Source organism: Rahnella sp. CJA17(1/100), from assembly GCF_963881615.1.
Lineage (GTDB): Bacteria > Pseudomonadota > Gammaproteobacteria > Enterobacterales > Enterobacteriaceae > Rahnella > Rahnella aceris.
The window spans coordinates 115,344-173,014 of record NZ_CAWOJA010000055.1 but is presented as its reverse complement, the minus strand read 5'-3'; the positions used below and the strand labels follow the sequence as shown (position 1 = coordinate 173,014).

The 57,671-nt window shown below is 51.0% G+C and carries 53 protein-coding genes; 33 read left to right on the top strand and 20 right to left on the bottom strand.

Annotated elements, in window-relative coordinates; genetic code table 11:
- Positions 1-34 precede the first annotated feature (34 nt).
- On the top strand, positions 35-952 hold the full coding sequence (lpxC, locus tag AACU55_RS19875; protein WP_015690467.1) for a UDP-3-O-acyl-N-acetylglucosamine deacetylase: 918 nt from the start codon (positions 35-37) through the stop codon (positions 950-952).
- Between the two features lie 15 nt (positions 953-967).
- Here the strand turns inward: lpxC and AACU55_RS19870 are convergent, their stop codons facing one another.
- Entirely contained in the window at positions 968-1,492 is a 525-nt protein-coding gene (locus tag AACU55_RS19870; RefSeq protein ID WP_037033424.1) for a DUF721 domain-containing protein, read from the bottom strand.
- A gap of 26 nt (positions 1,493-1,518) precedes the next feature.
- Here AACU55_RS19870 and secM point away from each other — a divergent pair, with 26 nt between their 5' ends.
- The 3 genes from secM (at position 1,519) to mutT (ending at position 5,359) form a co-directional block, all read left to right on the top strand.
- On the top strand, positions 1,519-2,046 hold the full coding sequence (secM, locus tag AACU55_RS19865; protein ID WP_037033422.1) for a secA translation cis-regulator SecM: 528 nt from the start codon (positions 1,519-1,521) through the stop codon (positions 2,044-2,046).
- Positions 2,047-2,126: 80 nt separating this feature from the next.
- A complete protein-coding gene (secA, locus tag AACU55_RS19860; protein WP_013577001.1) occupies positions 2,127-4,844 on the top strand; it encodes a preprotein translocase subunit SecA in 2,718 nt (905 codons plus the stop codon).
- A gap of 113 nt (positions 4,845-4,957) precedes the next feature.
- Positions 4,958-5,359: an 8-oxo-dGTP diphosphatase MutT gene (mutT, locus tag AACU55_RS19855; protein WP_037033571.1), complete on the top strand. Its 402-nt coding sequence runs from the start codon at positions 4,958-4,960 to the stop codon at positions 5,357-5,359.
- Between the two features lie 69 nt (positions 5,360-5,428).
- Here mutT and yacG read toward each other — a convergent pair whose 3' ends face one another.
- From yacG to coaE, 3 genes are read right to left on the bottom strand one after another with little or no spacing between them, the layout of a single operon-like run.
- Positions 5,429-5,626 (bottom strand): DNA gyrase inhibitor YacG, encoded by a 198-nt coding sequence (yacG, locus tag AACU55_RS19850; RefSeq protein ID WP_013576999.1) that lies wholly within the window; start codon positions 5,624-5,626, stop codon positions 5,429-5,431.
- A gap of 9 nt (positions 5,627-5,635) precedes the next feature.
- Positions 5,636-6,388: a cell division protein ZapD gene (gene zapD / locus AACU55_RS19845; protein ID WP_013576998.1), complete on the bottom strand. Its 753-nt coding sequence runs from the start codon at positions 6,386-6,388 to the stop codon at positions 5,636-5,638.
- A 25-nt stretch (positions 6,389-6,413) separates the two neighbouring features.
- Positions 6,414-7,010, bottom strand: coding sequence for a dephospho-CoA kinase (gene coaE / locus AACU55_RS19840; protein WP_037033418.1), 597 nt, complete (start codon positions 7,008-7,010; stop codon positions 6,414-6,416).
- A gap of 242 nt (positions 7,011-7,252) precedes the next feature.
- Here coaE and AACU55_RS19835 point away from each other — a divergent pair, with 242 nt between their 5' ends.
- Positions 7,253-8,296, top strand: coding sequence for a GMP reductase (locus tag AACU55_RS19835; protein ID WP_037033416.1), 1,044 nt, complete (start codon positions 7,253-7,255; stop codon positions 8,294-8,296).
- 53 nt (positions 8,297-8,349) lie between these two features.
- On the opposite strand, the gene hofC is transcribed toward AACU55_RS19835, so the two are convergent.
- The 4 genes from hofC to nadC form a co-directional block, all read right to left on the bottom strand.
- On the bottom strand, positions 8,350-9,570 hold the full coding sequence (hofC, locus tag AACU55_RS19830; protein ID WP_134705972.1) for a protein transport protein HofC: 1,221 nt from the start codon (positions 9,568-9,570) through the stop codon (positions 8,350-8,352).
- Entirely contained in the window at positions 9,567-11,063 is a 1,497-nt protein-coding gene (gene gspE / locus AACU55_RS19825) for a type II secretion system protein GspE (RefSeq protein ID WP_134705971.1), read from the bottom strand. The genes hofC and gspE overlap by 4 nt, the downstream gene beginning before the upstream one ends.
- Positions 11,063-11,509: a prepilin peptidase-dependent pilin gene (ppdD, locus tag AACU55_RS19820; protein ID WP_013576993.1), complete on the bottom strand. Its 447-nt coding sequence runs from the start codon at positions 11,507-11,509 to the stop codon at positions 11,063-11,065. The genes gspE and ppdD overlap by 1 nt, the downstream gene beginning before the upstream one ends.
- Positions 11,510-11,800: 291 nt before the next feature.
- The gene (gene nadC, locus AACU55_RS19815; RefSeq protein ID WP_134705970.1) at positions 11,801-12,694 is read right to left on the bottom strand and encodes a carboxylating nicotinate-nucleotide diphosphorylase; all 894 of its coding nucleotides are present in this window, start codon (positions 12,692-12,694) and stop codon (positions 11,801-11,803) included.
- Positions 12,695-12,788: 94 nt separating this feature from the next.
- On the opposite strand from nadC, the gene ampD reads away from it, so the two are divergent.
- Together ampD and ampE are read left to right on the top strand one after the other, a co-directional pair.
- Positions 12,789-13,361: a 1,6-anhydro-N-acetylmuramyl-L-alanine amidase AmpD gene (ampD, locus tag AACU55_RS19810; RefSeq protein WP_013576991.1), complete on the top strand. Its 573-nt coding sequence runs from the start codon at positions 12,789-12,791 to the stop codon at positions 13,359-13,361.
- A 59-nt stretch (positions 13,362-13,420) separates the two neighbouring features.
- On the top strand, positions 13,421-14,275 hold the full coding sequence (ampE, locus tag AACU55_RS19805) for a beta-lactamase regulator AmpE (protein WP_112150985.1): 855 nt from the start codon (positions 13,421-13,423) through the stop codon (positions 14,273-14,275).
- A gap of 71 nt (positions 14,276-14,346) precedes the next feature.
- Here the strand turns inward: ampE and AACU55_RS19800 are convergent, their stop codons facing one another.
- The 3 genes from AACU55_RS19800 to aroP form a co-directional block, all read right to left on the bottom strand.
- A complete protein-coding gene (locus AACU55_RS19800) occupies positions 14,347-15,321 on the bottom strand; it encodes a glycoside hydrolase family 43 protein (protein ID WP_134705969.1) in 975 nt (324 codons plus the stop codon).
- The gene (locus AACU55_RS19795; RefSeq protein ID WP_013576988.1) at positions 15,314-16,756 is read right to left on the bottom strand and encodes a glycoside-pentoside-hexuronide (GPH):cation symporter; all 1,443 of its coding nucleotides are present in this window, start codon (positions 16,754-16,756) and stop codon (positions 15,314-15,316) included. The genes AACU55_RS19800 and AACU55_RS19795 overlap by 8 nt, the downstream gene beginning before the upstream one ends.
- Positions 16,757-16,972: 216 nt before the next feature.
- The gene (aroP, locus tag AACU55_RS19790) at positions 16,973-18,343 is read right to left on the bottom strand and encodes an aromatic amino acid transporter AroP (protein WP_015690460.1); all 1,371 of its coding nucleotides are present in this window, start codon (positions 18,341-18,343) and stop codon (positions 16,973-16,975) included.
- 429 nt (positions 18,344-18,772) lie between these two features.
- Between aroP and pdhR the strand changes: the two genes are divergently transcribed.
- From pdhR to AACU55_RS19765, 5 genes are all read left to right on the top strand, one after another.
- On the top strand, positions 18,773-19,543 hold the full coding sequence (gene pdhR / locus AACU55_RS19785) for a pyruvate dehydrogenase complex transcriptional repressor PdhR (protein ID WP_013576986.1): 771 nt from the start codon (positions 18,773-18,775) through the stop codon (positions 19,541-19,543).
- A 163-nt stretch (positions 19,544-19,706) separates the two neighbouring features.
- Positions 19,707-22,370, top strand: a complete 2,664-nt coding sequence (gene aceE, locus AACU55_RS19780) for a pyruvate dehydrogenase (acetyl-transferring), homodimeric type (protein WP_013576985.1) — start codon at positions 19,707-19,709, stop codon at positions 22,368-22,370.
- A 13-nt stretch (positions 22,371-22,383) separates the two neighbouring features.
- Positions 22,384-24,282 carry a pyruvate dehydrogenase complex dihydrolipoyllysine-residue acetyltransferase gene (gene aceF / locus AACU55_RS19775; protein ID WP_134705968.1) on the top strand — a complete coding sequence of 633 codons (1,899 nt, stop codon included), beginning with the start codon at positions 22,384-22,386 and terminating at the stop codon, positions 24,280-24,282.
- 211 nt (positions 24,283-24,493) lie between these two features.
- Positions 24,494-25,918 (top strand): dihydrolipoyl dehydrogenase, encoded by a 1,425-nt coding sequence (lpdA, locus tag AACU55_RS19770; RefSeq protein WP_167686148.1) that lies wholly within the window; start codon positions 24,494-24,496, stop codon positions 25,916-25,918.
- 249 nt (positions 25,919-26,167) lie between these two features.
- Positions 26,168-28,579: a glycerophosphodiester phosphodiesterase family protein gene (locus AACU55_RS19765; RefSeq protein WP_339382290.1), complete on the top strand. Its 2,412-nt coding sequence runs from the start codon at positions 26,168-26,170 to the stop codon at positions 28,577-28,579.
- A gap of 24 nt (positions 28,580-28,603) precedes the next feature.
- Here AACU55_RS19765 and AACU55_RS19760 read toward each other — a convergent pair whose 3' ends face one another.
- The gene (locus tag AACU55_RS19760; protein ID WP_013576982.1) at positions 28,604-29,716 is read right to left on the bottom strand and encodes an ROK family transcriptional regulator; all 1,113 of its coding nucleotides are present in this window, start codon (positions 29,714-29,716) and stop codon (positions 28,604-28,606) included.
- 22 nt (positions 29,717-29,738) lie between these two features.
- Complete coding sequence (locus AACU55_RS19755; RefSeq protein ID WP_134705965.1) at positions 29,739-30,569, bottom strand: glycerophosphodiester phosphodiesterase; 831 nt, start codon at positions 30,567-30,569, stop codon at positions 29,739-29,741.
- Positions 30,570-30,797: 228 nt separating this feature from the next.
- Between AACU55_RS19755 and AACU55_RS19750 the strand changes: the two genes are divergently transcribed.
- From AACU55_RS19750 to AACU55_RS19715, 8 genes are all read left to right on the top strand, one after another.
- Entirely contained in the window at positions 30,798-31,889 is a 1,092-nt protein-coding gene (locus AACU55_RS19750) for an ABC transporter ATP-binding protein (protein WP_013576980.1), read from the top strand.
- On the top strand, positions 31,876-32,739 hold the full coding sequence (locus AACU55_RS19745; protein ID WP_013576979.1) for an ABC transporter permease: 864 nt from the start codon (positions 31,876-31,878) through the stop codon (positions 32,737-32,739). Before AACU55_RS19750 ends, AACU55_RS19745 begins: the two co-directional genes overlap by 14 nt.
- The gene (locus tag AACU55_RS19740) at positions 32,736-33,572 is read left to right on the top strand and encodes an ABC transporter permease (RefSeq protein WP_013576978.1); all 837 of its coding nucleotides are present in this window, start codon (positions 32,736-32,738) and stop codon (positions 33,570-33,572) included. The genes AACU55_RS19745 and AACU55_RS19740 overlap by 4 nt, the downstream gene beginning before the upstream one ends.
- Positions 33,573-33,629: 57 nt before the next feature.
- Positions 33,630-34,685, top strand: a complete 1,056-nt coding sequence (locus tag AACU55_RS19735) for an extracellular solute-binding protein (RefSeq protein WP_369794759.1) — start codon at positions 33,630-33,632, stop codon at positions 34,683-34,685.
- 262 nt (positions 34,686-34,947) lie between these two features.
- Positions 34,948-35,472: a fimbrial protein gene (locus AACU55_RS19730; protein ID WP_037033399.1), complete on the top strand. Its 525-nt coding sequence runs from the start codon at positions 34,948-34,950 to the stop codon at positions 35,470-35,472.
- A 169-nt stretch (positions 35,473-35,641) separates the two neighbouring features.
- Entirely contained in the window at positions 35,642-36,283 is a 642-nt protein-coding gene (locus AACU55_RS19725) for a fimbrial biogenesis chaperone (protein ID WP_369794755.1), read from the top strand.
- An 8-nt stretch (positions 36,284-36,291) separates the two neighbouring features.
- Positions 36,292-38,805, top strand: a complete 2,514-nt coding sequence (locus tag AACU55_RS19720; protein WP_134705964.1) for a fimbria/pilus outer membrane usher protein — start codon at positions 36,292-36,294, stop codon at positions 38,803-38,805.
- An 8-nt stretch (positions 38,806-38,813) separates the two neighbouring features.
- A complete protein-coding gene (locus tag AACU55_RS19715) occupies positions 38,814-39,797 on the top strand; it encodes a fimbrial protein (RefSeq protein WP_240785650.1) in 984 nt (327 codons plus the stop codon).
- A 105-nt stretch (positions 39,798-39,902) separates the two neighbouring features.
- Here AACU55_RS19715 and AACU55_RS19710 read toward each other — a convergent pair whose 3' ends face one another.
- Both AACU55_RS19710 and AACU55_RS19705 read right to left on the bottom strand, forming a co-directional pair.
- On the bottom strand, positions 39,903-40,418 hold the full coding sequence (locus AACU55_RS19710; RefSeq protein WP_013576974.1) for a hypothetical protein: 516 nt from the start codon (positions 40,416-40,418) through the stop codon (positions 39,903-39,905).
- A 15-nt stretch (positions 40,419-40,433) separates the two neighbouring features.
- Positions 40,434-40,760 (bottom strand): hypothetical protein, encoded by a 327-nt coding sequence (locus AACU55_RS19705; protein ID WP_112150979.1) that lies wholly within the window; start codon positions 40,758-40,760, stop codon positions 40,434-40,436.
- Positions 40,761-41,416: 656 nt separating this feature from the next.
- Between AACU55_RS19705 and acnB the strand changes: the two genes are divergently transcribed.
- Both acnB and yacL read left to right on the top strand, forming a co-directional pair.
- The gene (gene acnB / locus AACU55_RS19700; RefSeq protein WP_013576973.1) at positions 41,417-44,014 is read left to right on the top strand and encodes a bifunctional aconitate hydratase 2/2-methylisocitrate dehydratase; all 2,598 of its coding nucleotides are present in this window, start codon (positions 41,417-41,419) and stop codon (positions 44,012-44,014) included.
- 76 nt (positions 44,015-44,090) lie between these two features.
- Positions 44,091-44,456, top strand: coding sequence for a protein YacL (gene yacL / locus AACU55_RS19695; RefSeq protein WP_013576972.1), 366 nt, complete (start codon positions 44,091-44,093; stop codon positions 44,454-44,456).
- Here the strand turns inward: yacL and yddG are convergent.
- The 5 genes from yddG to AACU55_RS19670 form a co-directional block, all read right to left on the bottom strand.
- On the bottom strand, positions 44,446-45,336 hold the full coding sequence (yddG, locus tag AACU55_RS19690) for an aromatic amino acid DMT transporter YddG (protein WP_013576971.1): 891 nt from the start codon (positions 45,334-45,336) through the stop codon (positions 44,446-44,448). The two genes, yacL and yddG, sit on opposite strands and share 11 nt — an antisense overlap.
- Positions 45,337-45,439: 103 nt before the next feature.
- Positions 45,440-46,315 (bottom strand): hypothetical protein, encoded by an 876-nt coding sequence (locus tag AACU55_RS19685; RefSeq protein WP_015690452.1) that lies wholly within the window; start codon positions 46,313-46,315, stop codon positions 45,440-45,442.
- 430 nt (positions 46,316-46,745) lie between these two features.
- The gene (gene speD / locus AACU55_RS19680) at positions 46,746-47,540 is read right to left on the bottom strand and encodes an adenosylmethionine decarboxylase (RefSeq protein ID WP_013576969.1); all 795 of its coding nucleotides are present in this window, start codon (positions 47,538-47,540) and stop codon (positions 46,746-46,748) included.
- A 28-nt stretch (positions 47,541-47,568) separates the two neighbouring features.
- Positions 47,569-48,444, bottom strand: a complete 876-nt coding sequence (gene speE / locus AACU55_RS19675; RefSeq protein ID WP_013576968.1) for a polyamine aminopropyltransferase — start codon at positions 48,442-48,444, stop codon at positions 47,569-47,571.
- Between the two features lie 214 nt (positions 48,445-48,658).
- Positions 48,659-49,006 carry a YacC family pilotin-like protein gene (locus tag AACU55_RS19670; protein WP_013576967.1) on the bottom strand — a complete coding sequence of 116 codons (348 nt, stop codon included), beginning with the start codon at positions 49,004-49,006 and terminating at the stop codon, positions 48,659-48,661.
- Between the two features lie 210 nt (positions 49,007-49,216).
- On the opposite strand from AACU55_RS19670, the gene cueO reads away from it, so the two are divergent.
- The 11 genes from cueO (at position 49,217) to AACU55_RS19615 (ending at position 57,520) form a co-directional block, all read left to right on the top strand.
- On the top strand, positions 49,217-50,821 hold the full coding sequence (gene cueO / locus AACU55_RS19665; protein WP_013576966.1) for a multicopper oxidase CueO: 1,605 nt from the start codon (positions 49,217-49,219) through the stop codon (positions 50,819-50,821).
- A 258-nt stretch (positions 50,822-51,079) separates the two neighbouring features.
- Positions 51,080-51,628, top strand: a complete 549-nt coding sequence (gene srlA / locus AACU55_RS19660) for a PTS glucitol/sorbitol transporter subunit IIC (RefSeq protein WP_013576965.1) — start codon at positions 51,080-51,082, stop codon at positions 51,626-51,628.
- A gap of 47 nt (positions 51,629-51,675) precedes the next feature.
- The gene (srlE, locus tag AACU55_RS19655; protein ID WP_013576964.1) at positions 51,676-52,665 is read left to right on the top strand and encodes a PTS glucitol/sorbitol transporter subunit IIB; all 990 of its coding nucleotides are present in this window, start codon (positions 51,676-51,678) and stop codon (positions 52,663-52,665) included.
- A gap of 9 nt (positions 52,666-52,674) precedes the next feature.
- Entirely contained in the window at positions 52,675-53,037 is a 363-nt protein-coding gene (gene srlB, locus AACU55_RS19650) for a PTS glucitol/sorbitol transporter subunit IIA (RefSeq protein WP_013576963.1), read from the top strand.
- Positions 53,038-53,059: 22 nt separating this feature from the next.
- Positions 53,060-53,839, top strand: coding sequence for a sorbitol-6-phosphate dehydrogenase (srlD, locus tag AACU55_RS19645; protein ID WP_037033386.1), 780 nt, complete (start codon positions 53,060-53,062; stop codon positions 53,837-53,839).
- 103 nt (positions 53,840-53,942) lie between these two features.
- Positions 53,943-54,305, top strand: coding sequence for a transcriptional regulator GutM (gene gutM, locus AACU55_RS19640; RefSeq protein WP_013576961.1), 363 nt, complete (start codon positions 53,943-53,945; stop codon positions 54,303-54,305).
- A 79-nt stretch (positions 54,306-54,384) separates the two neighbouring features.
- Positions 54,385-55,158 (top strand): glucitol operon DNA-binding transcriptional repressor SrlR, encoded by a 774-nt coding sequence (gene srlR, locus AACU55_RS19635; RefSeq protein WP_013576960.1) that lies wholly within the window; start codon positions 54,385-54,387, stop codon positions 55,156-55,158.
- Between the two features lie 213 nt (positions 55,159-55,371).
- Positions 55,372-55,908, top strand: a complete 537-nt coding sequence (gene hpt / locus AACU55_RS19630; RefSeq protein WP_013576959.1) for a hypoxanthine phosphoribosyltransferase — start codon at positions 55,372-55,374, stop codon at positions 55,906-55,908.
- Between the two features lie 262 nt (positions 55,909-56,170).
- A complete protein-coding gene (locus tag AACU55_RS19625) occupies positions 56,171-56,530 on the top strand; it encodes a tlde1 domain-containing protein (protein ID WP_013576958.1) in 360 nt (119 codons plus the stop codon).
- Positions 56,527-57,027 (top strand): hypothetical protein, encoded by a 501-nt coding sequence (locus AACU55_RS19620; RefSeq protein WP_013576957.1) that lies wholly within the window; start codon positions 56,527-56,529, stop codon positions 57,025-57,027. The genes AACU55_RS19625 and AACU55_RS19620 overlap by 4 nt, the downstream gene beginning before the upstream one ends.
- Before the next feature lies 1 nt (position 57,028).
- On the top strand, positions 57,029-57,520 hold the full coding sequence (locus AACU55_RS19615) for an Hcp family type VI secretion system effector (protein ID WP_134705963.1): 492 nt from the start codon (positions 57,029-57,031) through the stop codon (positions 57,518-57,520).
- Positions 57,521-57,671: the final 151 nt, after the last annotated feature.

The following is a 57,671-nucleotide window of genomic DNA, read 5'->3' as shown; positions in this document are numbered from 1 at the left end:
CGGTTGGATGGATAAACATTGCGAGATAAAAACGATGATCAAACAACGTACATTAAAACGTATCGTTCAGGCGACGGGCGTCGGTTTGCATACCGGCAAGAAAGTCACCCTGACTCTGCGTCCTGCACCGGCAAATACCGGGGTCATCTATCGTCGCACTGACTTGAATCCACCGGTTGATTTCCCGGCAGATGCAAAATCCGTGCGTGATACCATGCTCTGTACTTGCCTGGTTAATGAGCATGACGTACGTATTTCTACGGTAGAGCACCTTAATGCGGCATTAGCTGGCCTTGGCATCGATAATATTGTTATCGAAGTCGATGCGCCTGAAGTGCCGATTATGGACGGCAGTGCTGCACCTTTCGTCTATCTGTTGATGGATGCAGGGATTGAAGAGCTGAACAGCGCGAAGAAATTCTTGCGCATCAAAGATACCGTGCGTGTTGAAGACGGTGATAAGTGGGCCGAGTTCAAACCATTTAATGGTTTCTCTCTGGACTTCACTATCGACTTCAATCACCCGGCGATTGATTCCAGCTCACAGCGCTACAAAATGAACTTCTCCGCAGAAGCATTTGTTCGCCAAATCAGCCGCGCACGTACTTTTGGTTTCATGCGTGATATCGAGTACCTGCAGTCACGCGGTTTGTGCCTGGGTGGCAGCTTTGATTGCGCAATTGTTGTGGATGATTACCGCGTGCTTAACGAAGATGGCCTGCGTTTTGAAGATGAATTCGTTCGTCACAAAATGCTGGATGCTATTGGTGACTTGTTCATGTGTGGCCATAACATCATTGGTGCGTTTACCGCATACAAATCGGGTCACGCGTTGAACAACAAGTTATTGCAAGCGGTATTGGCTAAGCAGGAAGCCTGGGAATTAGTCACATTCCAGGATGAAGCTGAAATGCCACTGGCTTTTAAAGCACCGTCTACAGTCTTGGCGTAATCGGTACTTTTGGTATTACTTATTACGACTGGTTGGTTTGGCACTCTCTCCGGCCAGGCCAGCCAGTCGTTCTAAAGCCTTTCTGAGTTTCTCCGGGCTACGGCTCGCAAGTCCCCTTAATTCTTCTGCACTCTGCGCGCTTAAATGCCTGACGGGCATAGATTCTGCAGCGATCGCTTTATTTTTAATCGCGATCTGCGAAGCATTTTCCATTTTCGCCATGAGCGAAGGATTAATCCTGATGTCGATTGATGACAATGATGGTAGAATTTGCGCTCGAAGTGCAGAGAGTAATGCGGGTTGTTCATAGCGTAATCGCATCATCCAGCTGGCATTAGCTATTTCAAGTACTAAAACTCCCTGTCGATAATTACCGACACGACACCATGGTTGCATGGGCGTCGGTAACAGACCTTTCACTGCGCGGTTGAGTTTCAATAACGCCGCAGCACGCTGTTGAACAATACGCAGCGGGCTTTGTTCAGTCGAAGAGGCATCATCGAACAGGATATCTAATAATTGTGGGCGACTATCGCGCATGATGGGCTCCGGCGGATTGTAAACTTGTGATTGGCATTCTAAATCGTTGGCGACAATTTGGCAGAAGGTATTTTTGGCCGCATCTCCTGTTGGGGATGGTCGCGGCAAGCCTTGGCGTGTCCACGAGCCTGTCGCAAACGGAACTGCCAGCCGTTCCTAATACGTCCTCAAGTCTAAATCGTCTTAACATCGCCAGTACAGGGCTGAGTAATCTTGCGTTACTCCAGGCGAATCGCCGCCCGGCTTTTGGTGTTGATTACTGGCAACAGCATGCATTACGCACGGTCATCCGTCATCTTTCTTTTGCTTTGGCCCCGCAGGTGGTTTACACCGTAGCGCAGCCGGAAGCAGAAATGCAGGCCGCTGAGCCGTTGCATGTTCAGCAACTCGCGTTGCTGGTTACCCTTAATGCTTTACTGACCCATGAGCCAAAACCTCCGGTTATCATCCGTCAGACGCAACAGCCATTCCTCCCTCTTGCTTCATCGCATCAAACCGGCCTGTGGTTAGCACAGGTGCAAGGCATTCGTGCCGGCCCGTTCTCTCTGATTTAACAGACTGTAATTCTAAACTCTATTTATAAATCAACAAATTATTGGCTGCATTTGGTGGCCTCCAAGAGATATTAAGCACTATGTTAATCAAATTATTGACCAAAGTTTTTGGTAGCCGTAACGACCGCACATTGCGCCGCATGCGTAAAGTGGTTGACCTGATCAACCGTATGGAACCTGAAATCCAAAAGCTGACTGATGAGCAACTGCAGGCGAAAACCAACGAGTTCCGTGAGCGTCTGGCGAAAGGTGAAGTGCTGGAAAACCTGATCCCGGAAGCTTTTGCTGTGGTGCGTGAATCCAGTAAACGTGTCTTCGGGATGCGTCACTTTGACGTGCAGTTACTCGGCGGTATGGTACTGAACGAGCGCTGCATCGCAGAAATGCGTACCGGTGAAGGTAAAACGTTAACCGCAACCCTGCCCGCTTACCTGAACGCATTGAGCGGAAAGGGCGTTCACGTCGTCACTGTCAACGATTACCTGGCACAGCGTGACGCCGAAAATAACCGTCCGCTGTTTGAATTCCTTGGCCTGAGCATCGGAATCAACTTGCCAGGCATGCCTTCTCCGGCTAAGCGTGCTGCTTACGCTGCTGATATCACTTACGGCACAAACAACGAATACGGTTTTGACTATCTGCGTGACAACATGGCATTCAGCCCTGAAGAACGCGTGCAACGTAAACTTCACTACGCGCTGGTGGATGAGGTTGACTCCATCCTGATCGATGAAGCACGTACTCCGCTGATTATCTCCGGCCCGGCCGAAGACAGCTCAGAAATGTATACCCGTGTGGATAAACTGATCCCTAAACTGATCCGCCAGGAAAAAGAAGATTCCGATTCCTTCCAGGGGGAAGGCCACTTCTCTGTTGATGAGAAATCACGTCAGGTTCACCTGACTGAACGTGGTCTGGTCCTGATCGAAGAATTGTTGGTTGAAGCCGGTATTATGGAAGAAGGTGAATCCCTGTATTCCCCGACTAACATCATGCTGATGCATCACGTGACCGCAGCGCTGCGCGCGCACGTCCTGTTCACCCGCGATGTCGATTACATCGTCAAAGACGGCGAAGTTATCATCGTTGACGAACACACCGGTCGTACCATGCAAGGTCGTCGCTGGTCAGACGGTCTGCATCAGGCGGTTGAAGCGAAAGAAGGCGTGGACATTCAGAACGAAAACCAGACACTGGCTTCCATTACTTTCCAGAACTACTTCCGTTTGTACGAAAAACTGGCTGGCATGACCGGTACTGCGGACACCGAAGCGTTCGAATTCAGCTCTATCTACAAGCTGGATACCATTGTTGTGCCAACTAACCGCCCTATGGTGCGTAAAGATATGGCCGACCTGGTGTACATGACTGAAATGGAAAAGATTGGCGCGATTATCGAAGATATCCGTCAGTGTACTGCCAAAGGCCAGCCGGTTCTGGTCGGTACTATTTCCATCGAAAAATCAGAAGTTGTTTCTAACGAACTGACCAAAGCAGGCATTGCGCACAGCGTTCTGAACGCCAAATTCCACGCTAAAGAAGCGGATATCGTCGCGCAGGCAGGCCAGCCAAGCGCAGTGACCATCGCTACTAACATGGCGGGTCGTGGTACCGATATCGTGCTGGGCGGCAGCTGGCAGGTTGAAGTTGAAAACCTGGGTGAAGAAGCCACCGATGAGAAAATTGCAGAAATCAAAGCTGCCTGGCAGATTCGCCACGACGCGGTTCTGGCTTCCGGCGGTTTGCATATTATTGGTACCGAGCGTCATGAATCCCGTCGTATTGATAACCAGCTGCGCGGCCGTGCGGGTCGTCAGGGTGATGCCGGTTCATCCCGCTTCTACCTGTCTATGGAAGATGCACTGATGCGTATTTTCGCCTCTGACCGTGTATCAAGCATGATGCGTAAACTGGGTATGAAACCGGGCGAAGCGATTGAGCATCCATGGGTGACCAAAGCGATTGCCAATGCGCAGCGTAAAGTCGAAAGCCGTAACTTCGATATCCGTAAGCAACTGCTGGAATACGATGATGTGGCAAGCGATCAGCGTCGTGCGATCTACAGCCAGCGTAACGAATTGCTGGACGTGTCTGATGTGAGCGAAACCATCGCCAGCATCCGTGAAGACGTGTTCAAGGCGACCATCGACAGCTACATTCCGCCACAGTCTCTGGAAGAAATGTGGGATGTACAGGGTTTGGAAGAACGTCTGAAAAAAGACTTCGAGCTGGAAATGCCGATTGCAGAATGGCTGGACAAAGAGCCGGAATTGCATGAAGAAACCCTGCGCGAACGTATCATGGAAATCGCGAAAGAATCTTATGCCCGTAAAGAAGAAGTGGTTGGCGCTGAAATGATGCGCAATTTTGAGAAAGGCGTGATGTTGCAAACGCTGGATTCTCTGTGGAAAGAACATCTGGCGGCAATGGATTACCTGCGTCAGGGCATCCATTTACGTGGTTACGCTCAAAAGGATCCTAAGCAGGAATACAAACGCGAATCCTTCGCGATGTTTGCTGCCATGCTGGAATCTCTGAAATATGAAGTGGTCAGCGTACTAAGCAAAGTTCAGGTTCGTATGCCTGAAGAAGTTGAAGCGATGGAAATTCAGCGTCGTGAAGAAGCTGAACGTCTGGCTCGTCAGCAGCAGCTTAGCCATCAGGATCAGCAAGAAATCGAAGTAGCCGAAGCTGCACGTCTTGCTTCTTCTGGTGATCGCAAAGTGGGTCGTAATGATCTCTGCCCGTGCGGTTCTGGTAAAAAATACAAACAATGCCATGGCCGCCTGCAAAAGTAAGATCTCCGGCTAAGTCATCGTGTTAATCTTGAAGGCGGCGTAATTGCCGCCTTTATTTTTGTCTAAAAGTCCCCATAAAGACAGTCATTGCAGTCAGCGGATAGGTGGAAACTGTGGCGCTTAAACAACTTAATATCGCAGCGGGCATTATCCGGAATGCCAGCAAAGAAATCTTTATCACTCAACGCGATGCATCGTCACATATGGCGGGGTTCTGGGAGTTTCCGGGCGGTAAGATTGAAGCGGGTGAAACACCTGAACAGGCTGTTATTCGCGAATTACAGGAAGAGGTCGGCATTGATGCTAAATCTCCTGTGCTGCTGAAAACATTGGAGCACCGATTCCCGGATCGCATCATTACACTCTATTTTTTCCTGGTGGAAGACTGGCAGGGCGAGCCGTATGGCAAAGAAGGGCAGCCGAAGCGCTGGGTTGCGCAGGCCGATTTGAAAGAGGAGGAGTTCCCTCCCGCCAACGAAGTGGTTGTTACAGCCCTCAAAAACAATCAGTACTGAGTACGTGTAGAATTTGATGGCATATAGAAAAAGGGACCGAAGCCCCTTTTTCTATACCCGTTGTCTGGATTAAATCTCTTCTTCACTCCAGTCGTCCAGATCATTCACGTCACCCTTACTTGGGATGCGTTTCTCTTCATCGGCCCATTCGCCGAGATCAATAAGCTGGCAACGCTTGGAACAAAAAGGGCGGTAAGGGCTTTGTTCACCCCAAACCACGATTTTCTGACAGGTCGGGCAATTTACTTCAATGATTTCAGGGTCCATTTGCAACTCCTAGCAGCAGGCAAGTTCAAAATTCAGTCGCGCGGGAACCACGCCATGTTCGCTGTCGAGGGGTAAAAAGCGAATGGCATAACGGGTTTTATGCCCGGATACTTGCGGGTAAAGCTGATTTTCCATCGAGAGCCGCAATCGTAACAGATCTGCGCCTTCAGCGTTGTCCTGGAAAAAACCATTCAGACTGATTTGATTGCGAAACGCGCCTGACTGGCGGATCAGATCCAGTACCATCATGAGCGAATTATTCAGCGGAGCCAGTGTTTCGAGCCAGTTTTGCACTTCACGATCACGTTGTGATTGTGCCAGATGCAGCCAGATATGCAGTGTCGGCAAATCAAAGCTGCAACACCCGCCGGGGATACTCAGACGCTGGCGAACCAGGGCCATCAGGCGATCTTCCTTCAGCGCTTGCCCTATGCGTGGTGCTTTCATTAACACAGATGCACATTGCTTAAGCTCAGCGCGCAGCCCCTCTATCCTTGCTAAATCAACGCCCGGGACATCTTTCCATTGAGACAATTTTTGCTGCTGGCGTTCAAGCTCTTTCAGTAAATCGGTACGGACTTCACCACGTTCCAGTACATCCAGTAAATCTGAAGCGGTGCGAAAAAATAGCAGAGCAGAAGCAATATCAGTGAGTTGTGCGTTGGAATGCATCTGTTGCAACAAAAATTCGATGCGAAGCCAGGTGCGCATTTTCTCATTCAGTGGATGTTCAAAGAGAACGGTTGCAGCTACATCAGTCATGCTTGGCAATATCCTGTCTGTTTACTCACACCGCAAGTTGCAAATAGCGGTGATGTAGTTGGGCAACACGCGGTTCAATTAATTTCGGATCACCGCTGTTATCAATAATGTCATCCGCACAGGCCAGACGTTTTTCACGACTGACCTGTGCAGCAATAATACTTTCAGCCTGCTGGCGGCTGATGCCATCGCGCGACATCGTCCGGGAAAGTTGAATATGTGGCTCAACATCCACCACCAGAACGCGATTTGCTTGCGTCTGTAATCCATTTTCAATCAGCAGCGGTACGACCCAGAGCACGTACGGCGTCTGCGCCTCAGCAATCAAACGTTGTGTTCTGGCATGAATAATGGGGTGTAATAATTTATTAACCCATTCTTTTTCATCAGGATTGCTAAAAATCCGCGCCCGAAGGGCCGGGCGGTTCAGTGAGCCATCAGTGGAAATAATGCTTTCACCAAATCGCTGTCTTAATTCTTCCAGCGCTGGCTCACCTGGAGCAACGACCTGGCGGGCAATCACATCTGCATCGACAATGCTTACGCCATGACGGGCGAAGCTTTCGGAAACGGTACTTTTGCCACTACCGATACCCCCGGTCAATGCAACGATATAGCTCATGCTGGTGCTCTGATAAAATTAGTTAGGTAAATGATAAAGAGATTATGAGTAAGTGCAAGCCGTGGTGTTCTCGGTTTTGATGCGAAAAATTATTAATCTGCACAATCAAAAGTCTGTGATGAAGGTTGTAAAAGCCATCTTGCCGTTGTCATTTTCCTGTGTATGATAAAACCACTGGAAAGGGTGTGTAAAAATTTTTCGTGCACCCTAGCGACCCGTCGCCAAACCAGGACTAACCCGCCATGCGCATTGAAGAAGATTTAAAGTTAGGTTTTAAAGACGTACTCATCCGCCCTAAGCGCTCTACCCTCAAAAGTCGTTCCGAAGTTGAACTGGAGCGCACATTCACATTCAAACACTCAGGTTTTAACTGGACCGGCACCCCGATTATTGCTGCGAATATGGATACCGTCGGCACATTCCGTATGGCGACCGTACTGGCGTCTTTTGGTTTGCTTACGGCCGTGCACAAACATTACACCGTAGAACAGTGGCAGGCATTCGTGACTTCCTCCGATGAATCCGTGCTGCGTAATATCATGGTATCGACCGGGACGTCAGAAGCTGATTTCGTTAAAACCCTGCAAATTCTTGCTTTGTCGCCTCTGCTGAAGTTTGTTTGCCTGGATGTCGCTAATGGTTATTCCGAGCACTTTGTGGGTTTCCTGCAACGTGTACGCGAAGCTTGCCCCGATAAAGTCATTTGTGCAGGCAACGTGGTGACCGGTGAAATGGTGGAAGAACTTATTCTTTCTGGCGCGGATATTGTAAAAGTCGGCATCGGTCCGGGATCGGTATGTACGACTCGCGTAAAAACCGGCGTGGGATATCCGCAGCTTTCTGCTGTTATCGAATGTGCTGATGCTGCTCACGGTCTGGGCGGACAGATTGTCAGCGACGGCGGCTGTGCTGTTCCGGGTGACGTGGCAAAAGCGTTCGGCGGCGGTGCTGATTTCGTTATGCTTGGCGGGATGCTGGCTGCGCATGACGAGTGTGAAGGCACGGTCGTTGAAGAGAATAGCGAAAAGTTCATGCTTTTCTACGGTATGAGCTCAGAATCTGCGATGAAACGCCACGTCGGCGGTGTTGCTGAATACCGCGCAGCGGAAGGTAAAACAGTCAAATTGCCTCTGCGTGGTCCGGTTGAAAACACCGTGCGTGACATTCTCGGTGGGCTGCGTTCTGCCTGTACTTACGTCGGTGCAGAGCGCCTGAAAGAACTGACCAAACGTACAACCTTCATCCGCGTTGCGGAACAGGAAAACCGTCTGTTCGGCAGTAAGTAAGGATATGACCACAATGGCGGCGAAACATTTTTCGCCGCTTTTTCCTCTTTGATTTATCCCATAACCGAACCTAGCTGGAAAATTGGCAGATACATCGCAATCACCAGCCCACCGACAATCACCCCCATTACGGCCATGAGTACCGGCTCAATCGTTTGTGACAACGTTTCTGCCAGCGAGTTAGCTTTGTCATGATGCAGATATGCGAGTTTCAGCAGTAACTCGTCCAGAGACCCTGATTCTTCACCGATTTTTATCAGCTGATGACATAAGGTCGGGAACAGTGGCGACTGGACAAAAGCTTTGTGTAACGGTGTTCCTTGCATGATTTGCTCACGTATCTGGTTCAGTGCGGCCTGAAAATGCAGATTGGACATTGATGCAGACGCTGCTGCCAGCCCGGCAATTAACGTCATGCCCGCCTGTTGTGTCATTGCCAGCGTTTGAAATATCTGGCTGAGGCAACTGTCTGTCACCAGTCGTGACGTCAGAGGTAACCTGAGCAGTAACATCTGCTCACGCAGTTGCCAGTGCTTAAGCGGGTGTAACTTCTGCAGATAGCCGAAACAACAAAGCGAAAAAATACCCACCAGCCAGGGGCCGGTGCTGATGAGGGCACCAGAAGCAATGACCAGCATGCGTGTAAACCAGGGGAGTTCGGCATCAAAGGAAGCATAAATTTTGGCAAACTCAGGCAATACTAAAGTCAGCATTAGCAGAGTGACCACGATAGCGATAGCGCTGACAATCAGCGGATACCGCAACGCCTTTTTTACTTTGCTTCTTAATTCAGCCTGTTGTTCCTGCTGAGTCGCCAGTTGCAGGCAGCATTTGTCCAGTTGTCCCGTTAGCTCACCAATAGAAATTATCTGTCTGTAAATATCAGGAAATACATCGGGATAATGATTCAGTGTTACCGACAGCGGTTTTCCTTCGCGAACGCCTTTCGCAACATTTGACAGTACACAATGCCACGCGGGTTTCGGGTGCTCGTTGGTCAGCAACGTCAGGCTATTGACCAGCGGTAGCCCGGCTTGTAGCAGCGTTGCAAGTTGCCTGACGAATGCAACACGTTCCTGATTTTTCCAGAAACGTCGTCCCAATCGCTGCTTCATTCTGATTTTCAGCGGTTGCAATCCAGCAGCAAAAAGCTGCTGGTAAATGCCGTCCTTACCCACCTCAATGCAGTGATCTTGCTGAAGGCTTCCCAGAGTGTCGATAGCCTGCCAGTGATATAACCGCCAGGACTGAGGCGCGCCGCCGTCAGTTTTCATGTATCCGCGCCTTCACCGGTAACACGATAAAGTTCTTCAAGTGAGGTGATCCCTTGTTCGACCAGCGCCATACCGGCTTCCTGCAACGTTTTTTGCCCTTGTTCGCGGGCAATCTTACTCAACTCATTGACACTTGCCTCTGCCACCAGCGCCTGTTGTAAACCGGGTGTTATGTTCAGCGTTTCATAAATACCGGTGCGTCCGTAATAGCCCGAAAAGCATTGATGGCATCCTGCAGGTAGCCACAACTGCATGTGTCCGCTGCTGCCATCAGCACCTTTTTCGACCAGTGATACATGCGGTTTACGGCAATGCGGGCAGAGTTTTCGTACCAGCCGCTGGGCAATAACCAAACGTAAGCTGGCAGCAATATGAAAACCTTCAATCCCCATCTGTCGCAGGCGGGTCAGTGTTTCGCAAGTGGAATTGGTATGCAGTGTTGAGAGCACCAGATGTCCGGTCTGAGCGGCTTTTACCGCGATTTCGGCCGTTTCTTTATCGCGGATCTCTCCGACCATAATCACATCAGGATCCTGACGTAATAACGCACGCAGGACACTGGCAAAACTGAGGTCTGTTTTGCTGTTAATCTGGGTCTGATTGATGCCACTGACCGGGATCTCAATCGGGTCTTCCACGCTGCAAATATTGCGGGAGATGGCATTAAGATGACGAAGACCACTGTAAAGCGTGACCGTTTTTCCGCTGCCTGTCGGGCCGGTGACCAGAATTAGCCCTTGCGGATGTTTAAGTGCGGCTTTGAAATAGTCCAGATCCCGTGGTGTGAAGCCCAGTTGAGGCATAGAGAGATCCTGCTGAGTCATATGCAGAATGCGCAGCACGATCTTTTCGCCGTGTAAGGTCGGCAGAGAAGATACTCTCATAGAATATCTCTGATTTTGCAGCATGACTGAGAGCTGGCCATCTTGGGGTAACCGTCGCTCAGCGACATTCAGCTGCCCCATAATCTTTAGTCGTGCGCACACGCCCGCGGCCATCGAAAATTCAGGCCCGGGGACTTCCTGCAATACTCCGTCAATTCGCATACGAACCCGGAAACTGTGTTCGTACGGCTCAAAGTGGATATCCGAAGCCCTGCGGGTGATGGCCTGCCTGAGTATCTGATTGAGAGCATTAATGACCGGCGCATCACTCTGATTATTCAGTTCATTGTTTTCATCGGTTTGTGCGGATGCCCACGATTCGTCTGCGGCCGTTTTTTTCTTTATTTCTGAATTTCCTTGCTCCATGACTTGTTCAAGCCGCGTTTGTGGCCAGCGTTCAAGCTGCACTTTTAAGCCGGTGGTAAAGCGCAGTACATTACTTAAGGCATCCGTGTCTGCTTCTGTTTCATGGCATGCAACATGAAGAGTCTGGTTGTCGCGATGCAATACAACGGCTTTGTAGCGCTGACACAGTGCTTCAAGTGACGCTTCACTTTGCAGGCGATCATTATCGGGCGGAGACTCGGGGCGCAGTGGCATATCACTCATTATGGCGCTCCTGTGGTGTCAAACCGAAAAACGCTTTCGCAAGCTTCAACCATCGAAGTATTACTGGCATTGGTGCAGATTCTGCTCCATGTGATACCGCCCGCCTGATTATCCCGGACCGGTGTCATCACAACGCTGAGACCGTCCAGTGCCTGCTGACCTGTCAGTGAAATTACGCCCGCATTAACCTGAATCTGGCTGACATAACGACTGGTAGCTGCCGCCGGAATTCCCTGACTGCCGGCGCTGCAATTCGTCAGCGCCCCCGTATCGATGACGCACAGTTCGACGCCGGTTTTGTAGGGCACCATAGTTTGCAGCATGTCAGTCATGGCTGCTTTCTGGATATAACTCTGGTAAGCGGGTATGCCGATGGCACTCAGGATCGCAATAATCGCGATCACTACCATCAGTTCAATGAGGGTAAATCCTTGTTGCCGTTTCATGGCGTTCTCCGTTTCGTAAGACTGCGTGGTTGTTTCTCAGGCAGCAAACTAAACGGAGAAAAAGCCTGACTCCAGCGCTATTGCTGGCTTTTCCACGACATCTGCCAGGATAAATATGTATGCCAGCAAGGCAGGCAAAACATATGTGCGATGTCTCGCAACAATAAAGATGAAATGAAAAAGGGGGTGGTGTTCAGAAAGGGTGAATGCGAGGGTAGTGCGGCAAGATGAAATAGATCGCAAGAATTCGTGTTGCCCCTCGAAAGGAATTCAGGGGCAACAGCGCAGCGATTAGCTGAAGCGCATGGAAAGATCCATGGCCCTGACATGCTTGGTCAGCGCGCCGACAGAAATGTAATCCACGCCGGTTTCCGCGAATTCGCGTAGCGTTTTTTCCGTCACGTTACCGGAGACTTCAAGTAGCGCACGACCTGCGGTGAGGGCAACGCCTTCGCGCATCATCGGCACAGTGAAGTTATCCAGCATGATAATGTCAGCACCCGCATCCAGCGCCTGCTGAAGTTCATCCATGGATTCGACTTCTACCTCGACGGGCACGTCGGCGTGGATCCATAAGGCGCGTTCTACGGCGGCTTTTATCGAGCCACAGGCAATGATGTGGTTTTCTTTAATCAGAAATGCATCGGCAAGACCAAGGCGGTGATTGCTTCCGCCACCGCATAACACGGCATATTTCAGTGCCGTACGCAGGCCAGGCAAGGTTTTCCGGGTATCGAGCAACTGAGTTTTTGTGCCCTCAAGGATTTTCACATAGTGATTCACTTCGGTTGCCACGCCGGACAGGGTTTGCACGAAGTTAAGAGCAGTGCGCTCACCGGTCAGCAGCATGCGTGCGGAGCCTGAGAGTTCACATAAGGTCTGGTTTTCAGAAACGTGGTCGCCGTCTTTGACATGCCATTTGACGGTGATTTTATCGCCTGCCAGTTGGAGAAAGACTTCGTCCAGCCAGCGCTGTCCGCAGAAAATACCGGCTTCGCGGGTAATGATGGTGGCCTTAGCATTTTTGTCTTGCGGCAACAGTTGAGCAGTTAAGTCATTGTTGGCATTGGCTTCGCCCCCAAGATCCTCACCGAGAGCCTGAGTAACAAGAGAAGGAATATCATTCTGGATACGTTCGAGTAACTGTGCGCGGCGACTTTCACGGCTGTAGCTGCGGGTAGACATACAAATACTCCGAAATGGCGGATAAGAAGGACAAAAAAACATGCTACCCTGTTGCTGTGATAAGTACCACCTGAGCACATCATTGAGGTCTTTGATGCACTTAAAACAAGGCTGGATAACAGAAGCCCGGCAGGTCGTTTCCCCTCATTTTGATCTCCGTCCTGAAGATGAAATTCCCTCATTGCTGGTGATCCATAACATCAGTTTGCCGCCTGGAAAATTCGGCGGTCCTTATATTGATCAATTGTTTACCGGTACACTGAATCCGCAGGATGATCCTTATTTTGAAGGGATCAGTCACTTACGCGTTGCTGCGCATTGTTTAATTCGTCGTGATGGCGAGATTGTGCAATATGTGCCCTTTGATAAACGCGCCTGGCATGCGGGTGTATCCAGCTGGCGGGGGCGTGAGCGCTGTAATGATTTTTCGATTGGTATTGAGCTGGAAGGGACGGATTTTGAGCCTTTTACTGATGCGCAATATCGCAACCTGGTTGCCGTTACTGAGTTGTTAATGAAGCATTATCCCATTAGTCTTGAGGCAATTACCGGACACAGTGATATTGCCCCCGGGCGTAAGACCGATCCCGGCCCTGAATTCGACTGGGCATTTTATCGCAAGCTGTTAGCGCTGCCGGTAGGGCAGAATGACCTTTCTGACCTGTAATTAACCGGTTTTCGGTTTCGTTTTTACGGGTGTGATGTGTTGAGAGAGAGTGACAATCGATGACGTTATTTACTTTGCTCCTGGTGCTGGCTTGGGAACGCTTGTTCAAACTGGGTGAACACTGGCAGTTGGATCATCGGTTTGAGGTGATTTTCCGCCGCGGCCGGCAGGCTTCTCTGGCTAAAACGCTGGTCATTACGATTGTCTGGATGGTGATCATCTGGGCAGTATTGCGCGCAGTGCAGGGGATCTTCTTCGGGGTGCCAACCCTGATTTTGTGGGTGATTCTATGTCTGCTGTGTATTGGCGCTGGCATCAAACGCAAGCATTACCGCGCTTACCTTAAGTCCGCCCGTCAGGGCGATGCTGATGCCTGTAAGGAAATGGCAGAAGAGCTGGCCTTGATCCATGGGTTGCCGACAGATTGCAGCGAAGAAGCCCGGCTGAGAGAGCTGCAAAATGCGCTGCTTTGGATTAACTACCGTTACTATCTCGGGCCGTTGTTCTGGTTCGTGGTTTGTGGGCCTTACGGACCGATAGCGCTGGGCGGTTATGCCGTATTGCGCGGTTACCAGACCTGGCTGGCGCGCCATATGCCGCCGTTGAAACGTTCCCAGTCCGGTGTGGATGCCCTGTTACATATTCTCGACTGGATCCCTGTTCGTCTGGCCGGCGTGGCTTATGCATTGCTTGGTCATGGCGAGAAAGCCTTACCGGCCTGGTTTGCTTCGCTGGGCGATATTCACTCTTCGCAATATCATGTATTAACGCGGCTGGCGCAGTTCTCTCTGGCGCGCGATCCGCATACCGATCCGGTACAGACACCTCGCGCTGCTGTGAGCCTCGCGCGTAAAGTGACGATGATAATCCTGGTGGTTGTTGCGCTGCTGACGATTTACGGCACCTTGATTTAATTCTCTTTTATCATCCGATATTGCATAAAAAAGCCCGGTACATTTTTAGTGTCCGGGCTTTTTGTTTTTTGTCAGTGCTGTTTTTGTAACGTCAGCGGACGGTTATCGGCGGCGGGTTCTCCGAAATCGGGCATGCCATTCTCGTCCCAGCGGAAGGTTTTAATGCGCGTATGCCGGTTCGGGTCGTACAGCGGATCACCCTCGATTTCAGTGTAATTTCGGGCGTGGTATACCAGCACGTCTGCGCCCTGTTCGTTGCGAGTGAAGCTGTTATGTCCCGGCCCGAACTGCCGGTTCTGGGCCTGCGTGGTGAATACCGGACGCTGGGATTTATGCCAGCTCACCGGATCCATCAGATTGCTGTTGATGTCTGCAGTGAGGAGGCCGATACAGTAATTTTCGTCTGTGGCGCTGGCGGAATAGGTGATGAAAATTTTATCACCGTGTTTGATCACCGCCGGCCCCTCATTAACCCAAAAACCGATGATTTCCCAGTCCAGCTCCGGCTTGCTGAGCATGACGGGCGGTGATTTCAGCGTCCACGGGTTTTCCATTTCAGCCAGATACAAATTGGAGTTTCCGCGAATTTCCGGGTCTTTCTGCGCCCACAGATAATAGCTTTTGCCCTGATGCTCAAAGTGCGTGGCATCGAGCGAGAAGCTGTCGATCGGCGTCTGGATCCGGCCTTTCTCCTGCCATTTCCCTGTGAGCGGATCCGCCTCTTCACACACCAGCGCATACATTCTGTGCTGGAATAAACCGTCAACAATCTCCTGCGAGGGGGCGGCCGCGTAATAGATCACCCACTGTCCGTCGATAAAATGCAACTCCGGTGCCCAGATAAGTGCGCTCATCGGGCCGGTATCAGGTTTATGCCAGACAATGGTGGCAGGCGCGTCGGCAAGCCCTGTCAGCGTTGACGAGCGGCGGATCTCCAGCCGGTCATATTCAGGCACTGATGCGATAAAGTAATAGTTTCCGTCGCTGTGCAGCCAGATATGCGGATCTGCACGTTGCTCAATCAGCGGGTTGGGATAATTACTCATGTTTCAGCTCCTTGCTGGTCAGTGGGACGCTGAGTGCTTCTGCGTCCTGTGCATTTTTCTCGTCGTGATATTCATTCAGCTCGCGGTAATTACGGCGGCGAATCTCCAGATCTGCCTGAATGGTACGCATGGTTTCGCGATCAACTTTCAGTAAGCGTACAACACCGGCAGTGATGAGGTAGCCCACGCCTGGAATGACGGTGAACAACAACATGATGCCGTTGATGGCATGGTCGCTTTGCTGCGTTGCGCTGGCATTGTAGCCATACGCGGAGAGCAGGAAGCCGACCATCGCACCCGCTACCGCCAGTCCGCATTTCAGGAAGAACAGGTTACCGGAGAAGCTGATGCCGGTAACACGTTTGCCGGTTTTCCATTCGCCGTAATCGTCAACGTCGGCCATCAGCGACCAGTGCAGCGGGGAAGGGAGCTGGTGCATGATGTTGAGGATGAAGTACGCCACCAGAATAAGCGTGGTGGCGTGCGGGTCGAGGAAATAGAATCCGCAGGAGAAAATGGTCAGGATGATATTGGCCCAGAAGAACACTTTCAGTTTGCAGTATTTATCGGTCAGCGGTTTTGCCAGTGCACTGCCGATCATCATGCCCACCACGCCGAGGCTGATAAACATGCTGGCAAAGGATGTGGATTTTTCCATTACCCAGGTGACGTAATACATAGTGGCTGCCATACGGATAAAGCCCGGGCACACGTTGCAGAACGTCAGCAGCAGGATGCGTACCCACTGGTCGTTTTTCCACACATCTTTCAGGTCAGATTTTAAGGCATGTTTTGACGGTACCGCAGGCTGAATACGTTCTTTTACCGAGCTGAAGCAGAACAGGAACATGAACAGCGCGATGATTGCCATCACCCCCATCGACATCTGATAGCCCTTGGCTTTGTCTGCGCCACCGAAAAAGTCGGCCATCGGCAGTAAGGTGGAAGACAGGATCAGTGTCGCGATCCCTACCATAAAGAAGCGGTAAGACTGGCAGGCAACGCGCTCATGCGGATCGGCAGTAATGACGCCGCCCAGCGAGCAGTAGGGAATGTTGATGGCGGTGTAAGTCAGGGACATCAGGAAGTAGGTTACAAACGCATAGATAACTTTGCTGTTGTAACTCCATTCTGGTGTAGTGAACATCAGCACACTGAACAGTACGTATGGCACCGAAACCCATAACAAATACGGGCGGAAACGGCCCCAGCGGGTGGTGGTACGGTCAGCAATCGCGCCCATGATCGGGTCGGTGACGGCATCGATAACACGCACTGATAGCAGCAATACGCCAACCAGTGCCGGGGCTAAACCGAAGATATCTGTGTAAAAATAATTAAGAAACAGCATGATGGCGCCGCCAATCATATTGCAGCCCGCATCCCCCATTCCGTACGCCACTTTCTCTTTGAACGACAGTGCGCCTTCCTTCATGGATGTTCTCTCCGGATTGTGGATAAAAGGATTTTGTTAAAAAACTGTTTGTTAGCCCTGAGTATTGGCCGGAGAAGGGAAGAGGGGTCAGGAGGTAAGAGTCATGAAGATGGACATTTTGGTCATACGGGAGGAAATGTGACGTACCTAACAAAGCGCCCCGGTAAGTCTTCACTTAACCGGGGCGCATTTCCGTTTCAATTTTAAAACGAATACTTAAGCGTTAACGGATTTCCCGCTTTGCTGATTTTTGACCCAGTAACCGATGGCCAGAACTACCAGCCACACCGGGATCAGCCATACGGAGATCGCCATGCCCGGGGTGATAGCCATGATCACCAGAATTGCCGCCATAAACAGCAGGCAGATATAGTTACCCAGCGGATACAGCAGCGCTTTGAACTTAGGTTCCACGCCTTCACGACGTTTCGCCTGACGGAATTTGATGTGCGCCAGACTGATCATCGCCCAGTTGATCACCAGTGCAGACACCACCAGAGCCATCAGCAGACCAAACGCTTCACCCGGCATCAGGTAGTTAATCAGAACACACAGCGCTGTGGTGGCAGCAGAAACGAGGATAGAAGCCACCGGCACGCCGCGCTTGTCGACGTTGAGCAATGCTTTAGGCGCGTTGCCTTGCTGAGCCAGACCAAACAACATGCGGCTGTTGCAGTAAACACAGCTGTTATAAACCGACAGCGCTGCCGTCAGGATCACCACGTTCAGAGCATTCGCTACCAGTGCATCACCCAGGTCATGGAAGATCAGCACAAACGGGCTGGTATCCGGCCCGACACGGGTCCATGGCATCAGGGAAAGCAGGACGGCAAGTGAGCCCACATAGAAAATCAGAATACGGTAGATAACCTGATTGGTCGCTTTAGGAATGCTGGTTTCCGGATTATCCGCTTCAGCCGCAGTAATCCCGACCAGTTCCAGGCCACCGAAAGAGAACATGATGATCGCCATCATCATCACCAGCCCGGTCATGCCATGGGGCAGGAAACCGCCTTGCTCCCACAGGTTGCGAACTGTTGCCTGAGGGCCTGCCGTGTCGCTGAACAGCAGCCAGCCACCGAACAGAATCATCGCCACTACGGCAACCACTTTGATGATCGCAAACCAGAACTCCATCTCGCCAAACACTTTAACGTTAGTCAGGTTGATAGCGTTGATCAGCACGAAGAAAACCGCGGCAGAAGCCCATGTCGGGATTTCTGGCCACCAGAATTGAATATATTTACCGACGGCAGTCAGTTCGGCCATCGCGACCAGAACGTACAGCACCCAGTAATTCCAGCCGGAAGCAAAACCTGCAAATCCGCCCCAGTATTTATAGGCAAAATGACTGAATGAACCGGCAACCGGTTCTTCAACCACCATTTCACCCAACTGACGCATAATTAAGAATGCGATAAAACCCGCAATGGCATAACCGAGAATAATCCCCGGCCCTGCGGACTGAATGACGGAAGCGCTGCCCAGAAACAGCCCTGTACCGACGGCCCCACCTAATGCAATCAACTGAATATGCCGGTTTTTGAGACCGCGCTTCAGCTCATCGCCTTGTTGTTGATCAACCATTTACCTGTCCTCTGTCATTGGGGCAAAACCCATAACATTCTGTGTGTTAGAGAGAATGTAAGGCGATAATTACACTTTTTGTATCTAATTATTTACGGCTGGATTGTGCCTAAAAATCAGGATCATCTACCGTTCGGGCAAGAATAATGTTATGCGGAAAAGTTTGCACGGGGTTTATGCATCATCTGCATAACAAATAGCCAAATTGACTGTAAATTTGTTCAGGATCCATAAAATGTGATCTGAGGCCGGGTAAAAAAGATAAATGATAAAAATTTGTTAAAATGTGCGGGGTCGACGCATTTACTGGGTAGCCATATGGACACAAGGTGAATACTTTGTTACTTTACGGCCACGTTTTTTAAATTGGTATTACCAATTGACTCCGGCAACTTAACAGAGTCGCTACTCGCAGAGAACCGCACATATATGGCTTACAGCAAAATCCGACAGCCTAAGTTATCCGATGTGATCGAGCAGCAACTTGAGTTTCTGATCCTCGAAGGCACCTTGAGACCCGGGGAAAAGCTTCCGCCAGAGCGCGAACTTGCCAAACAGTTTGATGTATCGCGACCTTCTCTCAGAGAGGCAATCCAAAGCCTGGAAGGGAAGGGGCTACTCCTGCGCCGTCAGGGTGGTGGTACTTTCGTACAAAGTAACCTGTGGCAAAGCGTGAGTGATCCGCTGGCTGAGTTACTGGCCGACCATCCTGAATCACAATTCGATCTCCTTGAAACACGACACGCCCTTGAAGGTATCGCTGCGTATTACGCGGCGCTTCGTGGCACAGAGGAAGATCTGCAGCGCATTCGCGATTGTCACGTGGTCATTCAGACCGCACAAGACAGCGGAGATCTGGACGCAGAAGCCGACGCGGTTATGCAGTATCAGGTCGCTGTAACAGAAGCAGCCCATAATGTGGTGCTGCTGCATCTGGTTCGCTGTATGGGGCCGATGCTTGAGAAGAACGTTCGACAGAACTTTGAATTGCTTTACTCACGCCGGGAAATGCTGGCGACGGTAAGCAACCACCGCGCCAGTATTTTCGAGGCGATTGTTGCACGGGAACCAGAAATAGCGCGTGCCGCATCTCACCGTCACCTGGCGTTCATTGAAGAAGTTTTGCTGGATCTCAGCAGGGAACACACCCGGCGGGATCGGTCTTTACGACGGCTCCAGCAACGAAAAGATGAAAGTTAACCATCAGGGTTAATTTTTAGAGCCTTCATTTGAGGGCTCACGGCAACTACATGACGGGCCTGTCTTCGTGCGTTCTCTTAGCGGCGAAGCGCGTTTTAGAAAGAGCGCAGGAAGACAGGCTCCAGATAAACCAACGTATTAGAGACAGATAAGGAAAAGCACCATGTCAGAACGTGTAAATAATGACGTGGATCCGATCGAAACTCGCGACTGGCTACAAGCGATCGAATCGGTCATCCGTGAAGAAGGTGTTGAGCGTGCACAGTTCCTGATCGATCAGGTTCTCAGTGAAGCGCGCAAGGGCGGCGTAAGCGTCGCTGCTGGCGCAGCCAGCCGTAACTACGTCAATACCATCGCTGTTGAAGACGAACCTGAATACCCGGGTAACCTGGAGCTGGAACGTAACATTCGTACTGCTATCCGCTGGAACGCTATCATGACCGTTCTGCGTGCGTCCAAGAAAGACCTGGAACTCGGCGGCCACATGGCTTCCTTCCAGTCTTCTGCGACCGTGTACGAAGTGTGCTTCAACCACTTCTTCCGTGCGCGCAACGAAAAAGACGGCGGCGATCTGGTGTACTTCCAGGGCCACATCTCTCCGGGCGTGTACGCGCGTGCTTTCCTTGAAGGCCGTCTGACTGAAGACCAGATGAACAATTTCCGTCAGGAAGTTCACGGTAAAGGTCTGTCGTCTTATCCGCACCCTAAACTGATGCCTGAATTCTGGCAGTTCCCGACTGTATCCATGGGTCTGGGCCCGATCGGTGCCATCTATCAGGCCAAGTTCCTGAAATATCTGGAACACCGTGGTCTGAAAGACACCTCCGCACAGCGCGTTTACGCATTCCTGGGCGACGGTGAAATGGACGAACCAGAATCCAAAGGGGCGATCACCATCGCGACCCGTGAGAAACTGGACAACCTGTGCTTCATCATCAACTGTAACCTGCAGCGTCTTGATGGCCCTGTCACCGGTAACGGCAAAATCATCAACGAACTCGACGGCATCTTTGCAGGCGCTGGCTGGAACGTGATCAAAGTCATCTGGGGCAACCGCTGGGATGAACTGCTGCGTAAAGACACCAGCGGTAAACTGATCCAGCTGATGAACGAAACCGTGGATGGCGACTACCAGACCTTCAAGTCCCGCGACGGTAAATACGTTCGTGACCACTTCTTCGGCAAATACCCTGAAACCGCCGCTCTGGTCAAAGATATGACCGACGACGAAATCTGGGCGCTGAACCGTGGCGGCCATGATCCGAAGAAAGTCTTCGCTGCGCTGAACAAAGCACAGAACACCAAAGGTCAGCCGACCGTTATCCTTGCGCATACCATTAAAGGTTATGGCATGGGCGACGCTGCCGAAGGTAAAAACATCGCTCACCAGGTGAAGAAAATGAACATGGATGGCGTGCGCTATATCCGTGATCGTTTTAGCGTGCCAGTAACCGATGAAAATCTGGAAAAACTGCCGTACATCACGCTGGAAAAAGACTCTGCAGAATACAAATACCTGCACGAACGTCGCGCTGCGCTGAAAGGCTACCTGCCGACCCGTCTGCCAAACTTCACGCAGAAGCTGGAAATGCCGAAACTGGAAGACTTCTCACAACTGCTGGAAGAGCAGAAGAAAGAGATCTCTACCACTATCGCTTTCGTCCGTGCACTGAACGTGATGCTGAAAAACGACTCCATTAAAGACCGTCTGGTGCCGATCATCGCCGATGAAGCGCGTACATTCGGTATGGAAGGTCTGTTCCGTCAGATTGGTATTTACAGCCCGAACGGCCAGCAGTACACCCCGCAGGACCGTGAGCAGGTTGCTTACTATAAAGAAGACGAGAAAGGTCAGATCCTGCAGGAAGGTATTAACGAACTGGGTGCCGCGTCTTCATGGCTGGCCGCAGCGACGTCTTACAGCACCAACGATCTGCCAATGATCCCGTTCTACATCTACTACTCCATGTTCGGTTTCCAGCGTATCGGCGACCTGTGCTGGGCAGCGGGTGACCAACAGGCGCGTGGCTTCCTGATCGGTGGTACGTCAGGTCGTACTACCCTGAACGGCGAAGGTCTGCAGCACGAAGATGGTCACAGCCATATTCAGTCTCTGACTATCCCTAACTGTATTTCTTACGACCCGTCTTACGCGTACGAAGTGGCTGTCATCATGCATGACGGTCTGGTGCGTATGTACGGTGAAGCGCAGGAAAACATTTATTACTACATCACCACGCTGAACGAAAACTACCACATGCCAGCCATGCCGGAAGGCGCGGAAGAAGGCATCCGTAAGGGTATCTACAAGCTGGATACGCTGGAAGGCAGCAAAGGGAAAGTGCAGTTGCTGGGCTCCGGTTCCATCCTGCGTCACGTACGTGAAGCGGCAGAGATCTTGTCCAAAGACTACGGCGTAGGTTCTGACGTTTACAGCGTGACCTCCTTCACTGAACTGGCCCGCGATGGTCAGGACTGTGAGCGCTGGAACATGCTGCACCCGACTGAAACCCCACGCGTTCCGTACATCGCCCAGGTGATGAGCGACGCGCCAGCGGTGGCGTCTACTGACTACATGAAACTGTTTGCTGAACAGGTTCGTACATACGTTCCGGCCAGCGATTATCGCGTACTGGGTACGGATGGCTTTGGTCGTTCAGACAGCCGCGAAAATCTGCGTCACCACTTCGAAGTGGATGCGTCTTACGTTGTGGTTGCTGCGCTGGGTGAATTGGCTAAACGCGGCGAAATCGAAACGTCTGTAGTGGCTGAAGCCATTAAGAAATTCGATATCAATCCAGAAAAAGTTAACCCGCGTCTGGCATAAGAGGTAAAGACAGATGGCTATTGAAATTAACGTACCGGACATCGGTGCAGATGCAGTGGAAGTCACCGAAATTATGGTGAAGGTGGGCGATAAAGTTGAAGCAGAACAATCGCTGATCACCGTTGAAGGCGATAAAGCTTCTATGGAAGTGCCTTCTCCACAGGCTGGCGTGGTCAAAGAAATTAAAGTTGCGGTCGGCGATACCGTCGAAACCGGCAAACTGATCATGATCTTTGAAGCCGCTGACGGTGCTGCTGATGCAGCACCTGCGAAACAGGAAGCCAAAGCAGAAGAGAAACCTGCTGCTGCTGCCGCCCCTGCTTCCAGCGAAAGCAAAGAAGTGAACGTACCTGATATCGGTGGCGACGAAGTTGAAGTCACTGAAATCATGGTGAAAGTGGGCGACACAGTAGAAGCGGAACAATCGCTGATCACCGTAGAAGGCGACAAAGCCTCTATGGAAGTCCCTGCGCCGTTCGCGGGCAAAGTTAAAGAAATTAAAATCGCTGCGGGCGACAAAGTCAGCACCGGTTCCCTGATCATGGTCTTCGAAGTGGCAGGTTCTGGTGCAGCCGCACCTGCCGCCGCTGCAGAAACCCAATCAGACGCGGCACCTGCGGCTGCGGCTCAGTCCGGCAGCAAAGAAGTGAACGTGCCTGATATCGGTGGCGACGAAGTTGAAGTCACTGAAATCATGGTGAAAGTGGGCGACAAAATCAGTGCAGAACAGTCACTGATCACCGTTGAAGGCGACAAAGCCTCAATGGAAGTCCCGGCTCCGTTCGCGGGTACCGTGAAAGAAATCAAAATTGCTGCGGGCGACAAAGTCAGCACCGGCTCTCTGATCATGGTCTTCGAAGTAGAAGGCGCTGCGCCTGCTGCTCCGGCGGCTAAGAAAGAAGAAGCGGCTGCCCCGGCGAAACAGGAACAAAAAGCCACTGCTCCTGCTGTTAAAGCAGAAAGCAAAGGCGAATTCGCAGAGAACGATGCTTACGTTCACGCCACGCCGGTTATCCGTCGTCTGGCCCGTGAATTCGGTGTTAACCTGGCGAAAGTCAAAGGCACTGGCCGTAAAGGTCGTATCCTGCGTGAAGACGTACAGACTTACGTGAAAGACGCGGTCAAACGTGCTGAAGCCGCGCCGGCTGCTGCAACGGGTGGCGGTCTGCCGGGCATGTTGCCTTGGCCGAAAGTGGACTTCAGCAAGTTCGGTGAGATTGAAGAAGTTGAACTGGGCCGTATCCAGAAAATCTCTGGTGCGAACCTGAGCCGTAACTGGGTGATGATCCCGCACGTTACGCACTTCGACAAAACTGATATCACTGAGCTGGAAGCGTTCCGTAAACAGCAGAACGATGAAGCCGCTAAACGCAAACTGGACGTGAAATTCACTCCGGTGGTCTTCATCATGAAAGCCGTTGCCGCTGCCCTTGAGCAGATGCCACGCTTCAACAGTTCCCTGTCCGAAGATGGTCAGAAACTGACGCTGAAAAAATACATCAACATCGGTGTGGCGGTTGATACGCCAAACGGTCTGGTTGTTCCGGTCTTCAAAGACGTGAACAAGAAAGGCATCGCCGAGTTGTCCCGTGAGCTGATGGCTATCTCCAAGAAAGCCCGTGACGGTAAGCTGACTGCTGGCGAAATGCAGGGCGGTTGCTTCACTATCTCCAGCCTCGGGGGTATCGGGACGACCCACTTCGCGCCAATCGTTAATGCGCCGGAAGTGGCTATCCTCGGTGTTTCCAAGTCTGCCATTGAGCCAGTCTGGAACGGCAAAGAGTTCACACCGCGTCTGATGATGCCAATGTCGCTCTCCTTCGACCACCGTGTCATTGACGGTGCCGATGGTGCGCGCTTCATCACCATCATCAACAACGTGTTGTCAGACATTCGCCGCCTGGTGATGTAAGTGAAAAGCCGGCCAGACGGCCGGCTTTTTTCTGATAATCTCTTCATGCTGTTTGAGATTTTCCAGGGCAAAGCACAAATCGGATGCCGTTTGTTGTTTCAAATTTGTTAACAATTTTGTAAACTGCGGGCGGATAGAACGACCCGGTGGATGATGGGCGTTACGATATAAAATGACGTCAGACCCGCCGGACATAAATTAAGAGGTCATGATGAGTACTGAAATTAAAACTCAGGTCGTGGTACTTGGGGCGGGTCCTGCGGGCTATTCTGCTGCTTTCCGTTGCGCTGATTTAGGTCTTGAAACTGTTCTGGTTGAACGTTATTCCACGCTTGGCGGCGTGTGTCTGAACGTTGGCTGTATCCCTTCTAAAGCTCTGCTGCACGTCGCGAAAGTGATCTCTGAAGCAAAAGCACTGGCTGAACACGGTATTGTTTTCGGTGAGCCGAAAACGGACATCGATAAAGTCCGCGTCTGGAAAGAAAAAGTCATCAACCAGCTGACCGGCGGTCTGTCCGGAATGGCCAAAGGCCGTAAAGTCAAAGTCGTTAACGGCTTGGGCAAATTTACTGGCGCGAATACTCTGGTTGTTGAAGGCGAAAATGGTCCGACGACCATCACTTTCGACAATGCGATCATTGCGGCGGGTTCCCGTCCAATCAAACTGCCATTCATTCCACATGATGACCCGCGTGTCTGGGATTCTACCGATGCGCTGGAACTGAAAACCGTCCCTGAGCGTCTGCTGGTCATGGGCGGCGGCATCATCGGTCTGGAAATGGGCACCGTTTATCACGCGCTGGGTTCTCAGATTGACGTGGTAGAAATGTTTGATCAGGTGATCCCTGCGGCTGATAAAGACGTGGTGAAAGTCTTCACCAAGAAAATCAGCAAGCAATTCAATCTGATGCTGGAAACCAAAGTGACCGCGGTAGAAGCCAAAGAAGACGGCATCTACGTCACGATGGAAGGCAAAAAAGCCCCTGCTGAACCACAGCGTTATGACGCCGTGCTGGTGGCTATCGGTCGCGTGCCTAACGGTAAACTGCTGGAAGCGGGCGCTGCTGGCATTGAAGTGGACGACCGTGGTTTCATCCACGTCGACAAACAAATGCGCACCAACGTGCCACACATCTTTGCTATCGGCGACATCGTCGGTCAGCCAATGCTGGCGCACAAAGGTGTTCACGAAGGCCACGTGGCAGCCGAAGTTATCTCCGGCAAGAAACACTACTTCGATCCGAAAGTCATTCCATCCATTGCCTACACTGAGCCAGAAGTTGCCTGGGTGGGTCTGACTGAGAAAGAAGCGAAAGAAAAAGGCATCAGCTACGAAACCGCCACCTTCCCGTGGGCAGCTTCCGGCCGTGCTATCGCTTCCGACTGCGCAGACGGCATGACCAAACTGATCTTCGACAAAGAATCTCACCGTGTCATCGGTGGTGCGATTGTCGGCACCAACGGCGGCGAGCTGCTGGGCGAAATCGGTCTGGCGATCGAAATGGGTTGTGATGCAGAAGATATCGCGCTGACCATCCATGCTCACCCGACTCTGCACGAGTCCGTGGGTCTGGCAGCAGAAATCTACGAAGGCAGCATTACCGACCTGCCAAACCCGAAAGCGAAGAAAAAGTAATTTTCTCCTTTGCTGATAAACGCCTCTCCGGAGGCGTTTTTTTTTGCCTGAGATTAGGTGCTAGTTATTTATATATCAAATGAGTTGTTAATGATAAATATAAATTGAATATGTTTAATGCGTTGATTGTTTAATTTTTGGTGTCTGATTGCTTTATTCGTGAGCTTGGTAGCATTTTATTTTAAATTCAATGTTAAAAGGGAAGGGGTTAATTGTTTTAATTACATTAGATATATAAATGGAGCAACAATGGACGTTAAGTTAAGGACTACGCTCAGCGTATTATGTTTATTGTCATTATGTCCGTCGGCTAAGGCCGCAACCGAATGTATGTTTACCTCACAATCAAACGTAAATATCACCTACAGCGATACGATTGTAATTACTGATGAAGCGCCGCCTGCCAATGGTTTTAAGCAACTCACCACGCAAACCAGTACGCAATATATTCCTTCAACCGAGATTCATTCAACCTGTAATGCAGGTCAGGATGGGCAAGCTTTTTCAGGCAGTGTTGCCGGATATCAGGGATCATTAGATATTTTTACCGCCATAAATGGTAAAAACGTGCAACTTTATGGCACGTCTATTCCCGGCATATTTTATGCGGTAAAAATGTATAGCAAAAAATGCCCGGAAATGGGGGGCTATGTTCCCCCGAGTAAAGACTGGACGTTTCTCTATGATGTTGGCGATGACGATGAAAAATCGTGTTTGAAAAGTGATGAGCCTTATTATTTTGACCTGGCTTTCTTTATGAATTCAGATTACCAGCCGCGGGAAGATACCATCGCGATTCAAAATATCCCGATACAGGAACACGGCAATTTCAAACTTTCCGGTACGGATGGTGATGATGCGCAGGGGAAGGCTACGGTTGAAACGGTGCAGTTTGTCGCTGAATTAAGGAAGAATGCCACGGAATGTCCAACGTCGGTGACATTGTTGAATGAATTACAAAACAAGCTTGCGAAGAATAACCAAATAGTCACGGCCCAGCATCGAGGGGATTTTAATGACACGCAGCCAGAAAACAGCCTCGGTGCTTTTCATCTGTCCTATGATCGTTGCCGCGCTAACGTAGAAACGGACGTCCGCGCGACGTCAGACGGTGAACTGGTTGTGTTTCATGATCTCAACATCGGTAAGATGCTTGAGCCAACTTATGATCCTATCGCGAACTCCGGGCCGAATGTGGCGCTGAGTAGTTTGACACTGGCAGAATTGCAGCAAAAGTACCTCGTCAATGTTGCCACGCGACAACCGACCACGTATACGGTACCGACGGTCAATCAACTGATAGATGATTACATTGCCTATAATGGCCAGTCACTCATTTATCTCGAAACCAAGTCATCTTCCGTCATCATGCCCACTGCACTGGCCCTGTATAATAAATCGGTTACGTATTCGGGCAGCAACCTGTTACAGCGGATCATTATGAAAGTGAATATGGCGGAATATCCCTCGCCAGACCTTTGGAATAATGCACTGATTAACGCCGGTATCCCGGCGGGGGTCACCATCATGATCGATCCGGTGATTACACCTAATGATGCCAGTAAAATAAATGACTTGCCTGACACCACCTTTGCCTGTCCTGCCGGGATCTCCGATAGCAAGGCGGTTTGTGCCGTTCGCGCATGGGCAAACGCGCCAGCGACACTGGCCCCGATGGTCTCTGTGTTAATTAAAGATTCCGCCGATTTTGAGGAAGTGAGCACCAAACAAAATGAACAGGGCAGCTATGACGCGCCAGCCAATTTCGAGTTATCAAATACAGTGAGTGGTACGGTGGCTGAAATGGTGGCGGTAATTAAAGGGGCAGGGAAAGCGCTGGAGATATTCTCACCCGTACCAGATTACATGTTATGGAAAAATTTAAATTTCTACACCGAAACGGTCTATGACAAAAATATCCCGCAGGATATCTCGGTCAGAGAAGCATTTTATAATAACGACTCATCATGCTGTTACCGCGTGCTGGATAAGCTCAGTCCGTCGACAATAGCGGCAGAAAAAAATGATTATCGCATGAACCTCGGCTGGCTGCGGGATATCGGCGCAAATGTCATTACGGCTGACGACACGGATTCAATTAATACTTATTTTTCTGGCACTGGAGTGCTCGATAGAGCATTAACGCCACATGTCTGGACACCTTCTTTTTATATGCAATCGATTTTGTCCTGGCAATTGGGTAGTGCAGTCATGGAAGACAAGAGTCTGGCTTCCGGGAAAGATGCTTATGCTCTCTATAATAACGATGATTCCTATGCATGGACCTATCGTTCCGACCCACCTATTGCGGTGATGCGAGCCGGCTATTACGCATGGATGTCAGTTAAACGACAGCCCGATGGACGGGTACGTATTTCACCCGCATATAATAAGGAGCAATGCTTGCGCTCAGCGTTGAGCAACCATTCGTGGGATTATGTTGGCTGGAAAAAGGATTGCACCTCGGAGAATACATTGTGGGAGATGCAACCTAAAAGCGGCAGTGATGATTGGTTTTCGCTAATTGATGCCCATCATATGAGCCTGGGTTGGGCATACTCGGGCAAACTGTATTACGCCTATTCCTATGGCTATGTCTACGTCGATAAACCGTCAACGCTATCGGATCCTTACTACTGGTCATTCGGCACAGCAAAATAACACGCGGTCGTCAGGCATAGTGCGCTATGCCTGATTAATCACCTGATACAACGGGATCATCGCCGCGCCCCACGAGGCGCTTTCGGCACCCATCGGGGAGTTCGCCAGCCGGACTTTCGGGCGGTCTGGATCAAGCCTGGCATCGAGCCTTTGCGTTAAAACCTCAGTCAGCCTTTCGGTGATGGTTTTCGGCATGGCACCCCCTAAAATAATCAACTGTGGATCCAGCCATTGCAGACATCCCATGATGCTCTGCTCGACCTGATCGCAACAGCGTGAAAACCAGACTTCCAGCAAGGGATGCTGTTCTGCGGTGAGTGCCGGTAGTTGCGCTTCGCTTAACCCTGCTTGTGTGAGCGTCGCGACCAGATCTTTATAGGATGGACGCGGTTTATCGCCCGGAAATGCCATACCGACTTCACCGGCATTCAGAAACCCGCCGCGCAGGAGTTTGCCATCGGCGATAATCCCGGCACCGATCCCGTAGCCGAGATCGATAAAGGTTATGTCACGATAGGAATTCCACGTACCTGAATACAGCTCGCCAATCGCCGAGGCATTGGCGTTGTTTTCAACCCATGTCGGCCACGGCAAATTGTCCTCAAACGCCTGTTGCAGGTCGACATCGCGCCAGCTTGAAAGCCAGGCCACACAGTGACGCTTTTTGCCATCGGGCTTGAGAAAACCCGGCACGGCATAACCCATGCCGAGGATGCGCGCATGTTTAAGCTGGCGTTTTTTTAACGTCTGCTCCACCAGGTTTTTAATCTGTTTTAGTGTGGTGGCAAGCGGCTGATTTTCCTGATGAGGCTCAGAAATACTGAACAGTTTGCGGCCACTGAGATCGACCAGCGTCATGTCGATAAAGCCAGGGCTGAAAGCCAGCCCGACCGCACACGCGCCGCCAGGATTGAGCCGCAGGGGCAGCGACGGTTGTCCGCGCTGTCCCATATTGCGTTCGCCTTCGATAACCAGACCCGAAAATAAAAGCTCCCGGCATTGTTGGGTGATTGCCCCCGCAGTGAGATTTGAATAGCGCGCCAGTTCGGCGCGTGTCACCGGTGCATGGCGACGAATCAGCTCCAGCAGCAAACGTTGGGTAGGACGCAGTTCCAGACGGTCAGGTTTTACATTCATAATATGGCTATCGTTTTTGTTATCAGGCCCAGCGCAGTCCCGCTTCTTCAATCAGCGCCTGCAGGTACGGAAGATCATCATGGCTGAGCATATCGATCAGACCTTCACGCAGCCAGCCCATGATCTCGGGGCGACTATCATACCCGAATTTGTGCTGGTACTGCTCCAGTGGCGTCATGCCATTTTTCACTTCATGCAGGTACATGCGTACCCCCAGTCCCGCCTGTTTATAGGCCCTAAGATCGTCAACATGGGCGAACTCATATTCAAAACAGACGCAACTGGCATGGGAATGCTGCACGGCGGCCAGTTGATTGTTGTAACGCTCCAGCGTCACGACCTGCAATGCTAAATCTGGGATCAGGGCTTTGACGCGGTTAATCAACACATGATTAAACCCCAGCAACTGAATATGTGACAGCGCCTCTGGCATTGACTGCAACAAGGCAACCAGATGATACACAAATTCGTCATGTCGACGACGTTGCTTCACTTCCACGATCAGACCCATGCCATTCTCTACCGCCCAACGCAGAATATCCTGCAATAAAGGGATCGGCGTGCCCGCAAATTGCGCATGGTACTTAACGCCGAAATCAAATTGCTGTAACTGCGCGAGCGTCATTTGCTCGACAAAACCTGTGCCGGTCGACACGCGATCAATGCGGTGATCGTGAGTGACCACCAGATGATTATCTGCGGTCAGATGAATATCTAACTCAATGCAATGAGTCCCTGCCTCTTTTGCCCCGATAAACGCGGGCAAAGTGTTTTCCGGATAACGGCTGGAGTAGCCGCGGTGACTGTTTGCCAGCACGATGCCTTGTGCGGCCTGATGAAAGTTAAACGCCATTGCCTGTTCCTTTTATGGTGTGAACATATGGCCATTAAATTTACTCTTTAAATTTAATTATGGAAATAAAATAATCATAGTGATTATTTTTGTTATACATCTGCATGATAAATAATAAGTTTTTGTGTTTTTATGGCTTGGTTTTGATTTTGAGGATCTTTGTCACATAAATTTTATATTTAGTGTGTAAATTTAATTGCCGGAGTTTTAACACAGGATTTGTACACTATGTCGACGCTTTCACTGGAACAGGTTACAAAGCAATTTGGCGCGTTTTACGCCGCCCGCGAGATCTCCTTCACCGCCGAGGAAGGTGAATTTGTCACCCTGCTTGGCCCGAGCGGTTGTGGCAAAACCACGCTGCTCAAAATGATCGGCGGGTTTCATCAGCCAGACAGCGGACGCATTCTGATTAACGGGCAATCCGTTAATAATTTGCCGCCGGAAAAGCGCAACACGGCAATGTGTTTTCAGTCGTACGCGCTGTTTCCGCACCTGAATGTGGCGCATAACATCTGTTTTGGTTTGAAGCAAAAACGCTTACCTCTTGCCGAGCAGCAACTGCGGCTGGCGGAGGCGTTGAAGCAGGTTGGCTTGCAGGATCAGCACCTGAAAATGCCGGTGCAACTTTCTGGCGGACAGCAGCAACGCGTGGCACTGGCCAGAGCGATGGTTACGCGCCCGGATGTGGTGTTGTTTGACGAGCCGCTGTCCAATCTGGATGCGAAACTGCGTGAAAGTGTGCGTTTTGAAATCAAAGAGTTACAGCGGCAATATCAACTCACGTCCATTTATGTCACCCATGATCAGGCCGAAGCGTTGACCATGTCCGATAAGATCGTGGTGCTCAATGCGGGCAACGTGGAGCAAATTGGGCCGCCAGAAGAGATTTATTACCGTCCTGCTAACCGTTTCGTCGCTGATTTTATTGGTGCAGCCAATATCGATATCGCCCACATCACTCCTGCGGAACAGCCTGGTTTTTATCGGGTTCGCTGCCAGTTAGGTGAGTTTTATGTACGTTCTCCGCGTCCTCCGCTCGCTGAGCATTGCTATATCTGCTGGCGGCCTGAAGATGCGCGCTTTGTGCCGCAGCCACAAACCGGCGATAACCATTTCTTCCTCACGCTGCGCAAAATGGCGTTTATGGGCAACCTGACCGAAGCATGGGGCGATAACGATGACGGTAAATTGTCGGTACGTCTGCAACTGGTCAAAAAACCGCAGGCTGAAAGCGGGGCGCGGGTTTGCTTCCGTTTACCCGAGGATGCGATTCACTTCCTCGAGCCAGTAGTGGAGGGGCACGATGAAATGGCGTAATGAGCTGACCGCCTGGCTGCTGATGATCAGTGGACTAGGCACCATTGTGTTGCTGATGGGATCGACCTTTTACGTGGTGCTGGTACAAAGCATCGGCTATTTCAATCTTTCCGGCGACAGCCAGTTTTCGCTCGAATACTGGCAAAACGTATTACAAGATCCGGTGCTGCACAGCGCGCTGATCTATTCGGTTAAAGTCTCAATATTGGGGGCTTTCGGTGCGGTGCTGCTCTCTTACCCGCTGGCGTTGTGGCTCCGTCAGCCGCTGGTGGCGAAAGAAGGTATCGTTGCTGTTTTGCGTGCGCCGATGTTTATTCCCGGCCTCGTGGCGGCATTTCTGTTCATCAATATTATTGCTTATCACGGCGTGATCAATGAGCTATTGCTGGCGCTGGGCGTTATTGATCAACCGCTGCGTATGCAGAACGATGACTTTGGCTGGGGCGTCGTTATCTTACAAATCTGGAAGAATCTGCCGTTCGCGCTGATTCTGGTCGGTGGCTCAGTTAACGCAATCCGTACCGATGTACTGGACGCGGCGAGTAACCTGGGTGCCAGCCGCTGGCGCTGTTTTCGGGACGTTATCTTTCCCCTGACGTTACCCGCCGTGCAAGTGTCCCTGATCCTTATTTTTATCGGTGCGCTGGGCGACTTTGCCTTCTTCTCCGTCGCGGGTCCGCGCAATACCTACTCGCTGGCTCGCCTGATGCAGGCCACGGCTATGGAATACGGCGAATGGAATAACTCTGCGGTTATTGCCGTGATTATCATGCTGACGGCAGCATTGGGTACCTTGCTTATCGCCATCCTCCTGACACCGCTCGCCACCCGCAAAGGAGAGGTCAAATGAACCGCACGGCGAATGGACGCCTGATCGTCACGATTTCACTGTTGTTCTTTATTCTGGTCAATCTGGTCTGGCTTGGACTGCCATTTTCAATGGCTATCTTATGGTCGCTGGTTGACCCGCAACACCCGTGGAGCTACCCGGACTTATTCCCGCAAGTGTTGTCGATTAACCGCTGGATACAGGTGTGGCAGCAAACTTCGCTGTCAGAAGCCCTCTTTAACAGCTACACCATTGCACCTGCCGTGGCGATGCTGAGTTTACTGCTGTCGTTACCCACCGCTTATGCGTTTGGGCGCATGACTTTTCGGGGCAAAGCCGTTGCGGAAATGCTCACGCTGATCCCACTGGTCATGCCAGGTATGATCATCGGGATCTTCTTCAGCGCCATGCTGATGAATCTGAATATCAGCAACCCGTTTATCAGCATCGTGTTAGGGCACACTGTGCTGACACTGCCTTACTCGATCCGCATTATGTCCGCAGGGTTTAAAGCGGTGCCGCAGGATTTAATTGATGCCAGTCGCGATCTCGGTGCCAGCCATTGGGGAACGTTCTGCAATGCTTTTTTACCGATGCTCAAGCCCAGTTTCCTGGCCGCGTTGATTTTTTGTCTGGTGCGCAGTTTAGAAGAGTTCAGCATTTCATACGTCCTGGGCGCGCCAGATTTTATTACCGTGCCGACCATTCTTTATTCTTTTCTCGGCTATTCCTTTGTGCGCCCGGATGCGGCGGTAGTCTCAATGATCCTGGTGATCCCGAATGTCGTCCTGATGGTCATTATTGAGAAGCTGTTGAAAGGGAATTATCTGTCACAGTCAACCGGCAAGGCGTGATCCTTGATAAGGGAGTCATTCAACATGAAAACAGGCACGGTTTTATTTCTCAGTGGCATGTTATTGAGCGGGGCAGCGACCGCCACGCCACTGGCGCAACAAGATTGGGATCTTGTCGTCGCACAGGCCAAAAAAGAAGGCTCAGTCACCTTCAACGTCTGGTATTTACAACCGCAATGGCGCAGTTTCGTTGCTGATTTTGAAAAACAGTACGGAATTAAAGTGCGTATTCCGGAAGGGTCGATTGATGGCAACATGAATAAACTGCTGGCGGAAGCTCGCCGCGAGAAAGGCAAAATGGACGTGGTGGCCTTGTCGGTGGCGCAGTTACCGATCATCCGTAAAGCCAATGCCCTGGCGCAGGTAGACTGGCTGCCGGGTTACGGGGATGCGGTGCATCAGTTGCAAAGCGTGAATACCGAAGGATATGCGGTTGCCTTTTGGGGCAACCAAACCGGTATGGCCTACGATCCGCAACAGATGGGCAATCAACCTTTGCCGCAATCACTCGATGATTTACAACACTTTATCGATGCGAATCCGAAGAAGTTTGGTTACAACGATCCGAATAACGGCGGGGCAGGCGAAGCCTTTATTCAGCGCGTGGTCACCCTCTCCTCAGGCACATTTGATGCCGATGCCACGCAAGTCGATCCTGACATTATTAAAAACTGGAAAAAGGGTTGGGAATGGTTCGTCGGTAATAAAGAAAAAATCACCCAGACCGCATCGGGTGCAGATAGCCTGACCCGTCTGAATGATGGCGAATTATTGCTGGTACCCGCCTGGGAAGATCATCTGGCGGGTTTGCAAAAATCCGGGGCGATTACCGGGCGCCTGAAATTTTATATTCCGGCTTTTGGTATGCCGGGAGGGGGCAATATTGCGGCTATTGCCGCAAACAGCACACATCCGGCGGCGTCGGCGGTGTTCCTGAACTGGTTAACGCAAGCTGAAACCCAGCGTGCGTTGAATGTCGCTTTCGGCGCGGTGCCGATGAACAAACAAGTGAAAACAGACGTGGTGCAGCCAGACATTGCCACGCAGTTTTACGGCAAGGAATACAGCATGCAGCTCAGAAAAGAGTTTGTACGCCAGGTTTCTATGCAATAAGTCGTCCATGTCTAAAACCGGAAATATTTCTCATTTCCGGTTTTTTTGCCTTTTTTCACCCGTAGCATACACCGTGCCTGTCCTCATTTATCTCATTACATCCTCATTCATTTATTTTCTTCAGCTCAATGTTATCGATAAAATAATGTGAGGCGATGTGATTACCTCAAATATACCTGCTTGTTTAAAGTGAATGTATATCGCCAGCTTTGATAAATGAATCTGGTGGGATTTATTTAATTTTAATCTCAGGTATTATTCCATGAATAAGCGTAATCCTTTTATTTTACTTCTCGGTACGGTTTTGTGTTTCAGTCAGCCCGTCGTACATGCAGCTGATGGCACCATTAATTTCATCGGACAAATTGTTGCCACGACGTGTGATGTGAATGGCGGAAATAACGCATCCATTAATGTGGATTTAGGCACTGTCGCCGCGACCTCATTTACGGCAGCCGGTGATACCTCTTCGCCGACTGCGTTTACGATTTCACTCACCAACTGCCCGACAGCCTTCACCGCTGCTGCCGTCAAATTCGATGGTACCGCCGATGCAGTGGATAATCAGTTGCTGGAAGTTAGCGGTGGCGCAACCGGTATAGGCATTGAAATTGCGGATAGTCAGGGGACACCAATTCCTCTTTACACGGCCTCACGTTTTTATCCCATTGATGCGACCGCCGAAGGGGTAGATATGAACTTTATCGCCCGCTACAAAAGTACCGAGGCAACCGTAGGCGAAGGCGCAGCAAATGGGACCTCTCAGTTCACCATTAATTATCAATAATAATAATCAACAAATAATCTCTTTAGACTGGCAAGGATGCCAGAGCTTCAGACGCGGATGTCTTTTGTTTTTATTGACGGAAATATGAGAGGAATATATGCGGCGTTTTTTTATTATTTTATCAGGGATGTTATTTGTTCTCTTTTCTGTGCCTCCGGTTTATGCGGGTGTGATTACAGAAGCCACGCGGGTGATATATCCGGGTAATAAAAAAGAAACCTCGCTGACCGTCAGTAATCAGGGGGCACAGTCAGAGCCCTTTCTGATCCAGTCATGGGTGGATAATAACGGACCTGACGGGACACAAAAATCCTCCGTTCCTGCGCCTTTTATCGTGACTCCCCCTTTATTTCGGCTGAATGCCGGTCAAGATAACAGTCTGCGAATTATCCGTACAGGCGGCGTGCTGCCTGAAGATCGCGAATCCCTGTTCTGGCTGAATATCAAATCCATCCCCCGTTTGCCTGAAAATGCCCCCGCCGGTTTATTGCAAATCGTGGTCAAGACGCGCCTGAAGCTTTTTTACCGCCCCGCAGCGTTGCTCGCCCCCACAGCGCAAAGCGCCTGGCGGCAGTTGCAGTTCTCCCGTCAGGACTCAACGCTGCGGGTGACCAATCCGACACCTTATTACTTCACATTTTTCAGGTTAAACCTTGGCAGCAACCGTGTGGCGACAGGTAACACCATGGTTCCGCCCTTTGGGGAAGCCCGCTATCCCTGGCCTCAGGGAGCGGTCACTGGCGAGGTCAGCTGGCAGGTCGTCAATGATTATGGCGGTACCAGTTCAGTGGAAAAAACCCGGATGCGCTGAGGCATGTTATGAATAAAAATCATGTCGTTACGCATCTTTCATCTTCCCTTTTGCGGTCATGGCTTCTGGCGGGGATTGCTTTGGGAACATCCGAAACACTTGCGGATGACCGTTTTAACGTTCAGGCACTGGAAATAGAACATCCGGGCGCGCCGGTGGATATATCGCAATTTTCCCGGGCTGGCGGGCAGAAGCCGGGTGTTTACCGTGTGGATGTGCTGGTGAACAATGTGCCGAAAGGGCGGCAGGATGTGACGTTTATCGCCTTGAAGGATCTGACACTCTCCCCGCTTTTTACTCCGGCACAATGGCAAAATCTGGGACTCAGAACCCGCAGCATTCCGGCATTACGCGACTGGCCCGCACAAAAGCCGGTTGAGGATTTCACGCCGCTGATGCCCGGCGTGGTCAGCCAGTTTGACTTTTCCCGCCAGAAACTCCTGATCACCATCCCGCAGGGGTTGCTCGACACGCTGGCAAGGGGCGCGGTTAGCCCGGAGTTATGGGATGAGGGAACGACGGCCTTACTGCTTAATTACAACCTCAGCGGTGCCCGTACCTGGCAAAATTCAGGCGGCAGCGATCAGAGCCAGTTTCTGAGCCTGAGAAGTGGTGCCAACTGGGGCGGCTGGCGGCTGCGCAACTACAGCACCTGGCGTTACAGCCGCAACATTGACGGGCAATCGCAGCAGGACTGGGATTCGGCGTACAGCTTTCTCCAGCGCGATGTGCCGGTGCTCAAAGGACAATTTATCGCGGGAGAAAGCACGACACCTGCGGATATTTTTGACAGTTTTACCTTTCGCGGCGTGCAGTTGTCTTCCGATGACAATATGTTGCCTGACAGCTTACGCGGCTTCGCCCCCGTGATCCGCGGTATTGCCCGAAGCAACGCGCAGGTGACGATTAAGCAAAACGGCATGGTGATCTACCAGACCTATGTGCCGCCCGGCGCTTTCAGCATCAACGACTTATACCCGACTTCCGCTTCCGGGGATCTGGAGATAACCGTCAGGGAAAGTAATGGCGAAGAGCGACATTTTACCCAGGCGTTTTCTGCTATCCCGATCATGCAGCGCGAAGGCCGGTTGAAATATGCCCTGACACTGGGGAAATACCGCACCTATCAGTCCGGGGGTGATGAACCTGAATTTCTTCAGGGATCACTGATTTATGGTCTGGGTTATGGCGTGACGCTGTTTGGCGGCAGTCAGCTGGCGCAGAACTATAAAGCGGCGAATGCCGGTATCGGCAGTATGGTCGGGGATTGGGGATCTTTGTCGTTTGATACCACGCTGGCCAACAGCGAACTGACGGACAATCACACAGAACGCGGTCAGGCATACCGGCTGCAATATGCCAAAAGTGTGACTGCAACAGGCTCAACGCTGTCGCTGGCAGGGATCCGCTTTGCCGGGGATTTTTATCATTTCAGTGATGCCAGTAACTGGCGTGAGGACGCAAGCAACGGAAATTACTATGGTCAGCCACGGGAACAGTATCGCCTTAACCTGACTCAGATGATTAATAACGGGCAGTGGGGATCGCTTTCGCTTTCGTGGTATCAGCAAAACTACCGACAGTCGCAAGTTAATCAGCGCAGTCTGGGGATCAGTTACAACGTCAATATTGCCAGTATCGATTACGCCTTATCGGTATCGGATAACCGTACTTACGGCACTGAGAGCGATAAACAGATCGCCTTTAATGTCAGTATCCCCCTGGGTCGCTGGCTGTCAAACGCCTGGGCCACGGCTAACGTGAACAGCGCCAGTCACGGGCGGACGCTTTATCAGATCGGTATCAACGGCATGCTGCTTGAGGATAACAACCTCTCTTATGCCGTCAGTGAAGGTTATGGCACTCACGGGCAGGGAAACAGCGGTAGCGCCAGCCTGAATTATCTGGGCAGCGCCGCGCAGCTCAGCGGGGGCTACAACTACAATCAGGACACTCATCAGGTCAATTACGGATGGCAGGGCGCCATTGTGGGCCATCCCTTCGGTGTCACTTTCGCGCAGCCTCTTGCCAGCGATCTCTCTGCCATTGCCATTGTCCGCGCCCCGGGGGCTGCGGGCGTGAAATTGCAAAATAATACCGGCGTGTATACCGACTGGCGCGGCTACGCGGTGGTGAATTATCTCAGTCCGTACAAGCGAACCCGTGTGGCGTTGGATACCACATCACTGGACGAAAACGTCGATATTGACGACAACATCCTTTCCGTTGTTCCCACTGCCGGTGCCGTGGTTATGGCGTCCTTTACCACGCGGGCCGGTAGCAGATTATTGCTCAACCTTATCTATAACGGGCAGCCTGTGCCTTTCGGCGCAGAGGCGTTTGTGGTGGGCGACGAACGAAACCGCGCCATCGTCGGCGACCAGGGGCAGGTGTATCTCAGTGGCTTGTCGGATCAGGGCGCAGTCAGAGTGACATGGCAAGGGGGACAGTGCGAAGCACCGTTTACATTATCTGGTGCGCAAAAAGCGGCGGTCTCTCAGGCCAGCAGCGTATGTCGATGAGGCTTTATATGAAAATGATGATACTGCTGGTCTGTCTGACCCTGTTTTCTGGCAAATTATGGGCAGCCTGTTCTACCGCACCGGTAATGCCGCAGTCCTGGGATTTAAGTTCGGTTGCGGTGACATCCTCTTTGCCTGTTGGGGCGGATATTCCCGGAAGTCAGCATACTTTCAGCATCAGCGGTACTTGCGGTACAAACGGCAGCAACGAACTCTCCGGCGACCCGATCATCGCCTGTTACTACGGAAACGGGACAGAAATCGCGGGTTTCCCCGGCGTTTACTCTACCGGTGTCGAGGGTATCGGTATTGCCCTGACTAACTCCAGCGGACAACGTGTGGTTGGCGGCGGGGTAAGCTGCGATACGCGCAACACATCGCTGGGTAACCTGGACAGCAGCCTCAGCTATCAGATAGCTGTCACGTTATCGTTAGTCAAAACCGCCAATGACATTTCGGATACGGCACTGGCGCAAAGCCAGACCCGTTTCGGGCTGGGGGTGTATGGCAAATCCGGCCTCGGGGGCGGGGGAGCCAACACGCTCTCTTATACAGGCAATATCAACATCAGAACGGAAAGCTGCGATGTGCTGAATAACACCATTAATGTCTCTCTGGGCACGGTCTGGCCGGGGCTTTTTTCCAGTGCCTCCGCTGGCGGCGTCACGCCCGATGTCCCATTTAGCATCGAACTCAATTGTGATGCCGGGGCGAATGTGAATATCCGTATCGATGGCACTGCTGACGATTCGCTGGTCGCCGGTGTGATCAAAATCAGCAATGGTGCGGAAGGGCAGGCATCCGGAGTGGGAATTCAGATCCTGAAAGGCGATACCTCGCCTGTGAGCCTCGGACAACAATGGGCAATCACCCCTTCGGCCAGCGAAGGAAGTCTGAGTATTCCCTTTTTTGCCCGCTACTATCTCAACGGGCAAACACTCAGCAGCGGGAGTGCGAATGGCACGGCCACGTTTACGATGATTTATTATTGAGAAAGGTCGCCTTTGCAGACGACATGAAGTGAAGTTTGTTTTCATAAAACAGTGAGATATGTACGATAACCTCCCGGCGTGTCCGCACTGAGTGTCGGTTTCAGGCTATTTATCATCAAAATCATACTGCGGGCTGCTTTGGAATGAGGGGTAGGATCTGAGGTTTTTATTTTTTAAGCGTGCTTCTAACTCAGTCCTGGTTTTTAAGGGAAAGCTCTCATATTCTCTTTCTAACCGTATATTTCCGGCAGGTAAAAGAGCAAAAAGATCATTATGAAGTGTTTTAACTTGTTGGCTGTAGACGCTAACTTCTGTTAGTGCATCGTAGTAGTCAAATGCCCTGATCATAAACTGATGATGTTCATTCCCGGCACATTGATCGATTTGAGCGGTGCCAAGGTATAAAACGGCGATGCTTACCGTTCTTTTGTCATAATCTGCTATATCGGCTGAAGTAATAAAAGGCCGGGATTTCATTTCTGCCATACATTCCTCCAGTTTAGTGTTGAGATTATTGTAGGCTAAAAGATACTTATCACGGCTATATTCGATGTCTTCATTGATATGCGCAAAGCAAGAGAATGTCATCGTGAGCATAAGCATCAGAAGGTTTTTTTTCATTTTTAACGATCCCTGTTATTTAAACGTTTTTTCCATGCATTTCCAGAAGGCATGTTCTGTACCATGCGTTGTCGAAAATATCAGTTGTCTGTTTATTGAAAGGTAAATTTGGTTTTTCGCATATTGGTCAAATGCTTCTGCTGAATGAAAGAAACTGACAAAGTCTGTTTGGTTTATATAATAACTGCTTGCTAATGCTCCGTTTTTAACAAAAATAGAATACATAACGCCCGATGTGAGCAAGTATCTTCCTAAATTGTACAGTTCAAATTGTTTCCTTATAACTTGAATAGTTTTCCGGCTTTCATTTCCAAATGCTACATTACCATTGCATCCCATCATTTCAACACTCCTTAACTTTCATATTAAATATCAATAGTTAAACTGCCATCATAAATTTGGTGCATTAAATAAACCGGTAATTTTCTTCCTGAGTAATCAGTAATAAATCAATATTCAAAAACATATAGCGAAGTTGTTTTCCCGAGCAATAAGTATTTCCTGCCAATGTTGTGTTTTGCGATCCGAAGATGAGTCCGGGGGTTATAAGATTGCTTTTCACTCACTTTCTGTTCAGGAAGCACCGACCTGCCAGCACTTCGAAGATACAAACCGGCTGTCCTTTGGGGCGGTTTTTTTGTGTCTTTTTTCTGCATTTCCCGCCGTTTATTCCCTTGTGTGATCAGGGTTGTTGTGATGATCTAGAAGGCGAATTGGGATGAACAGCCGATCCGTCTGTGCTCAACGATTCAGCAAAGATTTAATGTTGCTTTTATGTGAACGAATTAACAAGCGGGCAAAATCCTGCTATGCTGCCCGTGCGCTAAAGGGCACTGTGCTCAGGTTCAGGATGTGTCGTAAACCGACAAAGAAACAATCATACCCGCAGTGTCCCCGAATCATCAGACCGTTTGAATTCCCCTGTCCCTACAGGCATGACGCGAGGCTGATGATGGAAGCCAGGCATAATAAATGACAATGAGAGCGAGGAGAAAGTCGTGCTAGAAGAATACCGTAAGCACGTAGCCGAGCGTGCTGCAGAGGGCATCGTCCCTAAGCCACTTGATGCTTCACAGATGGCAGCGTTGGTTGAGTCCCTGAAGAATCCGCCACAAGGCGAAGAAGACACTCTGTTAGACCTGCTGATTAACCGTGTTCCACCGGGCGTCGACGAAGCCGCCTATGTTAAAGCCGGATTCCTGGCTGCAGTCGCCAAAGGCGAAACTACCTCTCCGTTGGTCACTCCTGAAAAAGCCGTTGAACTGCTGGGCACTATGCAGGGCGGTTATAACATTCACCCGCTGATCGACGCACTGGATAACGAAACGCTGGCACCCATTGCTGCGAAAGCGCTGTCTCACACGCTGCTGATGTTTGATAACTTCTACGATGTGGAAGAAAAAGCACACGCGGGCAACGAACACGCAAAAAAAATCCTCCAGTCATGGGCGGATGCCGAATGGTATCTGTCACGTCCGCAACTGGCTGAGAAAATCACCGTCACTGTGTTTAAAGTGACTGGCGAAACCAATACCGATGATTTGTCACCGGCTCCGGATGCCTGGTCCCGTCCAGATATTCCTCTGCATGCGCTGGCAATGCTGAAAAATGAACGCGAAGGTATTCATCCGGATCAACCGGGCAGCGTCGGTCCGATCAAACAAATCGAAGAACTGAACAAAAAAGGTTTCCCGCTGGCTTACGTGGGTGACGTTGTCGGTACCGGTTCTTCGCGTAAATCGGCCACTAACTCCGTGCTGTGGTTCATGGGTGATGACATTCCTCATGTGCCAAACAAACGCGGCGGCGGTGTGGTGCTCGGCGGTAAAATCGCGCCAATCTTCTTCAACACCATGGAAGATGCCGGTGCCTTACCGATCGAAGTGGACGTGTCCAACCTGAATATGGGCGATGTTATCGACATCTATCCGTATAAAGGTGAAGTGCGGAATCACGAAACCGACGAAGTGCTCGCGACTTTCGAACTGAAAACCGATGTCCTGCTCGATGAAGTGCGCGCAGGCGGCCGTATTCCATTGATCATCGGCCGTGGTTTAACCACCAAAGCCCGTGAATCCCTGAAATTGCCGCAGAGCGAAGTGTTCCGCATTGCGAAACCTGTTGCTGCAAGCAACAAAGGTTTCTCGCTGGCGCAGAAAATGGTGGGGCGCGCCTGTGGCGTTGCCGGTGTTCGTCCGAACGAATATTGCGAACCCAAAATGACGTCCGTGGGTTCTCAGGACACCACCGGTCCGATGACCCGTGATGAACTGAAAGACCTCGCGTGTCTGGGCTTCTCTGCCGATCTGGTGATGCAGTCATTCTGTCATACCGCTGCTTATCCTAAGCCGGTTGACGTGACCACCCACCATACGCTGCCTGATTTCATCATGAACCGTGGCGGTGTTTCACTGCGCCCTGGTGATGGCATCATTCACTCCTGGCTGAACCGTATGCTGCTGCCTGACACTGTCGGCACCGGCGGTGACTCCCATACTCGTTTCCCGATCGGGATTTCGTTCCCGGCGGGTTCCGGTCTGGTGGCCTTTGCGGCAGCGACCGGCGTGATGCCTCTTGATATGCCGGAATCCGTTCTGGTGCGTTTCAAAGGCAAAATGCAACCGGGCATCACCTTGCGTGACCTGGTGCATGCGATCCCTTACTACGCGATCAAAGAAGGTCATCTGACCGTCGAGAAGAAGGGCAAGAAAAACCTCTTCTCTGGCCGTATTCTGGAAATCGAAGGCTTGCCGGAACTGAAAGTCGAACAGGCGTTTGAACTGGCGGATGCGTCCGCGGAACGTTCAGCGGCAGGTTGTACGATCAAACTGGATCAGGCGCCGATCAAAGAATACCTCAGTTCTAACATCGTGCTGCTGAAGTGGATGATCTCTGAAGGTTACGGCGATCGTCGTACCATCGAGCGTCGTATCAAAGGCATGGAAGAGTGGCTGGCGAATCCGACCCTGCTCGAAGCCGATGCGGATGCTGAATACGCGGCAGTGATCGAAATCGATCTGGCCGAGATCAAAGAGCCAATTCTTTGTGCGCCAAACGATCCGGATGATGCGCGTCTGCTGTCTTCCGTACAGAACAGCAAAATCGATGAAGTCTTTATCGGTTCGTGTATGACCAACATCGGTCACTTCCGTGCGGCGGGTAAACTGCTCGACAGCCATAAAGGCGCGTTGCCAACCCGCTTGTGGGTTGCGCCACCGACCAAAATGGATGCGGCTCAGCTGACGGAAGAGGGCTATTACAGCGTCTTTGGTAAGAGCGGTGCGCGTGTTGAGATTCCGGGCTGTTCACTGTGTATGGGTAACCAGGCGCGTGTGGCGGACGGCTCTACCGTCGTTTCCACCTCTACCCGTAACTTCCCGAACCGTCTGGGCAACGGCGCTAACGTCTATCTGGCTTCGGCGGAACTGGCGGCGATCGCCTCCCTGCTGGGCCGTCTGCCAACGCCGGAAGAATATCTGGGTTATATGGCGGAAGTGGATAAGACCGCAGTGGATACTTACCGTTATCTGAACTTCGACAAGCTGAGTGAATATACCGATAAAGCTGACGGCGTGATCTTCCAAACCGCAGTCTAAGTCGTTATATTTGCGCCAGTGTTGAAAGGGAGCTTCGGCTCCCTTTTTTATTGTGATTTTTTCAGAGGACTGCACCATGGATTACGATTTTTTGCGCGACATCACCGGTGAGGTCAAAGTGCGTTTTTCAATGGGCCATGAAGTGCTTGGTCACTGGCTGAATGAAGAAGTGAAGGGCGACCTGAGCGTGCTCGATAACGTCGAAGCGGCATTGAGCGATCTGAAGGGCAGCGAACGCCAGACGCAGATGGCCGGCCATGAATACACGCTGCTGTTAGCCGACGATGAAGTGATGATCCGCGCCAATCAGCTGGATTTCGACGGCGATGAGATTGAAGAAGGGATGAGTTATTACGACGAGGAGAGTCTGGCGTTTTGCGGCGTCGAGGACTTTTTGCAAGTCCTCGCCAAATACCGTTCTTTCGTGATGACTAACCGCTGAGTGACTTGCCCCGCGAGGCGGTCCAGCACAGCAGCGAACCGCCGACCACCATCAGCACGCCCGGCCAGAAACTGGCACCTGGCAACGTATGCAGCCACAATCCGGCAATCAGAATCGATGACAGCGGCGTGAAATATGACAGCGCGGCCACCAGCGTCGCATTGCCTTTTTTCATCGCAATATCCCAGCACTGATACGACACCGCGGTCACCGCGCCCATCGCCAGTAATTCGAGAATGGCAGGTAATGTCAGGCTGATACGGCTGGAGGAATACGTGAAGTAAAGCGCCCACAGTACGCCGCCGGTTGCCAGCAGAAACAGCGGCAGCACGCCTTTGCCTTTACACAATACGCGGACCAGATTGGAATACAGTGCCCACGACACGGCCGCGCCCAGTGCCAGACCGTAGGCCACCGGGTTGCCGCGCACATTGCGCATCATCTGGTGAATATCCAGCCCGTGACCGCCGCTGATTGCCCACAGCACTCCCGCAAATGCCAGCACCGCGCCCGGCCAGATCCACCAGCGGACACGTAATTTCAGCAGCGGAACCGCAAACAGCAACGTCAGACTGGGCCAGAGATAATTCACCAGCCCGAGTTCCAGCGTTTGCTGGCGGGTATGCGCCAGACCGATCGCCAGTGAAAATGCCACCATATAAAAGATAAACAACAGACCGCAGATGATCAGATAAGCTGCAGATTCACCACGCAGAGACGGTTTGCCGCCGACCATCCAGACTAAAATTCCGCTGACAGTATAAATAGAGGCGGCCGCACCAAAAGGCCCCAGAGATTCGGACAAACTGCGGGTGAGCGCCACGCTCATGCTCCACAATAAAATGGCGAGAACGCCAGACAGTGTTGCAAAACGATCCATAAGAAAGGTAAGCCTCTGGAAAAGGAGACTTTTAAGATAAGCGATTGTTCCGGTTATTTACACCGGAACAATCCGCTTGAGAGGCGCTTATTGTCTGAAATCATCAGAAGTAGAAACCGGCTTCCAGACCCACGGTGGAAGTGGTGGTCGCGGGCTGATAATAGCCAACGGTGCGTCCGTTCAGATCACCCTGTTTCTCGTCCGACTTACCGTATTTCTGATGCACATAACTGGCTTTCACAAAAACATCTTTGTTGATATTCCAGGTCAGGCTGGTAAATGGCGAAAGCCTGGATTTCGGCTCCAGCCAGACCCCTCCCTGATTGCTGTGCGTCCAGGTTTTAATCGGATACAGCGCACCCCCTTCCAGACTCAGACGTGAATCTGCGGTCATTTGCCAGTTCGCCCCCAGTGACGCTTTGGCGTAAGGCTGCAAAGACACTTCAACGGCGGTGTACTGCCGGGTGGTGTTTTGTGAGGCAATATACACATCGTCAGAGCGGATATTTCGCACCCACGCCTGGCCGCCGACAGCGCCTTTCATATCGAAAGAAACACTGTCGGATGCCCGGTAACGGTAGCCACGGGTCATGTCCGCGCTGTAGCCGGTGTAATAGGTTTTGCCCTTCAGCGAGCCGTTCGGCACGTTGGCCTGATCGTCCAGCGTACTGCCTTTATAACGGACGATCCCGAACATCACGCTCATGTCCCAGGCTTTTAATAAGCCGCTTTGGGTATCGAGATAGTTATTGGATCCGAAATTAACGCGCAGGCGCGGGCCATGTTCAGCAACATATTTACCGTCCATATTACTGACGGATTCGTCCCACTTATAATATTCGGCACCATAACTCACATAGTGCCGCATCCCTTCGGTATTGCTGCTCAACAAACTTTCCCCGGCCCGGGAAACCCCGGAAACCAATAAAGAACTCGCGACCAGCAAGCTGGATACGGTCTTTAATTTAATCATTTTCATGTTTTATTTCTACTTACGGGTGGATGGAGCTGGTTGCTTAGTAAGCAATAAGGGGATGCTAATGTCAGGAGGGGGATAATTAAAGTTATTTATCTGTTTTTAGTAAAAAAGCGATCTTTTGATCTGCCATAAGCTAAATTATTGGTTATATAACGATTTTGTTTGACTTAATAGCTGTATATTATTTCTGTAATTTGGCTTAAATAGCAGATCCTTCATCGTTAAATTTAGCTTAAATAAAGATTTAATGACTGTTTTGATATTAATTTGCCTTAAGGAGTATAGCGGGTATTCATCCATGTAAATATATTTTACTTAAGTAATGCTTATTGAGTTTCAGGCGGGGGAATATTCAATATCAGAATTTGTCTATACAAAAGAAAGGCCGGACATTTCAAAAATGCCCGGCCTTTCCTTTATTCAGCTCTGATCAGACTGACGGCAGATTGCGGCCGTAATAGATTTCCTGCATTTCCTTGTAGAGCAAATCGGTGATTTCTTTACGCTCCTGCGCGCTCAGTTCATCCGGTTTGGCATTAAACAAGTAATGTTTGAGATCGAACTCTTTCAGTAACATCTTGGTATGGAAGATGTTTTCCTGATACACGTTGACGTCCATCATGTCGTACAGCGCTTTCATATCCTGCGACATGAAGTTCTGAATCGAATTGATGGAATGGTCGATGTAGTGTTTAACACCGTTCACGTCGCGGGTAAAACCCCGGACACGGTAATCGATGGTGACGATGTCGGATTCAAGCTGATGAATCAGATAGTTCAGCGCTTTCAGCGGTGAAATCACGCCACAGGTCGAGACTTCAATGTCAGCGCGGAAGGTACACAGCCCGCCTTCGGGATGGCTTTCCGGATAGGTATGCACACAGATATGGCTTTTATCCAGATGCGCGACCACGGAATTCGGCAACGGGCCCGGATGCTCGGTGGTATCGACATCACGCGGGTCCATCGGCTCTTCGCTCACTAAAATCGTCACGCTGGCGCCCTGTGGTTCGTAATCCTGTCGCGCCACGTTGAGGATATTGGCACCGATAATGGAGCAGGTTTCGGTGAGGATTTCCGTCAAACGGTTGGCGTTATATTCTTTGTCAATGTAGGCAATGTAGCCATCACGATCGTCTGCGGTTTTGGCGTAGCAGATATCGTAGATACAAAAACTCAGGCTTTTGGTCAGGTTGTTGAAGCCATGCAGTTTCAGCTTTTGCAATTTAGTTCACCCCCTTATGGATGCTGTATCAGCGTGCGGCTGACAGGGCATTCAGTAAATATTGCGGCAGGGCAAAGCTGCCGTGATGAATCGCCGGATTGTAATAACGGCAAGTTATGTCTGCGGCGTCGAAACGCGCCTGCAAGGTTTTGCTGTCAATCTGGCGATATTCCGGGCTGTTGGTCGCCCAGGCAAAGGTCATGATGCCGCCGTAATAGGTCGGGATCGCGGCCTGATAGAAACTGACATCACTGAAATAGTGGCTCAGTTTGGTGTGGCTGTTCACCGCTTCATCCTGCTGGAGGAAGCACACGCCATTTTGTGCCACGAAAATGCCGCCCGGATTGAGGCAACGGGCACAGCCTTCGTAGAATGCCGACGTAAACAGGCTTTCTCCGGGACCGATGGGATCGGTGCAGTCGGAGATGATCACGTCGAAGGTTTCAGTGGTCTGATTAACGAAGTTCACGCCGTCGTCGATCACCAGTTTGAAACGCGGATCGTCATAAGAACCGGCATTATGGTTGGGCAGATACTGGCGGCAAAACTCCACCACGCCGGCATCAATTTCCACCATCGTGATCGACTCCACGCCTTTGTGGCGAGACACTTCGCGCAGCATTGCGCCGTCGCCGCCACCAATGATCAGCACCTTGCGGGCGCTGCCGTGGGCGAACAACGGGACGTGGGTCAGCATTTCGTGGTAAATGAATTCATCACGCTCGGTGGTTTGCACCACGCCGTCGAGCGCCATGACGCGACCCAGCGCCGCGTTCTCGAAAATCACCAGATCCTGATGATCGGTTTTCTCTCGGTATAACTCTTTATCGACGCTGAAGTACTGGCCAAAATGGGCGTGCAGCGTCTCATACCATATTTCTTTGGATGACGAGTTCCGGGACATGTCGTTGTTTCTCCTGATCAATCGCAGCCATAAAAATGGGCGCACATGATAGCTAACTCTGCCTGTCCATGCACGGTTGAATTTCAGACAGGTGAATGTAGATTAAGTGTAGACGAGGCAGGCGTGGTGCGAAAAATCGGGGGACAGGGAGGAAAGCAAACAGGCTCCGGCATCAGAATGACGGAGCACACGGCTGAAAAACGGCTGACAGGATTCAGTTGGTGTAGGCCAGTAAACTCAGCGAGTCGCGGGCCAGAGACTTACATTTTGTCGGTTTAGGCACGGCGATCCCACTCAGATCACGGTAGCTTTCTTCGCCCATCGACTGCATGTTAAAGCTGTTGTAATTGCTCAGGTCCCAGCGATTTTGCTGGGCGAAAAACACGATAGCCCGTTTGATTTGGGTGTTCGGCAGTTGTTCGTAACCGCAGTTATTTTTCAGATAAACGAAGACTGCCGTCAGATCCGCCAGATCTTCCGCTTCTGATTCACTCAGCGCCTGACTGGCGGAGGAGAAACCGAGCAGCGACAGTAATAACAAACACAGTGTTGTTTTTTTCATGGGTGTGTTCTTGTTCTTGTAGATTGAAAGTCAGAAGGACTTGGCTCACAGGCAGTTAAAAGGACGTTACCATATTTGCACTGAGCGGCACCAAATTTCTTTTACCGCTGAACCGCTTGACCTTCCCCTTAGGGGAAGGGATAGGCTGTCGTACTATTATGGCACGCCTGCGCCATCTGTCTGGTTATCACCCTTCAAAAGGACCGAAAAATGAACCGACGCGATTTCGTGAAGTGGACGACCCTGATGGGCGCCGCCAGTATGCTGCCCGGCTGGAGCCGTTTCGCGCTCGCCGCTGACCGCCCGGCATTGCCCATCCCGGCGTTACTCGAACCGGATATCCGCAGCGCCATTACGCTCACATTACAGCGCGGGCAGAGCCAGTTTCTGCCTGGCGTGAACACTGAAACCTGGGGCGTAAACGGTAATCTTCTCGGCCCCGCGCTGCGTATCCGTCGTGGGAAACCGGTCAGCGTCACCATCAATAACCGGCTGGATGTGGCCAGCACCGTTCACTGGCACGGGCTGGAAATTCCCGGTGACGTGGATGGCGGGCCGCAGGGATTAATCGAACCCGGCCAGAATCGCAAAGTCAGTTTGCAACTTGATCAACCCGCATCGACCTGCTGGTTCCACCCGCATCCGCATCAGACCAGCGGTTATCAGGTGGCGATGGGGCTCGCCGGGCTGGTGCTGATCGAAGATGAAAGCAGTGACCTGTTGCAGATCCCAAAACGCTGGGGCGTGGATGATATTCCGGTCATTTTGCAGGATAAGCGCCTGAACGACGCCGGTAAAATCGATTATCAGATGGACGTCATGACCGCCGCCGTCGGCTGGTTCGGGCAACACATGCTGACCAACGGCGCGGTGTATCCGCAGCACGGAATTTCCCGTGGCTGGGTACGTTTTCGTTTACTCAATGGCTGTAATGCACGCTCGCTGCACATCGCCACCAGCGATCAGCGGCCGATGTATGTCATCGCCAGTGACGGCGGTTTCCTGCCTGAGCCGGTGAAAGTCAGCGATTTGCCGCTGCTGATGGGCGAGCGTTTTGAAGTGCTGATTGATTGCAGCGACGGCAAAGCCTTTGATCTGGTCACGCTGCCGGTGAAGCAAATGGGCATGACGCTGGCACCGTTCGACAAACCGTTGCCGGTGTTACGCATTCAGCCGACGCTGACCCAAAGCGGCAGTTCATTGCCGGACACGCTGGTGCCGCTTCCGGCGCTGGTGTCAGTGGATAATCTGCCGACCCGCTGGCTGCAACTGATGATGGATCCGCAGCTTGATCAGCAGGGTATGGCGGCGCTGATGAAACGCTATGGCCACAAGGCGATGGCCGGCATGAGCATGGATCACGGCGGGGGCGGGATGGCCGCAATGCCGGGTATGTCCGGTTCCGGTCACGACGGTCATGGCGGTATGGCAGGAATGGACATGAGTCAATCGTCCGGTGGTTATGATTTCATGCAGGGCAACAAAATTAACGGCAAAGCCTACGACATGAACCTGCCCGCTTTCGATGTGAAACAAGGCCAGTATGAGAAATGGACCCTTTCGGGCGAAGGCGACATGATGCTGCATCCTTTCCATATCCACGGCACACAGTTCCGTATTCTTTCTGAAAACGGTCAGCCGGTCGCGCCCCATCGTCAGGGCTGGAAGGACATCGTGCGCGTTGAAGGCGCCCGCAGCGAAGTGCTGGTGCGCTTTAACCACCTGGCCGATAAACAACATGCTTACATGGCGCACTGTCATCTGCTGGAACACGAAGACACCGGCATGATGCTCGGCTTTACGGTATCCGCGTGATCCGGTTTACTGCTTTCCTTTCTGTAATTTCTTAAAAATCAGCGGCCGGGGGCGATCCTCCGGCCCGCCTCTTTTCCTTCCCTCCCGTTTCTTTCTTTGCCTGTGCTACTCCTTCGAATATCTATCTTTCAATTTGAAAGATTAAACTTTCAAAATGTGATCAATATATAATTAATATAAATTCAATATGATTATATTTTCAGCGTGGAGTAACAAAACATGAAAGCTTAAACCCACGTATCCCTACAGGAGAAGATGATGATCGATGTAATAACGCACGGTGCCGAGTGGTTTATCGGCCTGTTTCAAAAAGGGGGAGAGGTGTTTGTCGGCATGGTCACCGGCATTCTGCCTCTCTTAATTAGTTTGCTGGTCGTCATGAACGCGCTGATCGTGTTTGTCGGACAGCGGCGGATCGAACGTCTGGCGCAGCGTTGTGCCGGAAATCCGGTTTCACGTTATCTGCTGTTACCGGTGATTGGCACCTTTGTTTTCTGCAATCCGATGACCCTCAGCCTCGGGCGTTTTATGCCTGAAATCTACAAACCCAGCTATTACGCCGCAGGCTCCTACAGTTGCCATTCCATGAACGGACTCTTCCCGCATATTAACCCCGGCGAACTGTTTGTGTATCTCGGCGTTGCCAGCGGACTGACCACGCTGGGATTACCGCTCGGGCCGCTGGCCGTAAGTTATTTCCTGGTCGGTATGGTGACTAACTTCTTCCGCGGCTGGGTAACGGATCTCACCACCCGCATCTTTGAACGCAAGATGGGCATTCAGCTTGATCGTGAGGTTCAGTTGTAATCAGGTTCAATTCTAATCAGGTCAAATTCTAAAAAGCGGAGCAGAAAATGAGCGTTACGATTCGCATTAACCGGGGTGAAGGTGGCTGGGGTGGTCCGTTGCTGATTGAGGCGGTACCCGGCAAAAAAGTGATGTATATCACGGCGGGCACGCGCCCGGCGATTGTCGACAAGCTGGCAGAACTGACCGGCTGGGAAACGGTAGACGGCTTTAAAGAAGGTGAGCCACCGGCAGAAGAAATCGGTGTGGCGGTAATCGACTGCGGCGGCACGCTGCGCTGCGGCATCTACCCAAAGCGGCGCATCCCGACGGTTAATATCCATTCGACCGGTAAATCAGGCCCGCTGGCACAATTTATTACCGAAGACATTTATGTTTCCGGTGTCCGTGAGCATGACATCGTGCTGGAAAGCGCAGAGGCGGCTGAGCCGGTAAGCGCAGCGGCTAAACCCGCACCGGCTGCGGCAGGACGCGACTACGACACCACTAAAAAAATTACCGAACAAAGCGACGGCCTGCTGGCGAAAGTCGGGATGGGGATGGGCTCCGGCGTAGCAGTTTTATTCCAGGCCGGGCGCGACACCATCGACACCGTGCTCAAAACCATCCTGCCATTTATGGCGTTCGTGGCGGCGCTGATCGGCATCATTATGGCCTCCGGGCTGGGTGATCTGGTGGCGCACGGGCTGACGCCGCTGGCGAAAAGCCCCGTCGGGCTGGTGATGCTGGCGCTGATCTGTTCCTTCCCGTTGCTTTCTCCTTTCCTCGGCCCGGGCGCGGTGATCGCGCAGGTTATCGGCGTGCTGGTGGGGGTGCAGATCGGGCTGGGCAATATCCCGCCACATCTGGCGCTGCCTGCACTTTTCGCCATCAACGCTCAGGCGGCGTGCGATTTCATTCCTGTCGGACTTTCGCTCGCCGAAGCCAAACAGGACACCGTGCGCGTCGGCGTGCCTTCGGTGCTGGTCAGCCGTTTTCTGACCGGCGCACCGACGGTACTTATCGCCTGGGCCGCTTCCGCTTTCATTTACCAGTAAGGAGTCACTGTGCAAACCATTTATCAAACCACTATTACGCAAATCGGCGATTTCGCCCGTGAAGCCTTAACCGACCAGATGCTGATCACCTTCCGTGAAGGGGCGCCAGCGGATATTCAGGATTATTGCTTCATTCACCAGCCCGGGAAAATGGAAGGGGAATTGCATCGTGGCGCGTATATGGAACTGGCTGATGTGCGTTATCCGGTGACCGCCGTGGGAGAGGTGGCGATGCAAAATCTGCGCGAGCTGGGGCATATCACCCTGCGTTTTGACGGCAGTGCCGAGGCTGAGTTTCCCGGCAGCGTACATGTAAAAGGCACCACGCCCGACGATATTCCGCTGGGCAGCGTATTGAAATTTATCGATTAACTATCAGAGTCAGGAGTCAGTTATGGAACAGGTTGCAGTCGTGATCGGCGGGGGGCAGACGCTGGGCGCATTTCTCTGTCAGGGGCTGGCTGAATCCGGCTATCGCGTGGCGGTGGCGGATTTGAATGAGAAGAATGCCGCATCGGTGGCAGAGCAGATTAACCGGCAGTTTGGCGAGGAAAGGGCGTTCGGATTTGCAGTCGATGCCACCAATGAAGCCAGCGTAGAACAACTGGCGCAAGCGGTGGATCAGACGTTCGGCAGGGTCAGTTTGCTGGTGTACAGCGCAGGGATGGCGAAGGCATCGCCAATCACGGATTTTGCCCTCAACGACTTTGATCTCTCGTTGCAGGTCAATCTGGTGGGATATTTCCTCTGCGCCCGTGAGTTTTCGCGCCTGATGATCCGCGACCGTATTCCGGGACGCATTATTCAGATCAACTCCAAATCCGGCAAAGTGGGCAGCAAACATAATGCCGGTTACAGCGCGGCCAAATTCGGCGGCGTGGGGCTGACACAGTCTCTGGCGCTGGATCTGGCAGAGTACGGTATTACCGTGCATTCGCTGATGCTCGGCAATTTACTCAAATCACCGATGTTCCAGTCATTATTACCGCAATACGCCAAAAAACTGGGCATTCAGGCCGATGAAGTCGAGCAGTATTACATCGATAAAGTACCGCTGAAACGCGGGTGCGACTATCAGGATGTGCTGGATATGCTGCTGTTTTATGCCAGCGATAAAGCCTCGTATTGTACCGGTCAGTCGATCAATATCACCGGCGGTCAGGTGATGTTCTGATGTATTCCGCCTCTGTTATGCAGGGGCGGATTATTCTGTCATTAACAACATCATGTTATTAACAACATCATGTTATTAACAAAATTATGTTAAGGAGAAAATGATGACCCCGACTGCGGCATTAATATTCTGTGCGGTGCTGGCCTGGGTGGCACAAATCGCGCTTGGCTGGTGGCAGTTACAGCGCTTTAACCGGGCATTCGACAGACTGTGTTTACAGGGAAATGTGGGCGTCGGGCGTTCCGGCGGACGTTTCAAACCGAGAGTGGTACTGGCGCTGGCTTTCGATAAACAAGAAAAAGTCTGTGACGGCTTTTTACTGCGCGGCCTGACGATTTTCGCCCGCCCCCGGCCGGTAACGTCGCTTAATGGCATGAGCCGGGAACAATTGATGACAGGTGTGATCTTCCCGAAAGATCCGAATATTCAAACTGCACTATCATTAGCGATTGAACCGAAATCATGATATTTTCACTTTAAAAGCTATTATCTTTCAAAAAGAATGATGGCTGTGAATTTATCTTAAAATTTGAGCGAAAATCGTGATGAAACCTAAGCAACGGCAGGCGGCGATACTGGAGCATTTACAGCAATTTGGAAAGACGGCGGTGGACGATCTCGCCGCGCATTTCGCCACAACCGGCACCACTATCCGCAAAGATCTCACCCTGCTGGAAGAAGAGGGTGCAGTAATCCGCACTTACGGCGGTGTGGTGCTCAGCCGTGAAGAAGGCGACCAGCCTATCGACCGTAAAACCCACATTAATACCGGAAAAAAATTGCGCATTGCCCGCGCAGCCATTCAGGAAATTCAGGACGGCGACTCGCTGATTTTTGATGCGGGCAGCACCGTGATGCAGATGGTGCCTTTCCTCAGTCAGTTTAATAACATCACCGTCATGACCAACAGCCTGCATATCGTCAATGCGCTGGTGGAACTGGATAATGACCAGACCATCCTGATGCCGGGCGGCACCTATCGCAAAAAATCCTCCTCCTTCCACGGCAGTCTGGCCGAAAGCGCGTTTGATAAATTCAATTTCGACAAGCTGTTTATCGGCGCAGATGGCGTCGATCTCGACGGCGGCGTCACCACATTCAACGAAGTTCACGGCGTCAGTCAGGCGATGTGTAAAGCGGCTGAACGTATTTTCCTGCTGGTGGATTCGTCAAAATTTGGCCGCAAAAGCCCGAATGTGGTGTGCCACTTAGGCAAGGTTGATACGCTGATCACGGACAGCGGGCTTAGCAGCCAATACCGCGATGCCATCGAAAAATTGGGGATCCGCATTATTCTGGTCGGGGAAGACGATGAGTGACGCATTACTCAATTACGTATCTGAAAAATGGTGCTTTTGGGATAAAAAATATCGCGTTATCTAATGATCAAGTTTAGCTGACCCGGTTACACAGGAAGCTGACACCAGCGTTACTCATCGGCGGGTTCTTTGATATAATCCTTCCCACTATATGGTCGCTGTTTTTCTGAAAAAAAGCGATAAGTATTCTTAAATCAGGTGGTTAGTCTTTATATGAAACATCGTGTTGACGTCATGATTTCCGAAGAGGAAGTCAAAACCCGAATTGCCGAGTTGGGCCGTGAAATCACCGAACACTACCGCGACAGCGGCAGCGAAATGGTGCTGGTTGGATTGCTGCGCGGTTCTTTCATGTTTATGGCTGACCTGTGTCGCGCCGTGGACGTGCCGCACGAAGTGGACTTCATGACCGCCTCCAGCTACGGCAACGGCATGTCCACCACCCGCGACGTGAAGATTCTCAAAGATCTCGACGAAGACATTCGCGGTAAAGATGTGCTGATCGTCGAAGACATTATCGACTCCGGCAATACGCTGAGCAAAGTGCGTGAAATCCTGCAACTGCGTGGCCCGAAATCCCTGGCCATTTGTACCCTGCTGGATAAACCCGAGCGCCGCGAAGTGGACGTAAAAGTCGAATATGTCGGTTTCCCGATCCCCGACGAATTCGTTGTCGGCTACGGCATCGATTACGCCCAGCGTTATCGCCATCTGCCGTATGTTGGTAAGGTTGTGATGCTGGACGAGTAGCGATTCACAACGAGTATTTTTGCAACGGCTTCCTAATGGAAGCCGTTTTTATATGTCATTATCGAATATATTTTTAATCAATGATCAGTGTGGTAAATAAATACTTAATTCAACTCATGAATAATTAACGAGTATCGTTTTTTCATGTGGTAATAGCTATTTTATAAGAGTATGTTTTTGAAGTGGCGGGTGGTTATTCAATGAGTAAGTGAGTTTTTTAAATGAATAGGTAATGCGTTCTTATTTTACAAGGATGGATATTATGACGTGGGAATATAATCAAAGCAGCGGTGAATTGAAGCATAACGGACAACTATTCCAACAGGGCTATAGCGGACATGGTGCAGGAATAAATAATCCAGCTATGGAGTCTGTGAGCAGCCAGGGTCCAATCCCAAAAGGTTATTATCGTATAACAGGAGCGCATAATACTGTTACGCCTGTCACCATTATTTTGGAACCTATTTTGGGGACTAATACGTATGGGCGAGACCTGTTCAGAATCCATGGCGGTTCAAGGAGTGGCGGACGCAATGCATCGAATGGTTGCATCATTATTGATGGCGTACGTAATCGCGAACAAATCATGAATAGCGGTGACACGATTCTGGTGGTCAGATGATGAAAATTTTACTGTCTTTTTTATTAACGTTTTCATTTTCGGCAGTCGCCACGATGCAAATAACTTCCATGCAGTTAACTCAGCAGATAAAAAATCGGGGGGCTCAGGCAGTTATCGCTGATTTATACAAAGATGATGAATCCCAATGGCAGTATGTGCTGACTAAAATAGGCAGTGGTGAACAAAACTGGCTGGACGTGGCCGCATTATTAGCGCCCGGTAGTGATGCTGATTCGGCGGAGTCTCTTGCTACTGCAGCTGCCACGGCCATTCCACATAACCCAGCGGGTGTGCTCTCCCTTCTTAAAGGCGAGGTTTTACCCTTCAGTACCGATAACGTATGCGCTTTACCCTTTTATAGCATCAAAGAACCGGAATTTAATCAATATATCGTTAATGCTATTCAGGCTCTTTATAAGGTTTCGAACAGCAAAGCGTGTATCGATACTATTGTTAAGACTATTGGTCAATCAAACGGATTTGTTGAGGATAACTAATATGGGCATTCCTGTTTATATGTTTTTGTATGATGATAGCGGTAATATTATTAAGGGAGGTATTGACATTCAAGGCCGTGAATACAGCGTGGAAGTGTTAGGGCTGCATCACAGTGTACATATTCCGACCGATAACCATAACGGTAAATTCACCGGCACCCGCCAGCATCTCCCATTTCTGATAGAAAAAGAAATCGATTCGTCTTCACCTTATCTCTATAAAGCCCTCTCTATGGGGCAAGCGCTGAAGCGCGTAGAACTGAAATATTATCGGATCAACGATGCAGGACAAGAGGCGGAGTATTTTACTATTCTGCTGGAAAACGTGAAAGTCGTTAACCTGATGCCCGTGATGTTCGATATCAAAGATCCCGCAAAAGAAAAATTTAATCATATGGAAATCGTAGAATTTCGTTATCAGAAAATTACCTGGCTTTATCTTGATGGAAATATTCAACACACTGATGCCTGGAACGAAAGGGCGACGGTATAGTTAGTACGCAGATGACGACGTAAAATCTCGCTAAAAAACACCTATTCTTTGTCTCAGGGAACGATATTAATGACATGAATTAAATGGTTTTTATTTCAGTATCCATGCATTGACCACATCGACATTATCCTTCGATGTAAAAAATCCTTGC

Bases quoted from the DNA above. Each gene is read 5' to 3' on its own strand.
- lpxC (WP_015690467.1), top strand. From the start codon at position 35: ATGATCAAACAACGTACATTAAAACGTATCGTTCAGGCGACGGGCGTC.
- AACU55_RS19870 (WP_037033424.1), bottom strand. From the start codon at position 1,492: ATGCGCGATAGTCGCCCACAATTATTAGATATCCTGTTCGATGATGCC.
- secA (WP_013577001.1), top strand. From the start codon at position 2,127: ATGTTAATCAAATTATTGACCAAAGTTTTTGGTAGCCGTAACGACCGC.
- yacG (WP_013576999.1), bottom strand. From the start codon at position 5,626: ATGGACCCTGAAATCATTGAAGTAAATTGCCCGACCTGTCAGAAAATC.
- zapD (WP_013576998.1), bottom strand. From the start codon at position 6,388: ATGACTGATGTAGCTGCAACCGTTCTCTTTGAACATCCACTGAATGAG.
- coaE (WP_037033418.1), bottom strand. From the start codon at position 7,010: ATGAGCTATATCGTTGCATTGACCGGGGGTATCGGTAGTGGCAAAAGT.
- AACU55_RS19835 (WP_037033416.1), top strand. From the start codon at position 7,253: ATGCGCATTGAAGAAGATTTAAAGTTAGGTTTTAAAGACGTACTCATC.
- hofC (WP_134705972.1), bottom strand. From the start codon at position 9,570: ATGAAAACTGACGGCGGCGCGCCTCAGTCCTGGCGGTTATATCACTGG.
- gspE (WP_134705971.1), bottom strand. From the start codon at position 11,063: ATGAGTGATATGCCACTGCGCCCCGAGTCTCCGCCCGATAATGATCGC.
- ppdD (WP_013576993.1), bottom strand. From the start codon at position 11,509: ATGAAACGGCAACAAGGATTTACCCTCATTGAACTGATGGTAGTGATC.
- nadC (WP_134705970.1), bottom strand. From the start codon at position 12,694: ATGTCTACCCGCAGCTACAGCCGTGAAAGTCGCCGCGCACAGTTACTC.
- ampD (WP_013576991.1), top strand. From the start codon at position 12,789: ATGCACTTAAAACAAGGCTGGATAACAGAAGCCCGGCAGGTCGTTTCC.
- ampE (WP_112150985.1), top strand. From the start codon at position 13,421: ATGACGTTATTTACTTTGCTCCTGGTGCTGGCTTGGGAACGCTTGTTC.
- AACU55_RS19800 (WP_134705969.1), bottom strand. From the start codon at position 15,321: ATGAGTAATTATCCCAACCCGCTGATTGAGCAACGTGCAGATCCGCAT.
- AACU55_RS19795 (WP_013576988.1), bottom strand. From the start codon at position 16,756: ATGAAGGAAGGCGCACTGTCGTTCAAAGAGAAAGTGGCGTACGGAATG.
- aroP (WP_015690460.1), bottom strand. From the start codon at position 18,343: ATGGTTGATCAACAACAAGGCGATGAGCTGAAGCGCGGTCTCAAAAAC.
- pdhR (WP_013576986.1), top strand. From the start codon at position 18,773: ATGGCTTACAGCAAAATCCGACAGCCTAAGTTATCCGATGTGATCGAG.
- aceE (WP_013576985.1), top strand. From the start codon at position 19,707: ATGTCAGAACGTGTAAATAATGACGTGGATCCGATCGAAACTCGCGAC.
- aceF (WP_134705968.1), top strand. From the start codon at position 22,384: ATGGCTATTGAAATTAACGTACCGGACATCGGTGCAGATGCAGTGGAA.
- lpdA (WP_167686148.1), top strand. From the start codon at position 24,494: ATGAGTACTGAAATTAAAACTCAGGTCGTGGTACTTGGGGCGGGTCCT.
- AACU55_RS19765 (WP_339382290.1), top strand. From the start codon at position 26,168: ATGGACGTTAAGTTAAGGACTACGCTCAGCGTATTATGTTTATTGTCA.
- AACU55_RS19760 (WP_013576982.1), bottom strand. From the start codon at position 29,716: ATGAATGTAAAACCTGACCGTCTGGAACTGCGTCCTACCCAACGTTTG.
- AACU55_RS19755 (WP_134705965.1), bottom strand. From the start codon at position 30,569: ATGGCGTTTAACTTTCATCAGGCCGCACAAGGCATCGTGCTGGCAAAC.
- AACU55_RS19750 (WP_013576980.1), top strand. From the start codon at position 30,798: ATGTCGACGCTTTCACTGGAACAGGTTACAAAGCAATTTGGCGCGTTT.
- AACU55_RS19745 (WP_013576979.1), top strand. From the start codon at position 31,876: ATGAAATGGCGTAATGAGCTGACCGCCTGGCTGCTGATGATCAGTGGA.
- AACU55_RS19740 (WP_013576978.1), top strand. From the start codon at position 32,736: ATGAACCGCACGGCGAATGGACGCCTGATCGTCACGATTTCACTGTTG.
- AACU55_RS19735 (WP_369794759.1), top strand. From the start codon at position 33,630: ATGTTATTGAGCGGGGCAGCGACCGCCACGCCACTGGCGCAACAAGAT.
- AACU55_RS19730 (WP_037033399.1), top strand. From the start codon at position 34,948: ATGAATAAGCGTAATCCTTTTATTTTACTTCTCGGTACGGTTTTGTGT.
- AACU55_RS19720 (WP_134705964.1), top strand. From the start codon at position 36,292: ATGAATAAAAATCATGTCGTTACGCATCTTTCATCTTCCCTTTTGCGG.
- AACU55_RS19715 (WP_240785650.1), top strand. From the start codon at position 38,814: ATGAAAATGATGATACTGCTGGTCTGTCTGACCCTGTTTTCTGGCAAA.
- AACU55_RS19710 (WP_013576974.1), bottom strand. From the start codon at position 40,418: ATGAAAAAAAACCTTCTGATGCTTATGCTCACGATGACATTCTCTTGC.
- AACU55_RS19705 (WP_112150979.1), bottom strand. From the start codon at position 40,760: ATGATGGGATGCAATGGTAATGTAGCATTTGGAAATGAAAGCCGGAAA.
- yacL (WP_013576972.1), top strand. From the start codon at position 44,091: ATGGATTACGATTTTTTGCGCGACATCACCGGTGAGGTCAAAGTGCGT.
- yddG (WP_013576971.1), bottom strand. From the start codon at position 45,336: ATGGATCGTTTTGCAACACTGTCTGGCGTTCTCGCCATTTTATTGTGG.
- AACU55_RS19685 (WP_015690452.1), bottom strand. From the start codon at position 46,315: ATGAAAATGATTAAATTAAAGACCGTATCCAGCTTGCTGGTCGCGAGT.
- speE (WP_013576968.1), bottom strand. From the start codon at position 48,444: ATGTCCCGGAACTCGTCATCCAAAGAAATATGGTATGAGACGCTGCAC.
- AACU55_RS19670 (WP_013576967.1), bottom strand. From the start codon at position 49,006: ATGAAAAAAACAACACTGTGTTTGTTATTACTGTCGCTGCTCGGTTTC.
- cueO (WP_013576966.1), top strand. From the start codon at position 49,217: ATGAACCGACGCGATTTCGTGAAGTGGACGACCCTGATGGGCGCCGCC.
- srlA (WP_013576965.1), top strand. From the start codon at position 51,080: ATGATCGATGTAATAACGCACGGTGCCGAGTGGTTTATCGGCCTGTTT.
- srlE (WP_013576964.1), top strand. From the start codon at position 51,676: ATGAGCGTTACGATTCGCATTAACCGGGGTGAAGGTGGCTGGGGTGGT.
- srlD (WP_037033386.1), top strand. From the start codon at position 53,060: ATGGAACAGGTTGCAGTCGTGATCGGCGGGGGGCAGACGCTGGGCGCA.
- gutM (WP_013576961.1), top strand. From the start codon at position 53,943: ATGACCCCGACTGCGGCATTAATATTCTGTGCGGTGCTGGCCTGGGTG.
- srlR (WP_013576960.1), top strand. From the start codon at position 54,385: ATGAAACCTAAGCAACGGCAGGCGGCGATACTGGAGCATTTACAGCAA.
- hpt (WP_013576959.1), top strand. From the start codon at position 55,372: ATGAAACATCGTGTTGACGTCATGATTTCCGAAGAGGAAGTCAAAACC.
- AACU55_RS19625 (WP_013576958.1), top strand. From the start codon at position 56,171: ATGACGTGGGAATATAATCAAAGCAGCGGTGAATTGAAGCATAACGGA.
- AACU55_RS19620 (WP_013576957.1), top strand. From the start codon at position 56,527: ATGATGAAAATTTTACTGTCTTTTTTATTAACGTTTTCATTTTCGGCA.
- AACU55_RS19615 (WP_134705963.1), top strand. From the start codon at position 57,029: ATGGGCATTCCTGTTTATATGTTTTTGTATGATGATAGCGGTAATATT.